This is a genomic window from Kitasatospora sp. GP30, assembly GCF_029892145.1.
Classification (GTDB): Bacteria; Actinomycetota; Actinomycetes; order Streptomycetales; family Streptomycetaceae; genus Kitasatospora; species Kitasatospora acidiphila.
This window is the reverse complement of the sequence record NZ_JARZAH010000003.1, coordinates 1-56,636: the sequence shown is the minus strand read 5'-3', so window position 1 is coordinate 56,636 and position 56,636 is coordinate 1. Positions and strand designations below refer to the sequence as shown.

Here is a 56,636-nt window from a genome sequence, read left to right as displayed (position 1 = left end):
GATCAGGTAGGGCGCGTGGACGTAGGCGGGGATGCCCTGCTCGGCACAGGCGGTGCGGAACGCCTCGTCGTGGGCGGGGTTGCCGGCCGGGGTGGCCCAGCCGCGCGGGTTGGCCACGAAGACCTGTACCGCCTCGCCGCCGATCCGCTCGTTGTAGGCGAGGCCGGTGCCGACCAGGCCGCGCCCGGCCACCGGCACGTGGGCGCCGATCGGGTTGCGGAGCGGGGGGAGAGCTGCGGCGTTCACCCACCGAGGGTGCCACATGCGGACGAGGCCGCCCCCACGCGGGTGGGGACGGCCTCGTAGCTGGAGCGATTGGCGAGCGTCAGCTCACGGTGTAGCTGTACGGGAGCGCCGCGAGGACGGAACCCGTGGTGCTCATGTTGTTGTTCGCCACTGCAGCACCGGCCGGGCCGGACACCAGGTACAGCACGCCGTGCACGACGCTGCCCTTCTTGCCCTGCGGGGTGATGGTGAGCTGCAGGTTGCCGCTGGCGCCGGGCTGCAGGATCACCGGGGTGACCGCGGGAGCGGAGGCGTTGTAGGCGGCCGCGTACGGGTCACCGGTGCTGGAGGTCAGCGCCGGGTCGAACGCCAGGGTGTGGGCCGAGGCAGTCAGGTTGGAGCTGCCGGCCGGGGCGCCGGCCGCCGGGAACGGGCCGATCTGCTGGACGTAGGTGGCCCAGATGCCGGGGACGATCGGCTGCGCGGAGCTGCCGGAGTCCTTGACCACGGAGACGGTGGAGCCGTCCTGGGCCTTCTTCAGGTCGCCGAACAGGTCGGGCGAGCCGGTCGGGCCGCTGAGCTCGAGCTGGGCCGGGGTGGTGGAGCCCGCCACGCCGGTCAGCGCGTCGGTGCCCGGCGGGACCATGAAGCCCGGAACCGTGGAGCTGGCGGTGAGCGGCAGCGACACGGTGGCCGGGCCGCCGAGCGGCACCAGCGGGACGTTCACCCGGTTGTTGAGCCGCGGGTCGGCCTGGACCTGCTGCACGGCGGCGGTGTTGTTGGTGTAGTTGACCGTCACCTGGACCGGCTTGCCGGCCGGCAGCTTGGTGCCCGCCGAGTTCGGCAGGCCGGGCGCGCCGGCCTTGTCCTGGTCGAGGCCGACGGTGCCGGTGAAGGGCTGGCTGAGCTCGGCACCGGAGACCGGGTTGAAGATGTTCAGCACGAACCGCCAGCGGCCGGCGGCCGGGTTGACAGTGGTGGCCGAAACCCCGGCGGCGGTGCTGGAGATGTTGCCCTTGGCGTCGAAGACCGCGTTGGACTCGGCGTCGATCGGGGTGCCGTTCGGGCTGATCAGCACGCCCTGCATCACCAGCTTCGGGTCCTTGGCGACCGTCAGGCCGACCCGCAGGTCCTGGTGGCCCTTCGGCACGTCGAAGGCCCAGGCGAAGCTCTGCGCGGGCGAGCCGGCGCGGGCGTTGCCACCGGTGATGTTGCCGGTGAAGGTGCCCGTGCTGCCGTTCAGCGGCACCAGGCTGCGCAGCACCACCGGGACGCTGGTGGTGGTGCCGTTGGAGTTGGAGAGCACGACCGACTCGGTGGCGTCACCGCCGGCCGGCGGGGTGGTCAGCTGCACCTTGAGGGTCTTGGACTGACCCGGCTTCAGGTCGGTGACCTGCGGGCTCACCGAGCCGGCCGGAACCGCCTTCTGGGTGGCGGTGTCCAGCAGCACCGGGCCGGTGAAGCCGGCGGTGCCGGCGGGGGTGTAGAGCACGGCGGTCCACTTGCCGGCCGCCGGGTGCGGGACGTCCACGATGCCGAAGTTGGCCGAGACCGGGCCGCCCTGCGGACGGGTGTTGGTCTCGAAGCGGCCGGACGGGTCCAGCAGGGTCATCCGGACCACGGGGGTCACGGTGGCGCTGCCGTTCTTCTGCGCGGCGCCCTGCCAGGCGATCGACGCGGCCAGCCGGTCGGCGGAGGCCGGAACGTCGAAGGTCACCTTGTGCGCGACCCACGGCGCGCCGTTGGTGGCGTAGGGGAACTGCGGGTCGGTGCTGGAGTTGAGCTGCACCGTCTGCTGGGCGTCGCCGAGCGGGGCGAAGGTGCGGGTGCTCGCGGCCACCGTCTGCGGCTTGGAGCTGGTGTTGACCACGGTGACGTCGGCGGTGCGGGTGCTGCCCGGCTCGCCGCTGTCGTCGATCTGACCGGTCGTCACGGCGACGGTGCTGCTCTTCTGGTCACCGGCCGAGGCCTGGTAGCCGCGGGCGGCCTCGACGGCGGCCCGGACGTTCAGCAGACCGGCGCCCTGCTCATCGGCCGGCAGGCCCAGGTCACCGGCGGTGCCGGTGAGGAGCTTCTTGACCAGCGCGGGCGCCGGGGAGGCGCCGTTGTGGCTGTCCCGGTAGGCCTGGATGACGTCGGCGGCGGCGCCGGCGGTCAGCGGGGCGGCCTGGCTGGTACCGCCGAACGGCTGGATCGGGCTGCCCTTGCCGTTGAAGTCGGTGCACTCGGTGTAGATCGAGACGTCGGCCGAGCAGAGCGCCCAGTCCGACTCACCGGGGGCGACCAGGTCGACGGTGCGCCCGGCCTGGGTGACACCGCCGGAGGAGAGCGCCGAGATCCGGTTGTCGGCCCAGGTCCCGTTGGAGAACTGGAAGGCCGCGTAACCGGTCTGGGCGTAGTTCTGGTTGTCGGTCGACGCGCCCGTGGAGATCACGTTGGGGTCGGTCGACGGGGTGCCGACGGTGCCGTTGATGCCCGCGTCACCGCTGGAGACGGTGACGGTGACACCGGCCTTGACCGCCATGTCGTTGAAGAGCGAGATGGTGTCGTGGGCGCCGCTGTCCGGCGTCACGTTGCTGCCGAACGACTCGTTGAGCACGTCGACGTGCGCGACCGTGACCGCGTAGTCGATGGACTGCAGGATCGCCGAGTTCGGGAAGGTGTCGCCACCGGCCTTGAGCGCGACCAGCGAGGCGCCCGGCGAGATGCCCTCGATCCGGATGTTGCAGCCGGCGGGCAGCGGGTGGCTGGAGTTGACGAACTTCGACACGTCGTAGCTCTGCCGACCCTGGGCGACCATCGCGGAGGCGTCCCCGAACGCCTCGGCGTCACCGGCGGGGGCGAAGAAGCCCTGGCCGGAGAAGTCCTGGTAGTCGGTGATGACGTGCGAGCCGTCCGGCCGGATGAAGTCCGGGTTGTTGGGGTCCAGGCCGTCCGCGATGTAGGCGACCTTGACGCCGGTGCCGTCCGCGATCTCGTGCGCACCGGGAGCACCCGCGGTGGCCTCGGTGTGCGTCGAGTAGAGCGCCTCGGGCTCCAGCAGCGGCTTGCTGGGGTCGCTGGGGCAGACCGCGTTGGGGTCCTGGGGGTCGCCCTTGGCGACCGACGGGGCGGTGGCGGTCTTGGGGGCCTGCGTGGTGCCCTTGCCGGTGCCGGGCTTGGCCGGGGCCGGCGGGGTGACCCGCACGGTCTCGTCGGCGATCACCTGTGCGACGGCCGGGTCGGCCTCCAGCGCGGCGCGCAGCGCCGGGCTGACGGTCGCCGAGAAGGCGTTGCCGACCACGAAGCTCTTGACGTTGGTGCCGCCGTTGGCGCGGACCTTGGCCAGCAGCGGAGCCTGCGCCTGGTTCGCCTCCTTCTTGCGGGCATCCAGGTGGCCGGCGTCGGCCGGGCTGTTGGTGAGCTGGTCCTTGAGAATCACGATCACCGGGGCCGGGGCACCGCTCTCCGAGGTCGCCTGGGCGGCGTTCGGGGCGGGGGTGGCCGGAGCGCCGTTGGCGCTGGTCCCGAAGGCCAGCACGAGCGAGGCGGCGGTGAGCGTGACGGCTGCGAGCTGCGGTTTGCGCCAGCCGATCATGAACGTCCTTTCGTCTGATAAGACGTCAGGAGAGGGTCGTCCAAGCGCGCGTGCGAGGGTCGGACGCACGCGTGCCTCTGGAACGCCTGTCCCGACAAGCTCACGCATTCCATCGTGTCCACGCCCTTTCAGACAAGGGGCTGCCCGAGAAGGAACCGTACCGAGAGCGGAGTTGACTGTCCGATAGACGGATAATTGCAGATCAGAGGGGGTGTCGGGGCCCCGGCACGCCGTGAGCTTTTGATGAAGATCACGGGATAACCGTTTGGCTGTCCGGAAATATGCCTGACATGGACCTCGGGATGAACCACCAACACGGCAACACCATCGCGGATGCCCTGCGCCGCTCCGCCGCCCGCACCCCCGACCGCCGTGCGCTGCACTTCACCGCCCAGGCAAGCAGCACCGCCCAGGCAAGCAGCACCGCGCAAGCGAGTAGCACCGCCCAAGCAAGCAGCACCGCCTCAGGCGTCGACCGCAGCTGGACCTACCGCGAGCTCGACCACGCCGTCACCCGGGCCGCCGCCGACCTGCTCGCCCGCGGCCTGCGCCCCGGCGACCGGGTGGCCGCCCTCGGCCGCAACTCCGACGCCTACCTGCTGCTCTTCCTCGCCTGCGCCCGGGTCGGCCTGGTCCACGTGCCGGTCAACTACAACGCCACCGCCGCCGAGCTGCGCTACTTCACCGAGCAGTCCGGCAGCGCTGCGCTGCTGTACGACGACGAGTACGCCGACCTGGTCGCCACCCTCCCCGCAGGCGGCCCGGTGCGCCACCAGGCCACCCTGACCGAACTGCTGACCCGGGCTCAGGACGGGCCGGTCCCCGCGCTCATTACCTTCGTCCCCGACCACGACCTGGTCCAGCTGCTCTACACCTCCGGCACCACCGCCGCCCCCAAGGGCGCCATGATGACCCACCGGGCGCTGCTCCACGAGTACCTCTCCGCGATCACCGCCCTGGACCTGCGGGAGACCGACCGCCCGCTGCACGCCCTGCCGCTCTACCACTCGGCGCAGCTGCACGTCTTCCTGCTGCCCGGCCTGCTGCTCGGCTGCGAGAACCGGCTGATCCAGGCACCCGACCCGGCCACCGTGCTGCGCCTGCTCAGCACCGAGCGGCTCACCTCGTTCTTCGCCCCGCCGACTGTCTGGGCGGCGCTCGCCGCCCACCCCGACTTCGCCGCCGCCGACCTGGGCCACCTGGAGAAGGCCTACTACGGCGCCTCGGTGATGCCCGCCCCGGTGCTGGAGCGGCTGCGCACCGCGCTGCCCGGCACCGGCTTCTACAACGCCTTCGGGCAGTCCGAGGTCGGCCCGCTGGCCACCGTGCTGCGCCCCGAGGAGCACGACGCGCGGCCCACCTCGGCCGGCCGCACCGTGCTCTTCGTCGAGGCCCGGGTGGTCCGCCCTGACGGCCGGCCGGCGGGGCCGGACGAGATCGGCGAAATCCAGTACCGCTCACCGCAGTTGTGCACCGGCTACTGGGACAAGCCGGAGGAGACGGCGGCCGCCTTCGACGCCGGCTGGTTCCGCTCCGGCGACCTGGTCCGGCGCGACGCCGAGGGCTATGTGCAGGTCGTGGACCGCCTCAAGGACGTGATCAACACCGGCGGGGTGCTGGTCTCCTCCCGCGAGGTCGAGGACGTGCTCTACGCGCACCCGGCGGTGGCCGAGGCGGCCGTGGTCGGCGTCCCGCACCCGAAGTGGATCGAGGCGGTGACGGCCGTGGTGGTGGCCCGGACCCCGGTCGCCGAACGGGAGTTGATCGACTGGGCCAGGGAGCGGCTGCCCGCCCACAAGACGCCCAAGGCTGTGCACTTCGCCGACGGGCTGCCCAAGAACGCCTCCGGCAAGGTGCTCAAACGGGAGCTGCGGGAGCAACTCACCGGCTCCCAGCAGCCGTTCTAGTCAGCCCCCAGCGGCAGCTCCAGCTCGAACCAGACCACCTTGCCGTCCCGGGTGCCCCGGCTGCCCCAGCGGTGCGCCAGCTCGTTCACCAGGTGCATGCCGCGCCCGCCCTCGTCGTCCTCCAGGGCCCGGCGCATCCGGGGCGCGTGGCCGTCCACGTCGGACACCTCCACGGTCAGCACCTGGTGGCGGAAGAGCCGCAGCTCGGTGGGGGCGCCGGCGTGCACCAAGGCGTTGGTGATCAGCTCGCTGGTCAGCAGCTCGGTCTGGTCGATCAGCGCGGCCAGCCCCCAGCCGGTGAGCACCCGGCGGGCGAACCGCCGGGCGTGGCCCACCTGGGCGTGGTCGTCGCGCAGCGACAGGGTGGCGATCCGGTCCGGGCCGATCACCCGGGCCCGGGCCATGATCACCGCGATGTCGTCCTCCCGGTCGCCGGTGATCAGCGCCGCCAGCACCGCGTCGCAGGAGTGCTCCAGCCCGCCGTGCTGCTGCGCCACGGTGCGCCGCAGCAGCTCCAGGCCCTCGTCCAGGTCGCGGTCCCGGCGCTCGATCAGGCCGTCGGTGCAGAGCACCAGCAGGCCGTCCGGCGGCAGCCTGAACTCCACGCTCTCGAACGGCACCCCGCCCACCCCGAGCGGAGCGCCCGTCGGCAGGTCGAGCAACTGGACCGAGCCGTCCAGCGCCGTGACCACCGGCGGCACATGGCCGGCGCAGGCGGCGGTGCAGATCCGGCCCACCGGGTCGAGCACCACGCAGACGCAGGTCGCGTACTGGCCCTCGCCGGCCCCCTCGGCGGCGGTGGTCGCCGCCTCGTCGAGCCTGCGCAGCACCCGCGCCGGGTCCATGTCCAGGGTGATCAACGTCCGCGCCGCAGTGCGGAGTTGGCCCATGGTAGCGGCGGCCCGCAGGCCGTGCCCGGTAACGTCGCCGACCACCAGCGCCACCCGGCCGCAGGGCAGCGGCACCACGTCGAACCAGTCGCCGCCGACCTCGCTGAGCTGACTGGCCGGCAGGTACCGGTAGGCGACCTCCAGGCCGGGCGAGTCGTGCACCTGCTGCGGCAGCAGGCTGCGCTGCAGGGTCAGCGCGGTGTCCCGCTCCCGGCGGTAGAGGCGGGCGTTGTCGATCGCCACCGCCGCCCGGGCGACCAACTCTTCGGCCAGCGCCTGGTCGGCCGCGCCGAACGGCTCGGGGTTGTTGCGCAGCCGTATGAACTCGGCGCCGCCCAGCACCCGGCCGCGGGCCACCAGCGGGACCATCAGATAGGAGTGGATCCCGGAGTCCAGGGCCGGCTGGATCCGGTCGGGGGAGCTCACGATGGTGGCCAGGTTCTCCTCGGTCACCCGGGGCACCAGGATCGAGTGCCCGGTGCGCAGGCTCTGCGCGTACAGCGCGGCCGACTGCGAGCTGCCGCCCACCGGGTCGGCGGCCCCGGTCAGGACCGCGTCGCCGTCGAGCTCGCCGACCGCCACCGCGCGCATGGTGGCCGACCCGGACGCCGGCAGTGCCGGGGTCTCGTCGCCGAGCAGCACCGCCTCCAGCAGGTCGACGGTGACGAAGTCGGCGAACCGCCCGATCACCACCTCGACCAGCTCCTCGGCGGTGCGCGGCAGGTCCAGGGTGGTGCCGATCCGGCTGGACGCCTCGTTGAGCAGGGCCAGCCGGCCGGTCGCGGCGTTGGCCTCGTCCAGGGCGCGCTGGCGGGCCTCGGCGGCCTGCTGCTCCAGGGTGTAGAGCCGGGCGTTGTCGATCGCCACGGCGGCCCGGGAGGCCAGCTCGTCGCCGAGGGTGATGTCCTCGGTGGCGAACGACTCGCGCTCGCCGCGCCGGGAGTAGACCACGATGCCGAGCACCGTGCCGCGGGCCACCAGCGGGGTGATCCGCACCGAGCGGGAGCGGCGGCCGAGGAAGTCGCGCAGCTGCTCGGGGCTGAAGCCGGTGGCCAGCGGCGGCAGGTCCCAGGAGGGCACCACCACGGTGCGGCCGCCGGTCATCGCCCGGGCGTACGGGGAGGTGGGATCGACTTCGTAGACCGCGTCGATCGGCAGGCCCTCCTTCGGGTAGTCCGGGACGGAGGAGGCCAGCGCCAGCCGGCGCACCCGCACCCCGCCGTCGGGCGGTGCGGGCTCGGTGCCGACCAGCGGGTCCAGCACGAACACCCCGCTCAGGTCCGCCACCCGGGGCACCATCGCGTCGGCCAACTCCCGTGCCGTGGTGCGCAGATCGAGGGTGGTGCCGATGGAGGCGGTGGCGTCCACCAGCAGGGCCAGCCGCTCCTGGGCCCGGGCGGCCCGCGACTCGGCCTTGTGGCGGTCGGTGACGTCGACGATGGTGGAGCTGACCCCGTGCACCTTGCCCGGCGGGTCCTCCAGCCGGAAGTAGGAGGCCGACCAGGCGTGTTCGTGGGTCGGGTCGCCCGGGGTGATGCCGTGTGAGCGGGCGTCCAGCACCACGTCGCCGGTGTCCAGCACATGGCGCATCACGGCCTCTATCTCGGCGGCGTTGATCCCGGGCAGTACCTCGGTGAGCCGCCGGCCCAGGTGGTCGGCCACCGACGTCCCGTTGATCCGGGCCAGCGCCTCGTTGAGCCGGACGAAGCGCAACTCATTGTCGTAGACCGCCATGCCCACCGGGGCCTGGCTGAAGAAGCCGTCCAGGACCGCCAGATCGGCCTGGATCCGGCGCAGCGCGGTGACGTCGGAGGCCACCGCGAGCACCAGCGGCTCGCCATCGGGGCCGGTCACCGGGTGGGTGCGGAACTCCAGGTTGACGAAGTGGCCGGCGCGGTGGAGCACCGGGAAGACGCCGGACCACGGCCGCCCGGCCAGGATCTCCTGGAACAGCGCCAGCACCTCGGGGCGCTGCTCGTCGGTGGCCAGCAACTGTGCGGCGGGCTGTCCGACGGCCTCGGCGGCGGTGTGGCCGAGCAGCGCCTCGGCGTCCTCGCTCCAGTGCAGGATCCGCCCGTCCTGCCGGATCAGGGCGGTGGCGATCGGCACCATCTGCAGGCCCTCGGCACGAGCCGGGGCGCCGTCCGCCGCATCGCGGCGGTCGTCGTTGCCGCTCTCCTGCCCGACTGCGTCCATGGTTGCCGCCGTTCGAAGGGGGCCTCCGGGGTTGGCCACCCCATTTTCCCACTGGTGGGGCGGGCGGGGCATGGGCGGACGGCGGTGGCAGGCTGGGCCGCATGGAGACCGAGATGAACTTCGAACTGGGTACCGACGGTCCGCGCACCCTGCTGGTGGCGCTGGACGGCTCGGTCACCTCGCTGCGCGCCGGGGCCTATGCGGCGGGGCTGGCCCGCCGGCAGGGCAGCCGGCTGATCGCGGTGTACGTGCAGACCGTCGGGGCGCTGGCCGGGATGAGCGCGCTCGCCGTGCAGGCGGCCCGCGAGGGGGCCGAGGCGACCGCCGCCGAGCTGCGGGAGCTGGCGGAGCGGCAGGCCCGGGAGCGCGGCGTCGGGCTCACCTTCGTGACCCGCACCGGCGATCCGTTCACCGAGATCGCCGCGCTGGCCGACGCGGAGCGGGCGGACGGTGTGCTGGTCGGCGCGTCGGAGCACCTCGGGCACCGGCTGGTCGGCTCGCTGGCGGTGCGGCTGGTGCGGGCCGGGCGCTGGCCGGTCACGGTGGTGCCGTAGAGCGGGCAGCCTCACCGGAGGCACGGCAACCGCACTGGCCGGCCGGTCGGCCAGGCGGCCCGGCAGGTCGGCCAGGCGCGGAATAGGCCGTTCGGGCAGCTAGTTGTATAGTGCACCTTAAAGGTTGCATTTAACACCTTTTGGCTCAGCCATATCGGTTGCAATAGCCAACTAAGCCTCCGAAGGGACGCGCCTGGCATGACCGCCTCCACCCGGCACCCACTCACCCACCTCGTCAGCCACCTGCTCACCCCGCTGCTGATGTGCCTGGGCATGGCGCTCGCCTACCAGGGCGCCTTCCACCAGCCCGCACCGCACCACCTCAAGGTCGCCGTGGTCGGCAGCGGCCCGCAGTCCCAGGCGCTGGCCGCCGGGATCCAGCAGAAGGCGGGCAGCGCGCTGGACGTCAGCACCGTGCCGGACCGTGCGGCGGGCGCCCACCGGATCGAGCAGCGGCAGCTGGTCGGCGCCTTCGTGCCGGACCCCAAGAACCCCGAACTGCTGGTCGCCACGGCCAACTCGGACTCCTCCAAGACCGCGGTCCAGGAGGTGTTCACCCAGGTCGCCGACGCCCAGGGGGTGCCGATGAGGACCACCGACCTGGTCCCGACCTCCAGCGGTGACCCGACCGGGCAGGGCATCTTCTTCCTGCTGGTGGCGCTCAGCGTCGGCGCCTACGGCAGCGTCGCGGTGATCGGGGCGGCCGGGGCCGCGCTGTCGATGCGCGGCCGGGCGCTGGTCGGCCTGGCCGTCTCACTGGCGGTCAGCGTGATCGGGATCGTCGTCGCCGGGCCGGTCTACCACATCGTGGACCACCACCAGGTGGCGGTCTGGGCGCTCGCCTGGCTCTACTCGGCCGGCATCGTCATGATCGGCACCGGGCTGCACAGCTTCCTGAAGCGCTGGACCACGCTGACCCTGATGGTGCTCTTCGTGATGCTCAACTTCACCAGCTCCGGCGGGGTGTTCCAGCCCGCGCTGCAGCCCGGCCTGTTCGGCTGGCTGCACCGCTTCTACGACGGCGCCGGGTTCGTCGAGGGCACCCGGTCGATCCTCTACTTCGACGGCGGCGTCGGCCTCGGCGGACGGGTGCTCTCGCTGGCGCTCTGGCTGGTGGCGGGCCTGGCGCTGGTGGCGGCCGGCGGCTGGTACGAGCGGCGGGCGCGGCTCGCGGCGCAGCGGGCCGAGGCTCGGCCGGCCCTGGCGGTGGTCGGCGGGGCCGAGGAGGAGATGGAGGAGGCGGTCGGCGTCTGAGGCGACCGCGCCCGGCCGTCGAGCCGGGTGCCGGCGGGTGGCCGGCCCGGTGCCCGAGTCGCCGGGACGGTCACCCGCCGGCGCCCGGCAGCGGCAGCAGATGGCGGGAGCTCAGGTGCCCCACCCAGTGCCGGTGGCACTCCGGGCAGGCGGCACCGCCACCCGTCGAGTACGGGGAGGCGGCCGGGATGCCCGCTTTGGAGAAGGCCTCCCAGTCAGCCCCGTCCTCGTCGCGGTAGTGCATGACGTCGTAGTCGGCGGCCCACTGGTGCCAGCAGTGTCCGCAGGTGAACTCGACGTGTTCCACAGCCAGTTCGGTGATCATGGCGGTGCTCCTTGGGCCCGGGGCGGCCGCGGTGCGGGCCAACGGTGCGGAACGTCCCGTACCGGTCATGAAACTCCCATCCCCGGCCCGAGGCAAGGCCTGGCCGGGCGCCGGGCGACGGCGTACAGTGCGGCGATCGCGCCCCGCGGCGCTGACAGCGAGTCACCTGCTGAACTAGGATGAACGGCATCGATCACTGCGTCCGCGCGTGCTGAAGTGGTACGGGGGCGGCCCTGGAGGTGAGGGATGTCGGAGTCCGAGGCGCGGGGAACGACGCTGGCCGAGAAGATCGACGGCCTGTTCCGGGTGGTGCGTCGCCCCAACCGTGAGCAGTACAGCCACGAGGAGGTCGCCAAGGCCTGCCGGGAGGCCACCGGCGAGACCTTCTCCGCCACCTACCTGTGGCAGCTGCGCACCGGCCGACGGGACAACCCGACCAAGCGCCACCTGGAGGCGCTGGCCCAGTTCTTCCAGGTCCCGGTGGCCTACTTCTTCGACGACGAGCAGGGCGCGGCCATCGCCCAGGAACTGGAACTGCTCGGCGCGCTGCGCGACGCAGGGGTGCGCAGCGTGGCGCTGCGTGCCGTCAACCTCTCGCCGGAGGGGGTGGGCACGATCAGCGACCTGATCGACGTGATCGCCCGCCGGGAGAGTGCGGGCGGCGGCACGTAGCGCGGCCGGGGCGGGGGGAGGGACTGCGGTGCGGTTCGGGGTGGACTTGGTGCGCTTGCGGCAGCGCCGCCGGCTCTGGCAGCGATGCCAACAGCGGGTGGCCGACCTGGAGTTACCCGATCCCTTCGACGCGGCGGCGTTCGTCCGGCTGCTCGCCGTCCGGCGCGGCAGGCCGATCGAGCTGATCCCGGTCACCGCCCGCCCCACCCTGCCCTGCGGACTGCTGATCACCACCGACCGGGCCGACTGCATCGTCTACCTGGCCGACACCACCCCGCTGCACCAGCAGCACATCCTGCTGCACGAGGCCGCCCACCTGCTCTGCGGCCACCACGAGAACGCCGAGGCCCGACTCGGTGCCGCCCAGGCCCTGCTGCCCAGCCTCTCCGGCGAGCTGGTCACCCGGGTGCTCGGCCGCACCGTCTATGCCGAACCGCAGGAGCAGGAGGCCGAACTGGTCGCCTCGCTGATCCTGCACCGGGTCCAGCGCCAGGACGCCTGGCCGCCGGTGGCGCCGAGCCAACTCTCCTGGACCGAATCGGTGTTCGGACTTTCCGACGCCCCACCGGGGCGCCATGTCTGACCTCGGCCCGGCCGACCTGGCCGCCTACCTCTCCGCCGCGGTCTTCCTGCTGCTCGCCGGCCAGTGGATCGCGGCCGCCCGCACCCAGCCCGACGAGCAGGCCAAGCGCTACGCGATCGGCTTCGCCCTCTGCATGGGCGGCGGGCTGGTCGCGCGTGCCCCCGCCACCCTGACCGCCCTGGGCCGGCTCAGCGGTGGCCCGTATCCGGGGGCGCTGGTCGGCGACCTCCTCAAGACCGCCGCCGGCGGCCTCCTGGTGCTGCTCGCGCTGGCACTGCGGGTCCGGGGCGAGCCGGAGCGCCGGCTGCGGACGCGACGCCTGATCCGCCGGCACGGCGGCGCCGCCGTCACCGTGTCGGTGCTGCTCGTGCTGCTGCTGTACGCCGCCCATCCCGCCGTGCGCGGCGACAGCCTGGTGGTCCACGGCACCGGCCGCTGGCTGCTGGCCGGCTACGACGCGGTGTTCGGCGGCTACGCGGTGTGCTGCCTGGCCGTTCTGAGCACCGTGCTGGCCCGGCAGATCCGGCGCGCCGACGCCGGGCTGCTGCGCACCGGCCTGTGGCTGATGACGGGCGCGGCCGTGGTCGGCGTGATCTGGAGCCTGTGGACCCTCGACGACCTGATCCCGGTGCTGCTGCGCGGCCGCCAGGACAACGGCGAGGACATCCCCTCCGACGTGCTGGGCGCGATCTGCGCCGTGTTCGCGGTGAGCGGCGCCACCGTCACCGTCTGGGGCGCCACCCGCTGGGGCGCCCGGATCACCGCACCGGCCCGCTGGCTCCGGGCCCGCCGTCGCTACCGGGCCCTGGAGCCGCTCTGGTCCGCCCTGCACACCGCCGTGCCCGGCATCGCCCTGGCACCCCGACCGGGCCGGCGGCCGCCGCTGCGGACCGCCGAGTTCGCGCTCTACCGGCGGATCATCGAGATCCGGGACGGCCAGCTCGCGCTGCGCCCGTATCTGCAGCCGCAGCTGCCCGAATGGCTGGCGGCCGTCGAGCCCGGTGGGGAGCCGGACGGCGCGGTGCTGGAGGCGGCGGCACTGGCAGCCGCCCTGGAGGCCCGGCGGGCCGGCCGGCCGGGTGGCGAACCGGCGGGGCCGGGCTGGGTGCCGCAGCCGGTGCCCGGTACGGTGGCCGGCGAGGCGGCCTGGCTGCTCCAGGTCGCCGCGGCCTTCGCCGGCTCGCGGCTGGTGGCCGAGGTGCGGCAGCGGGCCCGGGCAGCCTGACGGATCGTCAGAAGGTCCCGTTGAGCGTGCCGGTCGGGGGAGCGGGCGGCTCGGGGTCGTCCGGGAGATCGGGCGGCTCGGGCAGCTCGGGGGCGGGCGGGAGGTCGGGCTCCTCCGGGAGCTCCGGCGGCTCGGGCAGGTCGGTGAGGTGCGGCAGATCCGTGAGGTGGGGCAGGTCGGTGAGGTGGGGCAGCCGCGGGATGTCCGGCAGCTCGCCGAGCTCGGGGAGCTCCGGTGGCTCGGGCAGCTCTGGCGGCTCGGGCAGGATCGGCATGCGGGGCCTCCGCTCGGCTCGGACGGTCCGTCACATCCTGCTGTCCGGAGCCCGCTTCGGCAAGGCCCGCCCGTGATCACCGGGACGCTTGCGGCGGCGGCCCGGCGGGTTCACGCTGGTGGATGAGGTAGGAGGCACACCATGCGCAACCAATGGGATGTCGAGCTCAGCTTCGAGGAAGACGGCGTGAACACGCACTGTGACGCCCGGCTGGTCGGAACCAGGGCGCCGTCCCTGCACGGCCACGGCGACGCGGTCCGCAGCGCCGAGGACCGGCCGCTGGCCAGGATCGGCGAGGAGGTGGCCGCCTGGCGCGCGTTGGACGACCTCTCGCACAAGCTGCGGGCGCAGGCGTCGGGCGAGATCCAGGACGAGGGCCATCGGCCCGGGTATCTGGTCTACTGATCGGGTCGTCCCAGGGCTTCATGGCTTGAGTGCTTCATGGTTCGAGTAGCTTCACAGCTCGTTCGAGTGGCTCATGGCTCGGGACGAATGACGCTGGCCGCCGAGGGCCGCCCACCGGACCGCGCCGGCGGACCCGAGGCAGCGGGGTGAAGGCTGCTCGGGCCCGGGCGGGTCGGGTGGGTCGGCCCCCGGCGGCCAGGGTGTCCGGTCGGGCGGTCGGCTTGTCCCTCCCACATGGGACCCGGCCCCTGTTACGGGACCGGACCGGCCGTCCGACCGTGCTCTGGTGCGGGCTCCGTCAGCGCGCCGCCTGCTGCGGGGTGAGCCAGCTGTTCTCGTCCACGCGGCGGCGGTGCGGGATGGTCGCGGTGGTCATCGCGAGCTCCTCCTGAGAGTCCGGACGGTCGGGGGGCCTACTTGATGTTGGGCGGCGGGCAGTACCAGTCGCCCCAGCTGGTGTCCCTGATCACGATGGGGGTGGGGCACTGGATGCTGTCCGTGCCGCCGGCCCGGGTGGTGCCGCCGTGGTGGGTGGCGGCCTGGGCGGTGGCGGTGGCGCCGGTCAGCAGCGTGCCGACGAGCAGCAGCAGCGCCAACCCGCGGCGGGAGTTCGAGGCCATGGGCCAGCTCCTGATAGTTCGGGAACGTCACACGATCCCCCGCCGAACCGGTGCCTGCGGGGCGATGTCCGGACGGCGGGACCATTGACACCCCGTCCGGATATCGCCTAGTTCACCCCGCCGAGTGGCCGGTGGTCCAGAGGTGATCAATGGCAATAGCGTGCATGGCAGGTTAAGACGGGGGTCGCATACAGGGGTGAATAGTGCAGAACGGGACAGACTTCGGTCAACTACCAGTGCTTGACGAGGTGTCACTGCGGCTCTTCGACCAGGTGCTGGCCAGCGGGGGGCTCGACCGGCAGGCGGCGGCCGGCACCGCGCCGGTCGCGGGCCTGAGCCGGGTACAGCTCGACCACGCCACCGAGGTGCTGCTCGCACTGCGGTTGCTCCGCCCCGCGCCCGGGCGGCCCGACCTGCTGATACCGACCAGCCCGGAGGCCGCGGCGGCCGAGGCGGTCGGCCCGCTGGAGGCGCGGATCGCGGCGGCCAGCACCCGGGCCCAGGCCACCCGCGACCAGCTGCAGGCGCTGATGCCGAAGTACCGGACCGCGCTGCGCGAGCGCGGCCGGCAGGCGGGCGGCGACCGGCTGCCGGACCTGCCGACCGTCTCGGCGATGCTCGGCGAGGAGTCCGCCCGCTGCCAGAAGGAGGTCTTCACCATCCAGCCGGGCGGCGGCCGGCAGCCCGGCCGGCTCGCCGAGGCCGTCAACCGGGACCTGGCGATGCTGGACCGCGGCATCCGGATGCGCACCCTCTACCAGCACTCGGCACGCAGCAACCTGGCCACCCAGGGCTACGTCGAGACCCTCACCACCGCCGGCGCCGAATACCGCACCGCCGCCGAGCTGCCCGACCGGGCGGTGGTCTTCGACCGGGCGGTGGCCTTCCTGCCGGCGCGCGCCGAGGGCGGCTCCGGGGACGGCGCCGTGCTGGTCCGCGACCCGGACATCGTCGCCTACCTCTGCCGGGTCTTCGACCAGCTCTGGGCCACCGCCACCCCGTTCACCGGCGGCTCCGAGGCGGCCTACCGCGCGGTCGGCGACGATCTGCGGCGGGCCCTGCTCGGGATGCTCGCCGAGGGTGCCAAGGACGAGGTGATCGCCCGCCGGCTCGGCATGTCGCTGCGGACCTGCCGCCGGCACATCGCCGACGCGATGCTCGCGCTCGGCGCGGAGAGCCGGTTCCAGGGCGGCGTGCTGGCCGAGCGCACCGGGCTCACCGCGCCGGAGGTGGCGGACGCCTAGCGCTCAGTGCCCGCCCTTGGGGCGCTGGCAGCCGGTGCCGTCCGCGTAGCCGGCGTAGGCGTCCACGGAGTCGCTGCGCGGGTTCAGCTGCCCGTCCAGGCAGATCGGCGCGTGGTCGATGGTGAAGTAGACGTCGTCCTGACCCATGGTGCTGAGCTGCACCGTCGCCGGGGCGTAGCCGAGCGCGCTCAGCCGGGCCTGCACCGAGGCGGGGGTGATGTCCGGCTGGGTGCGCAGCGGCTCCAGGGCAGCCCGGACCTTCGCCGCCTCGGCCAGGCCCTGGCAGCGCTCGGCGCCCTGCAGCGGGAGCTGGTCCTGGAAGCGGTGGTTGTCCGCGTAGTTCGGCGCCGCGTCGCCCGGGCCGTCGGTGGGCGGCGGGGTGGGGGAGCCGCTGGGGTCCACCGGCCAGGCGCTCGTCGGTATGGCCGAGGGGGTGGGCGACGGTGACTCGCCGGGGCAGAGCTGCTGCGGGGTGGGGCTCGGAGTGGGGCTCGGGGAGGTGGTCGGGGAGGTGGTCGCGGGAAGGGCCCGGCTCGGATTGCCGTCGGCCCGCTGGTGCCCGCAGGCGGTCAGGGCGAGCAGGGCGGTCAGCAGGGGCAGCACGAGCCGGGTTCGGAGCATGTGAAGATCCTGCCTGACATGTGGTCAGCTGCGACTGGTGGGGTGGGTGTTCGAAGTGGTGTCCACGAAGAGCGCGCCCAGCGCGGCCGCTGCCGCGATCAGCGCGGGCATCGCGCCGCTGTGCGCGGGGTAGAGCAGCATCTCCACCCCCGCCACGACCCCGGCGACCAGCGCGGCGCCCGCCATCAGCACCCACAGCCAGGGGCGAGTCGGCGTCTGCGGATTGGTCACCAGCCCCAGCAGCCCCGAAACCAGCACCGGCAGCACCAAGTTGACGTTGGTCAGCTGGGCGCGGGCGTCCAGCGAGAGCAGCACCAGGAAGACCATCAGCAGGAGGTAGGCCCCGACCAGCAGCGACGGGGCCAGCCGGGTCACCACGGTGGGCTCTGCCGGGGCGCTGCCGGTCGGGGCGCCGCTGCCCCGGGTCGGACTGCTCATGCGCCCGCCTCGCAGGGCTCGGCGAGCGCTTCGCAGCACGCGCGCCTCCTGATGATGACCTCTCCCGCAGCCTCCGGTCGGGGGGACCCCCATCGCTCGCTCATGCGCCGGCCCCTCCCGGGCGGGCGGTGCGCACGCCGCGCTCGTTCAGCCGGCCGCGCACCTCGACCAGGTACCGCGCGGCCTCGCCGACCGTGGTGATCGCCCCGATCCGCTGCCGCACCTGCTCGTGCTGGTCCGGGTGCAGCCGGGCGTGCAGGATCGCCGCGGTCTCCACGAAGCCCCGCATCGTCGCGGTCAACGGCCGCTCGGCGACGGCGGGATCCGCCGCCGCGGCCAGCCGGTCGTCGCCCGGCCCGCTGTCGTCCAGCCGGAAGCCCGATTCGGCCGGGTCCGGCAGGGTGCGCGGGGCCGGGCGTGGCGCGCGGGCGGACAGCAGGTGGGCGAAGGTGTTGGCGTGCCGGTCCCGCTGGGTCAGCGGCTCCAGTCCGAACAGCTGCTCCACGGTGGCCAGCAGTGAGCCGTGGTCGTACTGGGTGTGGTCGACCAGGTTGCAGTTCTGGCCCGGCACCCCCGGCGAGCGCAGATCGGGCACCCAGGGCGAGACCACCACCGCCGGCACCCGCACGCCCTGCCGGTCGAACCGGAAGCCGTGCGCGTTGTTCTCCGGGTCGATGACGTCACCGGGCGGCACCGCGGTCGGTGGCGGCACATGGTCGTAGAAGCCGCCGTGCTCGTCATAGGTGATCACCAGCAGGCTGGACTCCCAGTGCGGGGACTGCCGGATCGCCTCGTAGACCTGCTTGATCAGCGCCTCGCCGCGGGTCACGTCGTCCAGCGGGTGCTGGCTGCTGCCGCCCTGGAAGTCGGCGCCATGGGTGAGCACATGGCCGTAGGAGGGCTCGATGAAGGTGTAGGCGGCGTCATAGCGGCGGTGGCTCAGATGGCCGGCCAGGTCGGCGACGTGGTGGTAGCGGGTGAGCAGGACGGGCAGGTCCATCCCGGCCAGCGCCGAGACCTGCGGCAGCGCGTCGCCGGAGTACACCCGCCAGGGCAGGCCCTTGGCGTCCAGGGCCTCGTAGATGGTGCCGTGCTCGAAGTGGTAGCCGGCCAGCTTGGAGCCGATCGTCTCCAGCGGGTCCGGGCTGCGGTCCAGGCCCGCCGAGCTGGCCGCGTGCAGGAAGAACCGGTTGGGCCAGGTGGGGCCGGGCAGTGCGGAGAACCAGCGGTCGCAGAGCGCGAACTCCCTTGCCAACGTGGCGAGTACGGGCACCTGCCGGTCCGTGAAGCACGCCATCACCGCACCCGGGTCGGCCGAACTGTGCTTGACGGCAGCCTCGTTGGCGTAGTTCTGGACGAAACCGCTGAGGTCGATCGGCGGGTACTCACCGGTGTACGTGCAGCGGTCGTCGTGCGGACTGCCGCTGATCGGGGCGCCGGCCAGCTGGAGTCGGACGTCGCAGAACTCGTGCGGCGGGTCGACCGGCAGCACGAACGGCGCGCCGAGCCTGATCCGGTAGTCCGTACCCGCGTGGCTGTTGCGCTGCTCGCCCGGGCCGTCCACGGTGGTGGCCGCGCCGGTCACCGGGTCGACGCCGATGCCCGGGCGCAGCTCGCCGTCCGGGCTGACGGCGCCGGTGGCGGCGCCGAGCATGTGGTCGAACGAGCGGTTCTCCAGGACCAGGACGAAGACGTGCTGGATCCGCTCCGAGGCGGTGCCTTGCAGTCGGCCGGGCAGGAGCCGGGAGACGCCGGTCAGCGCCCAGTAGAGCAGCCAGCCGGCGAGACCGCAGGCCGCCTCCGCCAGGCGGCAGCCGAGCTCCCCGAGCCCCGCCGGGACCACCCGCAGGCCGGGGCCGGCCCGGCGCCAGTCGGCCAGCCGATGCCGGGCGGCGACGCACCAGCCGGCGCCGCCCTCGACCAGCCGGGCCCGCCACCGGTCCCGTCTGCGCAGCAGGGCGCCCCGGGCGGATCCGCAGCACCGGCCGCGCTCGTTCTCCGCCACACCCGCCCTCTTTCGCTCTTCGGCTTCTGACGCCCTGTCAGCCCAGCAGCCGGAGGCGAGCCGCGGCAACGGACCACGCCGGTGGCCGGGCGGCGGTGCGTCCGTTCGGCGGCTCGACCGGGCGGCCGGTGCCCCGTTCGGCGGTGCGGCGAGCGCGCCTGGCGAGCGGCGGGGCCGGTGGACGCCTACCGTGGGCCGCCACTGCCCACAGGGCCTGCCACTCCACCGGGGGTGCCATGACGCCACTCGCCGCCACCCAGCTGCGCCTTGACGCCCAGCCCGTCGACTACGCCCTGCTCGCCCTCTACTTCGCGCTGGTGCTGGGCATCGGCACCATGGCCCGCCGCTCGGTCTCCGCCAGCCTGGACTTCTTCCTGGCCGGCCGGGCGCTGCCCGCCTGGGTCACCGGCCTGGCCTTCATCTCGGCCAACCTGGGCGCCGTCGAGATCTTCGGCATGACCGCCAACGGTGCCCAGTTCGGCATCCCGACCGTGCACTACTACTGGATCGGCGCCATCCCGGCCATGGTCTTCCTCGGCCTGGTGATGATGCCGTTCTACTACGGCTCCAAGGTGCGCAGCGTGCCCGAGTTCCTGCTGCGCCGGTTCGGCCGATTCGCCCACCTGGTCAACGGATTGAGCTTCGCGCTCGCCCAGGTGCTGATCGCCGGCGTGAACCTGTACGCCCTGGCCACCGTGGTCAACCTGCTGCTGGGCTGGCCGCTCTGGGTGTCGGTGCTGGCGGCGGCGGCGATCGTGCTGGCCTACACCACGCTGGGCGGGCTCTCGGCGGCCGTCTACAACGAGGTGCTGCAGTTCTTCGTGATCGTGGCGATGCTGGTGCCGATCACCCTGGTCGGGCTGCACAGGGTCGGCGGCTGGGACGGGCTGACGCACCGGATCCGCGCCGTGAACGCCGACGCCGAGATGCAGTTGCACTCCTGGCCGGGCAGCAACCTGACCGGGATCGAGAACGCCACGCTGTCGGTGCTGGGCATCGTCTTCGGGCTCGGCTTCGTGCTCTCGTTCGGCTACTGGACCACCAACTTCGCCGAAGTACAAAGGGCGTTGGCGGCCAAGGACATGTCGGCCGCGCGGCGAACCCCGCTGATCGGCGCCTACCCCAAGGCGCTGATCGTGCTGGTGATCGTGATCCCGGGCATGCTCGCCGCCGTGCTGTCACCGGAGTTGGCGGCGTACAAGGCGAGCGGGGGGACGCTGGACAACGGGGTCACGTACAACAACGCGATCGAGCTGCTGATCCGCGACCTGCTGCCGAGCGGGATGCTGGGGGTGGCGATCACCGGCTTGCTGGCGGCGTTCATGGCGGGCATGGCGGCCAACGTCAGCTCGTTCAACACCGTCTTCACGTACGACATTTGGCAGTCCTACGTGGTGCGGGACCGCCCCGACCAGTACTACCTGCGAGTGGGGCGGCTTGCGACTGTTGCGGGCTGTGCGATCGCGGTCGGTACCGCCTTCATCGCCAGTGACTACAACAACATCATGGACTACCTGCAGACGCTGTTCTCGTTCTTCAACGCGCCGTTGTTCGCCACCTTCATCCTCGGCATGTTCTGGCGCCGCACCAGCCCGATGGCGGGCGGGGTGGGGCTGTTGGTGGGCACGGCGTCGGCGGTGACCATCGACCAGCTGAACCGGCACCACGTGCTGCACATGTCCGGGCAGGGCCCGAGCTTCGTGGCGGCGAGCGCGGCGTTCGTGATGGACATCGCGGTGAGCGTGCCGCTGTCGCTCGCGACCGAACCGAAGCCGGACAGTGAACTTGGCGGACTGGTATGGGCGTTGACACCTCGGGTGCGGACCGAGCCGGATGCCTGGTACCGCTCGCCGGGGTTGTTGGCGGGCGGGGTGCTGGCGCTGGCCACGGCGCTGAGCATCGTCTTCTGGTGAGGGAGGCTTGGGATGTTCTTCGATCTGCGCCTGATCATCGCGTTCCTGTTCGCCTGCTACGGCGCCGTGTTGACGGCCCTGGGCGCCGGGGCCACCACGGACGCCGACCGGGTGAAGACGGGCGGCTGGAACGTCAACCTGTGGGTGGGCCTGGCGATGCTGGGGTTCGCGGCGGTGATGGGCCTCTGGGCGGCCCTGCGCCCGATCCAGCCGGCGGAGGGGGAGGAAAAGGACGAGTAGGCAGGGCGATACACCTCGGCAGTCTTTACGCCGGGGTGCGTGCTTCCAGGGTTCCAAGCCCGCCGGGGCGATCACGCGTGGCGGTGCGCCGCTGTCGGCTGCTGAGCGGGCCATCGCAGTGAATGAACAAGGGCAGGGGAGATCACCACTCCTCGCCACTCTCAACTTATAGCGCACCGGGGGCCTTGCGGCAAGGCCCTGGTCATGCCGCAGAATCTCCGCTCGAAGCCATTACCTGCGGACACGGGGGACCCCTTGACTGACCTGATCGACGTCATCGTCGTCGGCGCCGGACCGACCGGGATGATGCTGGCCGCGGAGCTGCGGCTGCACGGGGTGCACGTCGTCGTGCTGGAGAAGTTGACCGAGCCGACTCCGGAGACCCGTGGCCGTGGCATGCATGCGCGCAGCGTGGAGCTGATGGACCAACGCGGCCTGCTGGACCGGTGCCTGGCGGTCAGTGAGAAGTTCCAGATCGGCGGATTCTTCGCCGGCGTCCACAAGGCGTGGCCGGAGCGGTTGGACACCGCCCACCCGTACGGCCTGACCATGCCGCAGCCGGCCACCGAGCGGCTGCTCACCGAGCACGCCCTCGAACTCGGCGCCGAGCTCCGGCGAGGGTGCGAAGTGGTCGGGGTGAGCCAGGACGAGGACGGGGTGACCGTAGAGCTGGCGGACGGCGCGCGGCTGAGCGCGCGCTACCTGGTCGGGTGCGACGGTGGCCGCAGTGCGGTGCGCAAGCTGGTCGGCATCGGCTTCCCCGGCGAGCCGGCCACGGTCGAGACGCTGCTCGGCAACATGGAGCTGACCGCGGATCCGGAGACGGTGGCCGCCGTCGTCGCGGAGGTCCGCAAGACCCAGTTGCGGTTCGGCACCATCGACGAGGGGAACGGCGTGCACCGCGTCATCGTGCCCGCCGCGGGGGTGTCCGAGGACCGCACGGCTCCGACCACCTTCGAGGAGTTCAAGCAGCAGCTGCGGGCCGTCGCGGGCACCGACTTCGGCGTGCACTCGCCGCGCTGGCTCTCCCGTTTCACCGACGCCACCCGGCAGGCCGACCGCTACCGGGCCGGCCGGGTGCTGCTGGCCGGCGACGCGGCGCACATCCACCCGCCGGTCGGCGGGCAGGGCCTCAACCTCGGCATCCAGGACGCGTTCAACCTGGGCTGGAAGCTGGCCGCCACGGTCAATGGCTGGGCACCGGAGGGCCTGCTCGACAGCTACCACGCCGAACGGCACCCGGTGGGCGCCCGGGTGCTGGGCAACACCCGCGCGCAGATGACGCTGCTCGGCACCGAGCCGGGCGCGGTCGCGCTGCGCGAGCTGTTCTCCAAGCTGATGGACTTCGAGGAGGTGAACCGCTACATCACCGGGATGATCACCGCAGTCGACGTCCGCTACGACCTCGGCGAGGGCCACGACCTGCTCGGCCGCCGCCTGCGCGATGTGCAGCTGAAGCAGGGCCGCCTGTACGGGCTGATGCACGGCGGCCGCGGCCTGCTGCTCGACCAGACCGGCCGCCTGTCGGTGGCTGGCTGGGAGGACCGGGTGGACCACGTCGTCGACGTCAGCGAGGAAGTGGACGTCCCCGCGGTGCTGCTGCGGCCGGACGGCCACGTGGTGTGGGTGGGCGAGGACCAGGGGGAGTTGGCGGGCCGGTTCGCGAAGTGGTTCGGTGCTGCCGCCAGTTGATCCGCGTATGAGGGGGTGGGCGGTCGGCGCCGCCCACCCCGGCAGGCGTCAGACGGTGCGGGCCAGCCGGTCCGCCATCAGCTTGATGAACCGCGACGGGTCACTGGGCTGACCGCCCTCGGCGAGCAGCGCCATGCCGTAGAGCAGCTCGGCGGTCTCGGGCAGCCCCGGGTCGTCCGCGCGCTCGGTGTGCGCCTGGTTGAGGCCCGTGACCAGCGGGTGGCCCGGGTTGAGCTCCAGGATCCGCTTGGCGCGCGGGAGTTCCTGGCCCATCGCCTTGTACATGGCCTGCAGCGCCGGGGTCGCGTCGAAGGTGTCCGAGACCACGCAGGCGGGCGACACCGTCAGGCGGGTGGAGAGGCGGACCTCCTTGACCTCCTCACCGAGCTGCTCGGTCATCCAGCCGAGCAGCCCCGCGAACTCCTGCTGCCGCTTCTCGCGTTCGCCCTCGGCCTCGGGTGTCTGGTCGTCCGAGCCGTCCAGGTCGATCTCGCCCTTGGCGACCGAGCGCAGCTGCTTGCCGTCGAACTCCGGGACGGCCTCCACCCACAGCTCGTCCACCGGGTCGGTGAGCAGCAGCACCTCGATGCCCTTGGCCCGGAACGCCTCCATGTGCGGGGAGTTCTCGATGGCCTGCCGGGAGTCGCCGGTGAGGTAGTAGATGTGCTCCTGGCCCTCCTTCATCCGCTCCACGTACGCGCGCAGCGTGGTCGGCTTCGCCTCGTCGCCGGCGGAGTGGGTGGAGGCGAAGGAGGAGACGGCGAGGATGCTCTCGCGGTTCTCGCCGTCGCTGAGCAGGCCCTCCTTGAGCACCCGGCCGAACTCCCGCCAGAAGACGGCGTACTTGTCGGCATCGCCCGCCATCAGGTCCTTGACGGTGGAGAGCACCTTCTTGGCCAGCCGGCGGCGCATCAGCTGGATCTGCCGGTCCTGCTGGAGGATCTCGCGGGACACGTTGAGCGACAGGTCCGCCGCGTCCACCACGCCCTTGACGAACCGCAGGTACGGCGGCATCAGCGCCTCGCAGTCGTCCATCACGAAGACGCGCTTCACATACAGCTGGATGCCGCGCTGGTAGTCCCGGGCGAACATGTCGTGCGGCGCGCGCGACGGCACGAACAGCAGCGCCTGGTACTCGAAGGTGCCCTCGGCCTGCAGCCGGATGGTCTCCAGCGGCTCGGTCCAGTCGTGGCTGAGGTGCTTGTAGAGCTCGTGGTACTCCTCGTCCGACACCTCGTCACGGGAGCGGGCCCACAGCGCCTTCATGGAGTTCAGGGTCTCCGGCTCCGCCTGCTCACCGCCCTCGACCTGCTCCTCGCCCTCGGCCGGGACGGCCATCCGGATCGGCCAGGTGATGAAGTCCGAGTACTTCTTGACGATCTGGCGGATCTGCCACGGCGCCGCGTAGTCGTGCAGCTGGTCCTCGGTGTCGGCGGGCCGCAGCTTCAGCGTCACCGACGTGCCCTGCGGCGCCTCGTCGAGCCGCTCCAGCGTGTAGCTGCCCTCGCCGGTCGACGACCACCGGGTGCCCTCGGTCTCCCCGGCCCGCCTGGTCACCAGCACGACCTCGTCGGCCACCATGAAGCTGGAGTAGAACCCGACCCCGAACTGCCCGATCAGCCCCTCCGCCGCCCCGGCGTCCTTGGCCTCCTGCAGCTCCTTGACGAACTTCGCGGTGCCCGAGTTGGCGATCGTGCCGATGAGCTGGATCACCTCGTCGTACGCCATGCCGATCCCGTTGTCCCGAACGGTCAGCGTCCGGGACCCGGGGTCGGTCACCAACTCGATGTGCAGGTCCGAGACATCGGCACCCGCCGCCTCGTCCCGCAGCGCCGCAAGCCGCAGCTTGTCCAGCGCATCCGAGGCGTTGGAGATCAGCTCGCGCAGGAACACGTCCTTGTTCGAGTAGATCGAGTGGATCACCATCTGCAGCAGCTGCCGCGCTTCCACCTGGAACTCGAACGTCTCAGTCGCCATGACCGGCGCTTCCTCCTGGCTCAACAAAGGGACACGTACTGCTGAGCACTGTAGATCAGCGACGGGTGGTAGGCAGAGGGTTGGCGCGGATCAGGCCGGGATGGTCAGCGCGGATCAGACCGCGGCGTCACGTCGGCACGACGGGGGTGGGCAGCGAGATCCGGCGCTGGACGCCGTCGTCGCCGCCGAGTTCGGGGAAGTGGCGGGCGGCGCGGGTGCAGAGGGCGGCGAGTTCGGTCTCGCGGTTCATGGTGGCGTAGTGGCCGGTGCCAAAGGGGTGGTACTCGAAGGACGGTCCGGCGTACTCGTCCCACTTCTGGCCGTGCACGGTGTGCTGGCGGCCGGTCGGGGTGCGGGTGAGCAGGTCGGCGATGGGGTAGAGCATGCCCTGCATGGCGGCGACGAAGAGCCGCTCCAGGTGGCAATGTCGGGACGGGCGGCGCGGCGGCGCACCCGGGACACGGCTGGGTTCGCCCGGATGGCGGTGACCGGGGGACGGCGCTCGGGCGCCCCCGCGCAGGGCCGCCCCCGCGCAAGGGGCGCCCGAGCAGGGCGCGTTTGCCGGGCGGTGCTAGCGGAAGGCGGCGAGCCGGCGCATCACTGCTCGCGCAGGTCCCGGACGCGGCGGATCTTGCCGACCGAGCGCTCCAGGGTCTCCGGGTCGACGACCACCGCCTCGACGGTGACGCCGATGCCGTCCTTGACCCCTTGGGTGATCGCCCGGGCCGCGGTCGCACGCTGCTGGGGGCCGACGCCGGGAGAGCGGGCTTCGACCTGGACGGTCAGGTGGTCCATCCGGCCGCGTCGGGTCAGCAGGAGCTGGAAGTGCGGAGCGACATCGGGGGTGCGCAGCACGATCTCCTCGATCTGGCTGGGGAAGAGGTTGACCCCGCGCAGGATGATCATGTCGTCGCAGCGGCCGGTGATCTTCTCGATCCGGCGGAACGCGGGCCGGGCGGTGCCGGGCAGCAGCCGGGTCAGGTCGCGGCTGCGGTAGCGGATGACCGGCAGCGCCTCCTTGGTCAGCGAGGTCAGGACCAGTTCGCCGCTCGTACCGTCGGGCATCACCTCGTCCGTGAGGGGATCGACGACCTCCGGGTAGAAGTGGTCCTCCCAGACGTGCAGCCCGTCCTTGGTCTCCACGCACTCCTGGGCGACGCCCGGCCCGATCACCTCCGACAGGCCGTAGATGTCGACGGCATGGATGTCCATCCGCTCCTCGATCTCGCGGCGCATCTCCTCGGTCCACGGCTCGGCGCCGAAGATGCCCACCTGCAGGGACGTTGAGCGCGGGTCGACGCCCTGGCGCTCGAACTCGTCCAGCAGGGTGAGCAGATAGGACGGGGTGACCATGATGATCTCGGGCTTGAAGTCCTGGATGAGCTGCACCTGGCGGGCCGTCATGCCGCCCGAGGCGGGGATCACCGTGCAGCCGGCCCGTTCGGCGCCGTAGTGGGCGCCCAGGCCCCCGGTGAACAGCCCGTAGCCGTAGGCGATGTGCACCTTGTGCCCCGGACGGCCGCCGGCGGCGCGGATGGACCGGGCCATCAGATCGGCCCACCTCGACAGGTCGCCTTCGGTGTAACCGACCACCACCGGACGGCCCGTGGTGCCGCTGGAGGCGTGCAACCGCCGGACCTGGTCCATGGGGACGGCGAACATGCCGAACGGGTAGGTCTCGCGCAGATCCGCCTTGGTGGTGAACGGGAAGCGGGCCAGATCCTCAAGGGTGCGGCAGTCGGCGGGAGTTACCCCGGCCTTGTCGAACTTCCGGCGGTACAGTTCGACGTTGTCGTAGGCGTGTCGCAACGTGGCCTGGAGGCGGGCGAGTTGGAGCTCCCTCAGCTCCTCCCGCGAGATCCGCTCGGCGTCGTCGAGCAACTCGGCGGGAAGGGGTTCGCCGAGGCGGGTGGGCTGCTCAGTGCTCATCGCGCTGCCTTTCTCCATACCGACGTGCCGGGGTGCCGCCGTACCGAGGTGCCAAGGTGCCGACGTCTCGACCCGCCGACGCACTGACGTGCCGACGTGCCGACTCTCAGTGCTGCTCGCCCTGTTCGGCCTGCTGTTCGCCGCCGGTGCGCCGGTTCGGGATGCTCCGGCTGCGCCCGCGGAACTCCGCGACCACCTCGCCCTCACGCCGCACGGTCACGTCGTAGATCCCGCTGCGGCCGAACCGGACCCGCTCCTCGGCGGTGGCCACCAGCACGTCGCCCTGCTGCACCGGTGCGACGAAGGTGATCTCCGCGCCGGCCGCCACGGTGACCGGCCCGTGGCTGTTGCAGGCGCAGGCGAACGCGGTGTCGGCGAGCAGGAAGAGGTAGCCGCCGTGCGCGATCCGGTGTCCGTTGACCATCGCGGGCGTCACGGTCATCCGCAGCACCGCGCTCCCCGTGCTGTGCTCCAGCAGCTCGATCCCGAGCCGGGTCGACGCCTCGTCCGCGCCGAGCATGGCTTCCACGGGGTTCACGCCGACCGCCACCCTGACCACCGCCTGACTTCTGACCCGACTTCCGGACCGATTTTCGTGCCGGCTTCCGAGCTGCTTTCCGAGCTGACTTCCGAGCCGATATCCGGGCCGATTTCCGCTCTGACTACCGACCGACCATTCGGTCTGTGTACGGCAAGGACAAGTAATCCAGCTGTACCACCGCAAGTCAAGGGTCCGGGCGGCACGCCGCGGCGGGCCCGCCACCCGAGGGGTGACGAGCCCGCCGTCCGGCGGTCGTCGATGGTCGGCGGTCAGGCGCCGAACTCGCCCTTGTGCACGCCCTTGAGGAAGGCCTCCCACTCGGTGGCGGTGAACCGCAGGGCGGTCAGCTGCGGGTTCTTCGAGTCGCGGACCGCGACGGCTCCGCCGTTCAGCTCGGCGATCTCGACGCAGTCCTTGCTGTCCTTGCTGTAGCTGCTCTTGTGCCAGGCGAGGCCGGTCAGGCTGGCTCCGTACAGCTCCGCCTTGTTCAGGTCCGACATGATGACTCTCCTCTCTCGTGCCTTCTCTCACTGGCTCATTGGTCACCGGCTCGTCGGCCGGTCGATTCACGGACTCGTCAGGTCAGACGATCACCATCGAGTCGCCGAACTCGTAGAAGCGGTAGCCGCGCGGGATGATCTCCGCCCGGTAGATCTCCGGCAATCGGTCGCCGTCCACCAGGCTTGCGGTCAGCTGCAGTTCGGAGCTCGTCGGCATGTGCAGGTTGGTCATGAAGGCGTCGCAGGAGCGGAACCGGTGGTCGGGGGCGATGATCAGCCGGGTCCAGCCGTGCCCCGGCCAGACCCGCCCGGTGTCGTCGGTCACCGTCTCCAGGGTCCGCATCACGGTGGTGCCGCAGATGACCACCAGTCCGCCGGCCCGGCGCTGGGCGTTGATCGTGTCGGCGGTCTCGATCGGCACGTCGTAGTGCTCCGCGCCGGGGAAGTTGCCGCGTTCGTCGGCCGGCGTGCGAGCGGTGCCTTCCGGCAGCAGCGGCTCGGTGACGCCCGCGGTCTCGCGCAGCCAGGTGGCGAGCCGCACGACGCCCCACTTGACGCCGATGTCCAGCGTCACCTCGGCTACCGCGACGCCGAGTTCGGTCAGGCGCCGTAACAGCTCCGGGGTGAAGTGCCGCCCGGCTGAGGGCAGCATGATGCCGCCCGGGCGGGTCGCATAGACGTTCTGGTAGCCGGCGTGACAGCCGTGGAAAAAACGGATGACCTGATTAGCAAGCTAATCAGGTCATCCGACTTGTGTCCGAGGGGTGTGTCGACCCATACGCACATGCCGCCGCTGCGCGGGCAACTGGCACTGCCATAGCGGATTCGCTGCGACCGACAATCCCACTACAGATATGGTGCCCGCGCGACGGCGGCGGTGCAATGAGGGCAGCGCGGATTCACTCGTTCGAGTGGGCTGGACGGGCCACTGACCGCCAGGTTACTGGCCTCGCTTTCTGGCGACAGGCGGTTGCGTCAGCAGCCACGGGATATGGGCCCGAGCCGTGTGGCGTCTACTTCGCGGCGGGAGGCGACGGTGTTCAGGGTCCCCCGGCGTGGCTTGTTATGGCGTCGGCTCAGCCGTCGGGATGTTCGCTGAGCGAGTGGGGGATGCGGAGACGTGGCACGACATTTGCAGTGGCAGACCAGGATGGCGAACTGCGGGACGTCGCGAGGATTCCGGCCAAGCGCCTGCGTGCAGTGCCGACAGGGTCCGGTCACGCCCCAAAACACGGCGAAAAGGCGCTTTCTAACGCTCGGTCATCAGCTCGACCGTCGTAGTGCAGAGCAGACGCCCCTCGCGCAACGTCGCGATGAGCCTCACCTCGGCTCGCCGGCGCCGCATCCCAGCGACTCAGGCGTACATCCCGCCCACTCGACCAGTACCCGTACTGGTACCCCCTCCAGGGCTGATGCGTTCTCAGGTTTCAAGATCGAGTAGTTGGAGTGCGTGGTCGGCTCGTGACCGGTAGTGGTCGGTGGCGGCAGTGATGTTCGTCCAGCCGGCCTGACGGATGAGGCCGATGGCGAGGTTGCGGAGGGTCGCCATCCCTGGGGGTGTGGTGTCGGTGCACGGCCGGGCTGTAGCTGTGCGCGAGCCGCGTGCGGTCTTGCCCTCCATGGCAAGCGAGTTGACGCCTGCTGGATCGTGTCCCAGCGGGTCGGCCAGGCCACCGGGGTTCCCTGCCCGAGGGGTTGCACGACACAGGTGGCCCGCCATCGAGTGACGAACCTCAGTGACCGGCCGTGAAGCCTTGTGGATCAGCTGGTGCTGGTGTTGATCGTCCAGCCCTTGTCGGCCAGGATCACAGCGATAGGCACGTAATACACTCCGTGAAGCCAGGAAGCTGGCTTGCCCACCTTGGAGCGCGACCGTGTACCCGAAAAGGCTCCATCGGACCCTGCGCATCATGTTGGCCATTGCCGTAGGGGCTGCTCTCGCCATTGCCGTCACTGCCTCGATCATGAAGGATCGCAGGCATGGGGAGGGTCTCTTGGGTGAAGTACTGGTGAGCGGTGACGGCCGCACCATCACCACCCTGAACAGCCGGGCCCCATGCCAGCAGGACCCGCCCATCCTGGTGGCGAGTGAATCCCGCGATTCCGTCACCCTGGTACTGAAGGAAGGCGATGTCGATCTCCGGCCTCAGTGCAACAGCATCGACGAGCAGATCACCACGACGCTGCAGTCACCGCTGGGAACACGACGGCTGGTAGAAGCCGGTAACGACTGGACCATCGCACCCCTCGACCAGAAGCGGCTGGCCAACCCGCACTATCTCCCACCAGGCTACTCGCCGACAACTGACGTGCACTGGAGCGACTTCAGCCAGCATGCCCTGCTCTCACCCTTCAGTCGGGACCGGAACTCAGGCCCTGCCTGGACCCGTTTCTACCACCGCACCTCGGAGAAGGCGTCTTTGAGCATCACGCAAATCGCCGGAAATCTCACAGTGAGTGCCGCAGGCACTCCGGAGTCCATCCACGGGTGGATCGGTGGGCTCACCCCGGACTCCAATAGCACCGTGACATGGACGAACGGGACCTACACATTCATAGTGAACACCACGGATCAGGACCTCCACGAAGCCGAACTCCTGAGGATCGCAAAACAACTCACCCCCTGAAGCCCGAGACCATCAACTGGAGGCGACGAACGCGACCCCCGATGATCAAGGTTGTCGAAGCCTTTGATCACGAACAGGGGTCGCGTTCGCATGTCATCCTCCCTGATCGGTGTCCTGCAACGCCACCGCGAGGACGTCGACTTGTCCCGCCCACCCGCCGAACTGCCCGACCTGACCTCGTTGTCGACGGTCCTGGACCGGCTTCCCGATCCGCGGCGCGTAAGAGGCCGCCGCTACCAGCTGGGCTCATTGCTTGCCCTGTGCCTGCTCGCGGTCCTCGGCGGGGCCACCACACTGGCCGGCATCGCACGGTTCGCCATCGACTCCACCCCCGAGGTTCGCAAACGGGATCGCTGTGACTTCGCCGGCGGAGAGCACGGTGAATGAGGTGGCCGGGGTGCCGCCGAGGGTGACGGCGGTCGTTCCGGTCAGGTTGGTGCCGGTCAGGGTGACCGTGGTTCCGCCCGAGGTCGGCCCCTGGGTCGGCGCGAGCGCGGTGAGGGTGGGTGGGGGCGCGTAGGTGTAGGCGAGGCCGCCGCTGGTGCCGCCGGGGGTGGTGACGGTGACCTGGACGGCCCCGGCGGCCTCAGTCGGGGCGGTGGCGGTGATCTGGGTGGTGGAGACCACCGTGAACGAGGTGGCCGCCGAGCTGCCGAAGGTGAACGCAAGGGCATCGCACGGTAGCGCGCCGCCAGGCCCGTGGCGCCCTCCACCGAGGGCATCACGGGCCTGGGGCTCAGACCGTCGGCTCGCGCGCGGCCACGACCAGCAGCGGTGGCCTGCGCGACGACCGCGAGCCGCACCCGCTCGGGCCGCGCGGTGCGGGTTCAGCTCGACGTGCCGAACGCGGCTTGCAGGTGCGGGATGTAGTCGGCGAGCGCCGGAGCCCAGCAGCCGTAGTTGTGGCCGCCGTCGCAACCGGGTGCCAGCGACGAGCCGTTGCCGTAGTCGTCGACGCGGCTGGGGATGCCGAGCTGGTCCAGGCCGGCCTTGACGTTGTTGGTGGCGGTCTCCGTGAAGGAGTCGAGCGGCAGGGTGCTGCCCGTGTAGAGGGTGATGTCGGTGTTGGACAGCTTGGCCAGGTTCACCGGAGCCGCGGGGTTGACCTGGTTCCAGACGTGGTCCGCGTTGAACACCGGGTAGGGCGAGCCGAAGACGGCGTCGCTGTCGACCACGGGTCCGAAGCTCGCGCACTGGAGGGAACTGACGGCGCACAGCCCGCCCGGGAGGTTGAGCTCCGTGGCCAGCACGGCCCCGCGCATCGCCGGCATGCCGAAGTCGATGGCGCCGGACAGCGCAGCGGTGTGGCCGAACAGGTCGGGGCGGTCCTCGGCGTAGTGCAGCGCGCCGTAGCCGCCCATCGACAGGCCCAGCACGGCCCGGTGCGAACGATCGGCGAGGGTGCGCAGGTTGGCGTCGATGAACGGCACCACCTGGTCGAGGTGGAAGGTCTCCCAATTGGCCGTGCCCACAGCCGTGTTCTGCATGACCCAGTTCGAGTACCAGCCCTTCAGGCCGCCGTCCGGCACCACGGTGATCATCGAGTCCGAGTGCAGGGCGGGCGCGGCCGCCGAGTCGTCCACGTTGCCGGCGGCGCCGTGCAGGAAGTACGCCACCGGCCAGCGCTTGGTCGGGTCGGCCGCGTAGTCCGTGGGCAGGAAGATCCGGATCTGGTGCATGCCGGAGAGCTGCGGGGTGGTCACCGTGATGGTGAAGTCGGTACTGGAGTGCACCACGGGGGCGCCGACCTGGGTGAGCCCGAAGCCGTCGGCGAGGGTCGGCGGGGCGGTGTCCGCGTGGGCGGCGGGGACGGTGGTGAGCAGGGCGGCCGCGGTCAGCGCGGCGGCGGCCAGCGCCGTCCGAGCGTGCATGCGCAGGGACGTCATCAGCGGCTCCTCATCGAAGAGTTGGGGGGAGCGGTGAGCGGTCAGAGCGTGCAGAAGGCGTTGTTCATCCCGGTGCCGGTGTCGTTCAGCCCCTGGGTGCCTAACGTCATGTGGTACTCGTTGTTCGCCTCGATCACCTGCTTGCTGCCGTCATCGTTGGAGAGCCACTGGCTGAAGTAGCCCAGCACGGCGCCGTTGTGGAACCAGACCGTCTGCCCGCAGGGCAGCGTCTGCTGCATGATGCCCAGGCCGTAGTTGACGTTGGGCATGCCGGTGGGCACGGTGGTCTTGAGCTCGGTCTCCTGCGCGGGCGGCAACAGCTTGCCGCCGATCAGCGCCCGGGTGAAGGTGGCCAGGTCGTCCAGGGTCGACACCATCGCCCCGGCGGTGCCGTAGGCCTGGACGTTGGAGACCGTGACGTCCCGGAGCACCAGACTGGTCCAGTACTCGTAGCCGTGCAGGTAGTTGCCGTGCAGGGTCGGGTCCGAAGTGGGGAAGCTGGTGTTCGTCAGGCCGAGCGGCGTGATGATCCGGTTCTGGACCTCGGTGGCCGCGTCGTTGCCGGTGACGGCCTGGATCACCATGCCGGCCAGCACGAAGTTGGTGTTGGAGTAGGCCCACGTCTGACCGGGCGCCGAGGTGGGCTGCTGCTGCGCGAGCGCCATGTCGACCAGGGTCTGCGGCGGCCACACGCGGTTGGGCTCCAGGTTGGAGCCGTAGGAGGCGGTGAACACCAGGTTGTGCTCGTAGTCCGGCAGGCCGGAGGTGTGGTTGAGCAGTTCCCGGATGGTGATCGTGGTGCCGGTGTAGCCGTTGGCGTTGACCGCGTTCGGCAGCCACTTCGCCACGGTGTCGTCCAGCGAGAGCTTGCCCTCCGCCTCCAGCTGGAGCAGCACGGTGGCGATGAAGGCCTTGGTGTTGCTGCCGATCCGGAACTGCGCCTTGGGGTCGGCCGGTGCGTTGGTGGACCGGTCGCCGGTGCCGTCCGAGATGTACTGGGTGCTGTCCCCGGAGCGGACCAGGCCGACGATGCCCGGGTACCCGTCGGCTATCCCCTTCTGGGCGCCGGCCTGCAACGCGCTCGCCGCACTCGGCACATCGGCACTGGCCGGCCCGGCACCGGCCAGCACGGCGAGCGTCAGCGCCGCGCCGACGGCGGTCAGGCGTGCGGACTTGGCAGACTTGATGGACTTCATGGAACCCTCCTCGTCGCTGGTGATCGGTTGACGTCGCGTCAGTGAGCCCTGGCGTCAGCCGACCCCGATCGCCTCCGAGCCTCGGTCAACGGCCGCTTGGCGTACAGGCCAGACCGGGGGCCATATATGGCCGGTCGTCACCGTGGCCTGCCTGCGGCCCGCTGACCTGCGCTCAAGCCATCAGGCGGGGGCGCTCAGGCCGCCGGCTCGCACCCCTGCGGCCGGTCGGCGGGCGCCGTGCCGGCCAGTGAGCGGCTGGCGAGATGGTGCTGCAGCCGGATGTGCCGGAACTGGTAGACCGCGCCGGTCTGGCGCAGCACCCCGCGCTGGTAGGCGTCGTCCAGGAAGGCCACGGTGTCCCAGGGCAGGTGGCCGGTCAGCGGCAGCCAGATCCGGGACAGCAGCACCCACTGCCCCCAGGCGGTGAAGCCCAGCACGTAGGAGACCCCGCCGCCCAACCCGCCGACCGCACCGATGAACAGCCCGTCCCGCAGCCCCCAGTTCAACGGCCCGAAGGTGCCCTGGAAGACCGAGAGCACCAGCCGGCCCCCGACGCCGATGGCCAGGGTGAGCATCGGCACCAGCACCAGGAGCTGCCGGCTCACCGTCGCGCGGTTGGCGGCCAGCAGGCTGGTCGGGGTGGCCGCGGAGGTGACGTCGACCGGCGCCTCCAGCGCTGCCGTCATCCCGAAGACCAGCCCGCCGGCGAAGCCGAAGATCAGACCGAAGAGCAGCATGTTGATCAGCGCGGCGTCGATCACGCCGGGTCTGCTGAGCGGCACGCCGAAGTAGAGCGTCCTTTCCAAGGTCACGGCGCAGGAGTAGCCGATGCCCAGGACGAAGCCGCCGAGCAGTCCGTCCACAAAGCGGAACATGGCCGTCCGGATCGGGCGGTCGATGATGCCGCGCGTCAGGGGCAGCCGCAGCCGCACCCGGCTCGGTTCGAACACCGCGCCGCCGCGGTACACGATGGTCACCGCGTACACACCGCCGAAGACCACGCCGACGACCGGTCCGATCAGGCTGCCGGCCAGGAAGAAGTCGCCGATCCCGATCCCGCCGCCGCTCATGAACGGGCTGAGCACCACGTCGGCGAGCGTGATGCACAGCGTGGTGGCCAGCACGACGGCGAGGATCCGGCTGGAGTACCGCAGTGAGTCGCCCAGTTGCCACCAGGCCAGGTCCTGCCGGTCGCGGTCGAACCGGACCAGGTGGTGGGCGAGGTAGCCGAGCCAGCGCTGGGCGCGATCCGGGTCCCAACTCCGGTTCCGGCGCCCCGAACCGTCGGGGTTCGGCCTGCGGAACCGCCGCCGGTAGACGGCCGGCACGAAGCCCGCCAGCAGGTGCTCCTCCAGGGACGTCGTGGTCGGGAACAGCTTCGCGTGCAGCAGTTCCTGCGGGTCCCGGTCGGGATCGTCGCTGTACATGGTGCGCGCCAGGCTGACCATCAGCGGCGTGGTCAGCACCTCGGCGAGCCGCGTGCTCGCCGGGGTCCGGTCGGCGCGCAGGCCGTCGATGACCGCCTGCCACCCGGCGCCGGCCCCGGGCCCGCCGTCCCCGTCGGCGCCCGTTCGGGCCGTGCGGGGCAGGTAGTCCGCCAGGTCGTCGACCGTGAGGTCGGTCAGCTCGATGCCGGCCGCCCAGACCAGCGGTGCGCGGGCCGCCCGGACGGCCTCGGCGAACTCGTCCCGGCGGCTGGTGAGGACCAGCGGGTGCTGGGTCTCGTTCAGCGCCTCCAGGGCCTCCTGGCGCAGGCCGGCGGCCATCTCGTCAAAGCCGTCGAGGACCGGGAGGATGAGGTCGGCGTCGACCAGCGCGGCGGCCAGCGTCGACCCGCCCGGGCTCTTGCGGCCCAGGTGCGGGTGGTCGCGCAGCAGTCGGTCGATCAGCCAGCCGCGCAGCTCGCTGGCGGTCGGGTCCCAGGCGCCCAGACTGAAGACGACCGGCACCCGGCCGGGCGCGGGGGTCTGGTCGAGGTAGTCGAGGACGAACCTGATGGTGAGGATCGACTTCCCGGAGCCGGCCCGGCCGAGCACCACCAGGCGGCCCGAGTCGATCTGCCGGTAGACCTCGGTCACCCGGCGCAGGTCGCCACTCAGCTCCAGCCTGCGCGCCACCGCGCCCGGACCGAGGCGCTGGATGTTCTCCGCACGGTCCGTCAGCGCTGCGGGTGCCGGGTGCCAGCGGACCGGCAGCGGGAACGGGTCGTGGACCCGGCGCTGCGCCTCCTCCCGCTGCCAGCGCCGCCTGATCTCCCTCGCCAACTCCTGCACGGCGCCGGCGAGCTCCCCGGGCACGAGCGGCGGCGTGGGCCACGGGGGCGGCGCGGGCGGCTCCTCGGTCTCCTCGGGCGGGCCGGGTTCCGGCTGGGGCGGCTCCGGTTCTGGTTGGGGCGGCTCCGGATCCGGGTTCGCGAGCGTGGCGATCAGCCGGCGGCGCTGATCCGGCGTGACCTTGAGCGCGTCCGCCAGCCGGTTCACCGTCGCCAGTCGGTGATCGCCGGACTTGCCGCTCTCCAGTCGGCGGATGGTGCGCACGCCGAGCTCGGCTTCTTCCGCCAGCTGATCCTGTGTGAGCCCTGCTTGCTTGCGGAACTCGCGTAACAGAGCCCCGAGCTGATTGGCCAACTAGGGCGCCTCCCCTCTCGCCTTGGCAGCCGCCGGTGAGCCTACCGTGACGGCCGGTCATATATGGCCTCCTTCATGGCCTGTACCCCAACCTGCACAAAGCCCACGATCGACGGTGTGGCGACCGAGAACGGAAGGAGCGGATTCGAATGGCGGACACTGACCATGGCGCGGTGGGATCAGCAGCCTCGGGGCCGCCCCCGCAGACCGTTCCCACGGCGGTCGACCGGCTTGCCCGGGTGCACCGGCTCGGCGAACTCACCGACGTGCGGCGCGGGGTCTCGCCACTGCGAGTGGTCACCGTGGGCTGGGGCAGCGCGGCCATCGCCCTGCTGTTGACCGTACTGATACGCCACGAGGCCGCCGGGACCGCGGTGTTCACCCCCGCCAACTCGGCGCTGCACGCCCTGAGCATCGCCTTCCTGTTCATTTTCGCCGCCGGGACGACCTATGGGCTGCGCGGCCTGCTGGCCGGCTCCCGGGCGCTGTACCTGTACGACGGCGGCATCGTGCACACCGACCGGTCCGGTGCCCGGGCCGTCGCCTGGCCCGAGGTCGCCCGACTGAGGCGCATCCACCAGCACCGGGGGCAAGACGCCGCGGGCCGCCTGCTCGGCTACCGGCTGCTGACCCGCGACGGCACGTCGTTCGTCATCCCACTGATCCCGGTGGACGGCCACGACGCATTCGTCGACCGGATCGTCGACTCCGTTCGCCGACAGCACTGCCCGATCATCTGAGCACGAACCAGCCCAGCGGAACCACACGCCACACCCACCCAAGGAGTCATCATGGCCGAGACCAAGGGCGTACTGCTGCCCGCCTACGTGCTGGCGGACGAGTCGGGGTCGATGGGCCCCTACTAGGCGGAACTGTCCGGCGGCCTGGTGTCGTTGTGCGAGGGCCTGCGAGCCGAACCGATGATCGCGGCCAAACTGCGACTGGCCGTCCTCGGCTTCTCCGACGACGTGCAGGTCCGCCTCGCCGTCGCCGACATGCGCACCGAGACCACCCTGCCCCAGGCGGCGATCCGCGGCCTGACCAACTACGGCGCGGTCTTCAGCGATCTGCTCCAGCGGATCCCGCATGACGTGCAGTGGCTGCGCGGCCAGGGATACCGGGTGCACCGCCCGGTGGTCTTCTTCCTCTCCGACGGCCAGCCCACCGACGGCGACGGCTGGCGGCACCCCCACCGGACGCTGACCGACCGCACGCAGGCGCCCATCGCGCCGAACATCATCGCCTGCGGGATCGGCGAGGCGCAGCCGCAGACCATGGTGGAGGTGGCGACCCGCCCGGAATTCGCTTTCGTCGCCAAATCCGGGACCGACATCGGCCGCGCGATCTCCGAGTTCTTCCACTCGCTCACCGCCAGTCTGGTCGCCTCCGGCCACGCTCTGAACTCCGCCAGCCCGCAGCTGGCGGTCAACCGGCCCGACCAGTTCACCATGGCGATCGACGAGGTCGGACAGTGAGCCCGCACGGCGCCGGCGACCGGCGCCTGCCCCCCGTGCTGGCACTCCCGCCCGACCCGTCGCCCTGGCGCCGGCTCACCGTCGGGGTACCGGGTACCGAGTTCGAGGCGCGCCCACCGGGGCAGTACGCCTTCGACCACCCGGACACCGAGCGCGACGGCTGGTCGACCCCCGAGCTGACGGTGCGTTTTGCCTCGGTGCGCGGCGCCAAGCACCGCTACTACCGCCAGCCGCGCCAGGATGCCGCGCGGGTCTCAATGCACGAGGCCAGTGGCACCGTCGTGTTCGCCGTGGCCGACGGCGTCTCGGACGCCGCGAACTCCGAACTCGGCGCGCTGGAAGCCTGCCGAGCCGCGTTGGAGCGGACGCTCCACCTGCTCTCCGCGGGGCCAGGGCCGCTGGACTTCCCGGCGGTGGGCCGCCATGCCGCCGAGCGGCTGCGCCAGCTCACCGAGTGGCAACTGAACGATCGGGATCCGGAGCCGGCCGAGGTCGCAAACTGGTATGCGACCACCCTGGTGACGGGTGTCGTCCGACCCGAACCCGGTGGATTTGTCGTCGAGCTGTGCCGGATCGGGGACTCCGGGGCCTGGCTCCTAGACCGGTCAGACGGCTGCTACCACCCGTTGCTGGGCCTTCAGGTGGAGGTGCGCGGGAAGCTGGAGCCGCTGCGGGCGAAACTGGTCAGGCTCGCGGACCGCGGCTGGCTGCACAAACGCGGCGACGGGAAGTTCACCGCACGGCTGTAGCCGTCCAGGTCCTGCACACCGAAGGGCGTAACCGGAGGGCCCCCGGGGGCAGTTGAGTTTGGTGTGAAGAAAAACAACGGTCTCGTCGAGGGCCCCGACGGCCTTGTCTACACCGCCCGCCTGCCGCTGTCGAGTGCCACCTTGAACTGGCTCGCCGACCTGATACGCGGCCACTGCAAGAAGATCGGATCGCGGTGGCGGGCCCTGTCGGCAGGGAGGATCGCCGGCATCGTGCTGGCGGTGCTGCGCTGTGACCAGCGGCCCGGCGACCTGGCCGGCGGGAACGGGGTGCACCGCACCACAGTGACCCGGTGGGTGCGCGAGGTCGTCGGCCTGTTGGCTTCCCGCGCCCCGCGCCTGGACCGCGCGCTTAAGAAGATCGCCCGATCGGGTGGCGGGGTGGTGATGCTCGATGGCTCCCTGATACGCACCCGCCGCCGCACCGGAGTAGCGAACCGGAAGAACTACTCCGGCAAGCACAAATGCCACGGCCTGCTCGTGATCGCGCTCACCGACGACAAGGGCCGCTTGGTGTGGGTCTCCGCGGTCCGGCCCGGACGGACCTCGGAGAACGCCCATAACCAGGTTGAGCACGCCGACATCGACGCACACCAGGCCCCGTGACCTGCAACTTCACGATGCACACGGCTCTATGAACCGGAGGATCGGCTCTGGCTGGCGGCACTGTCCAGCCTGATACCCCGCCACCGTTGGCGGGCGGTCTTCCCGGTGACGCCTGGGACGCTGCTGGCGTGGCATCGTCGACTCATCGCGGCGAAGTGGGACTACAGCACATGGCGCACCCGCACCGGGCGGCCGCCGACGAGAGCGGCGCTCAAGAACCTCGTGCTACGCCTGGAACTGCAGATCTACACCTGCAACGGCACCGCCGCCCAGAACTGGGCCTCCGGCACCACCCTGCCTGCCCCGCAAGCCATCCTCAACATCGGACTGAACGCCACCACGTACCCCACCGTCATCACCCCGGGTGACGCCAACGGCGACGGCAACCCCGACCTCTACGCCGTCAGCAACCTCCAGCAGGTCTACGAGTACCTGGGCACCGCGCCGAACGGTACGGTCGCCCAGCTTGGCAACCCGGTCCCCATCGGACTACTCGGTGGCAACGTCAGCACCACCCTCACTGGTGGCAGCATCATGCGCCCGGGTGACACTGCCTACGCAAAGTACACCCGCCTGGTCATGCAGGCTGACGGCAACCTCGTCCTCTACTCCCTGAAGACCGGCGCCCCTGTGTGGTCGAGCAAGACCAACGGCAACCCCGGCGCCTGGGCCACCATGCAGTCCGACGGCAACCTCGTCGTCTACAAGCCCCTGACGGACAGCAGCGGCAACCCCATCTACCCGACCCCCGGCAGCTCCTCGAACGCCCTCTGGAGCAGCGGAACTCCGGGCTATGCGGGCGCCAAGGCCGTCGTCCAGGACGACTGCAACTTCGTCATCTATGACGCCACCGGACAAGCCCGATGGAACACCAACACCTACAACCCCAACCCCTGACTCCCAGCGTAACCAGCCACTGCTGAAGAGGTGGCTCCGGCCGAACAGCCTGCCGCGAAGCGTGCGCAGCGCGGCACACTGAAGGCAGTGGCCCGTGTTCCCTCTCCGTGAGAGGGGAACACGGGCCACCTGTCTGTGCAGGCATCAGACGCGAGCTGCGTCCGTGATTGTGATGGCCGTTTGTCGGCGTCCGTCTGTCGTGCCCCGCCGCGTGCTGTGGCCGATCTTGCTTCAGGCTTTCACAGGTGCTCGACAGACGAGAGACTGAACAGCGTCGTGGGCATCGGGACCGAGCGAAAGCCGGCTGGCTTGCTCCAGGAGGGCGCGCCACTGGTGGTGGCCGGGGGTGCTCGGTGCCAGGGGGCGTGGTCTGTCATGGCGGCAGCGTGCGAGTGATCACTGACAGCGGCCGTCGCCCCCTGTGTCGATGGCCTGCGGTATCTGGTGCTGGCCGGGCGCGGTGAAGCGCGTGACCTTGGCTGCGGGACGATCCGATGGGGGAGCTCGAGGTCAGGCCCGCTGCCAGGGTGAGGTCAGCGGCACCCGGCGGGTGAGCCGGGACCGCCTCGAGGCGCAGGCCGACGCCTGGGCATCGGTGAACGGATTTCGCGCATCACTCATTTGAGTGAACTGTGATTATTTCCAGTTTGTCTGACGTGTCGTTGGCAATCCCCTCGCCAAGGGTATGCGCGCGGGAGGTGTCGACCGTGGAGACCGGGGCTATGTCGACACCACTGTCCGCCTTGGCCCACGGCACGAGTTACGCCGGCCCGTTGGCAGCATGGGCCGATACCTGCGCCCAGCGGCGAACGAAGGCTGACGATCCGCAACGCCGCGCTCTACGATTCGCCTTCTACGGGCGGGTCTCCACCGAGGATCACCAGGATCCGGCCACCTCTCGGGCATGGCAGCTCCTCCAGGCTCAGTCCCTGATAGCCGGTCACGGCAGGATCGTGGCCGAGTTCTTCGACATCGGGCACAGCCGGACCCTGCCGTGGGCTCGCCGACCGGAGGCCGCCGCGCTGCTCGCCGCCATGGCCGGCCCGGACCGGGACTTCGACGCGATCGTGATCGGCTCCAGCGAACGGGCTTTCCACGGGAGCCAGTTCAGCGTGATGGTGCCACTGTTCGAGCACTACGGCATCGCGGTGTGGATCCCGGAGTTGGGCGGTGCCGCCGACCCGGAGATCGCCGGGCATGAGGAACTGATGGTCCTGCTCGGCATCCTGGCGAAACGCGAGATCGCCCGGACCCGCATACGGGTGCGCACCGCCATGACAGTCCAAACACGGGAGCAGGGCCGCTACTTGGGTGGCAGACCGCCCTACGGGTACCGACTGGTCGATGCCGGCCCGCACCCGAATCGGGCATGGGCCCGACGCGGAGTTCGGCTGCAGCGCCTCGACCTCGATCCGGAGTCTGCTCCGATCGTGCGATGGATCTTCGCCCAGCGCCTTGCGGGGCACAGCATCGCGCGGATCACCCGTGGCCTGAACGACGCGGCCATCCCGTGCCCGTCGGCAGCCGACCCCGAGCGCAACGCGCACCGCAGCGGCGAGGGATGGACGCTGACCACGGTGCGGTCCGTCCTGGCCAACCCCCGCTACACCGGCCGACAGGTGTGGAACCGTCAGCGAACCGACCATGAGCTGATCGACCCTGGCAACACCACGCTCGGCCACCGCGACGTGATGCGCTGGAACACCCCGGACGAGTGGGTCATCTCCACCGCTCCCGCGCACCCGGCGCTGGTCAGCGAGCCAGACTTCGTTGCGGTGCAGAGCCTCAGGGCGGCCCGCGAGGGCGTGCCGGGCCGTGTGCATCTGCTGGCCGGGCTGTTGCGCTGCGGTCTGTGCGGCCGGCTGATGGACTCGTGCTGGTCCCACGACCGCCCTGCCTACCGCTGCCGCCACGGCCGCTCCAGCGCCACCGGACCCCGACCCGACGGTCCCCGCAACATGTACCTGCGCGAGGACCACATCCTGCCCCACCTGCCCGCCCTCTGGATCAGGCTCACCAACACCGACCATCCACAGAGCCGCCCGCTCCGGGGCCAGAGCCTGCCCACGACCGAGGAGATAGCCGCGCGCCTGCGCGCCGCCGGCCTCACCCTGACCTACGACCCAGCGGATAGAACCCTGACCGCGGATGCCCCGTCGAGAGAAAGGATCGCGATCGGCTGACCGTCCCTACCCCGGCCCTCACCGCAGGTCGGGCGAGAAACGGCGAACGCCCGTTCCTCGCCGAAGGCCAGGAACGGGCGCCGATGGACGCTGCCCGCAGAGCGGGAACCGCGTACCAGATGTGTGTCCGAGGGGGACTTGAACCATACGCACATGCCGGTGTGGCGTGGGGACCTGGATATCACTTAGAGTCACTCTTGGAGGCTTGCAGGGAGCCTGCTGCGCCGACCGGCGCTAGAGCGGGTTCGAGCTCTAGCACGACCTCTGAATCGATTCCTATGAGCTCGTAACGCGATCACGTGGCAGCCTTCTTGAGGCGGCGCCGGCAGATCAGTGAGCAGGCCAAGGACACGAGGGCGTTGTGGAGGTCGAGGCGGCGTTCCCAGCGGACGGCCAGGCGCTGAACTGGTGGAGCAGGGCGAAGGTCTGCTCCACCACGTAGCGGAGCTTGCCCAGGCCCTTGATGTCGGGTCGGCCCTTGCGGAGATGACCGGAAGGATCCCGCGTTTGTACAGCTCGCGGCGGTTGGGGTTGCTGTCGTAGCCCTTGTCGCCAAGGAGGGCGTCGGGGCGCTTTCGCGGGTGGCCGACGCGGCCGGTGACGGGCGGGACGCCGTCGACCAGCGCGAGGGTCTGAGTGACGTCGTTGACGTTGGCCGCGGTGGTGATCACATGGAGGGGGATCCCGCCGGGCGTCCGGCCCAGTTGGCACCAGGTACACCAGGACCTCAGCCTCGTTCGTGTCCCCCATCCCCCCACCCTGAGCCAACCGCCCCCCGGCACGCCAGCGCCCGGAGGCCTCCGGGTCACTGATCGGCAGGCCTGGTCGGGGGTGTCCGCTCCCGACCAGGCGGGTGCCCGGTCGGAAACCCCCTGGTGGTAGCCGTACCGCTGGGCTCGGGCTGCGGCGTGGGCGGGGGCGGTGTGGGCAGGGGCGGTGTGGGCAGGGGGCAACTTGGCGAGGGCGAAGCGGTGACGGTGGGCGGGACGGTCGGAGGGCCGAAGGTCGGCCGCAGCACGGTCGCAGGGCGGGTGCCGCCTCCGCCGCCGGCGTCCGCCGTCGGGCCGAACAGGTTGCCGGCCGCCTCGACCGCGCCGCCGCAAGCGAGCAGCGCTGCGGCCAGCACGCTCAGCCCGACGGCGGCGCGCTGCGCCCGGGACGGCGTAGTACGCGGGTCGGAGTCCATCCTCAGTCCACGTATTCCTGGGCGACCTGGATGTACTCGAAGCCCTTGACGTCGGTGGGGATCGTCATCTTGCCGGTCTGCGAGGAGGCGATCAGCGTGTTGAGCAGGCTGGAGATCGCTCCGCTCAGCGCCGACTCGGTGTCCGACCCGTCGGCGACGAACAGCGCCTTGGTCGCCACCCGTTCCAGCACGTCGCGCTTGGCGCCGCCGAAACCGTAGGCGATCACGTGCGGGTGGCGCGGCCAGCTCCGGTCCACCAGGGCGCGGAAGGCGTCCTGCCAGTTCGGGTCGGTCGGGCCGCCGTCGGTCAGGAAGAAGACCGTCGGCCGCAGCACGCTGTAGTGCTGCGCCCGCAGGTCGCTGACGTCCCGTTCGATGCTCTGCCGCAGCCGGGCGAAGGCCTTGCCGTACTCCGTGCGCCCGCCGCAGATCACCTCCGGCATGCTCGGCACCTGCTCCATGTCCGACATCGGGATCACCTCGTGCACGTCGGTGGAGAAGGCGATCACGCAGATCCGGGCGAACTCCGAAACCTTGGGGTTGGTCGCCAGGTTGTAGTGCAGGCGCGCGAGGGTCGCGTTGAGCACGGCCTCCTGCGGTTTCATCGACGCGGACGCGTCGATCACCACGTAGGTCGGCAGGCACTGGGGCATTGGGCACCTCTGGGTCAGTGGTTGACGGCGAGCAGGACGATCAGCAACACGGCGATGACGACCACGCAGACCCACCCGGCGTACGAGGGGGCCCCTGGCTTGGGCGGCTCCGGCACGACCGGGCCGTCGCCGGCGGGGGGCTGGACGACCGGATCCGCCGACGGAGCCGGCGCGGGTCGCGAGGGCAGCGGAGGCAGCGGGCTGCGGACCGGACGCGGCACGGCCCTGAGGTAGGGCCCGCTGTTCAGCGCCTGGTTCAACTGGGCCGCCGAGGGGCGCCGCTCGCGGTCGATCGCGAACAGCATGTCCAGCAGCACCTCGGCGACAGCGGCCTGGTTCGGCCAGTGCGACGCGGCGACGGCGTGGAAGGCGTCCGCCCCGCGCCGGCCGGTCAGGCACTTGGCGGCGAGCAGGCCGATCCGGTAGCGGTCGGTGTACCGGTCCGCGTCGACGCCCGGCGGCGTGAGCGGGTCGGCCCAGTTCGGCTGGTGGATGTCGGGCATCGTTGCCGGCCGGCAGCCGTCGACGTCGATCAGGTAGACCGAGCGCCGGTCCGGACTCCAGAACGCGTTGGAGAACGACCAGTCCGAGTAGACCAGGCCCAGGCCCTCCAGGACCGCGGCGAGCCGGGTCAGTTCGCGGCAGGCCGCCAGCCGGCCCTCGAACCCGGGGGACGGCAGCCCGACGCCGCGGATCGACTCGTCGGACTTCGCCAGCCAGTCGATCTCGACGAACCGGCGCTCGGCGAACGCGCCGCGCCGCAGCTCGGCGCGGTACTGCTCGGGCGCCATCGGGATCACACAGCCGACGACCGGGTTCCCCGGTTCCTCGATCCGCGCCGCCGGCCAGCAGGTGCCGGCGTACAGCAGCGCCCGGTCCGCCTCCGGCAGCGCGTCCGGGGCCGCGATCAGCCGGTCCATCCGACGGGCGTCCTCGGTCGGCAGGTCCGGCCGGTAGAGCTTGGCCAGCCAGCCCGGATGGTCCGTCAGCGGCCGCACCGCGACGGCCTGGCCGTTGTGCTCGGAGATCGGCTCGGCCAGCGCGCCGAGTGCGGCGAGCGGCACGGCCCGCGGCAGCGCCCAGCCCCGCGGTTCCGGGCTGCCGCCGGGGACGGTCCCGTTGGGCACCTTGCCGTCGGGCACGGTTCCGTTGGGCACCTTGCCGTCGGGCACGGTGTCGACCAGGGGTTCCGGGCCGGTCATGCCCCACCGCCGTTCCACACCACGACCGCGGTGCGGTCGTCCAGGCACTGCGGCGCGTCGAAGCCGACGTCGGCGGTGAACCGGGTGGCCGGCACGGGTGCCCGCCAGGCGTTCGCGAAGTACTCGTTGACGCTGCCCGCCGGGTCCGCCCAGGCGTCGCCGATCCCGTCGGTGACCAGGGCCAGCGCGGCACCGGCGGGCAGGCTGAGGTAGTGGGCGACGGCCAGCTGCGGGGTGTCCGGCAGCCGCCCGGCGACCTCGTTCGAGACCACCTCGGCCGCGCGGTCCTTGGCCTCTCCGGCGGCGAACCGCCACTGCGCGACCCGCGGGTCGAGGGTCCAGGCCGAACTGTCGCCGAGCGACCCGATCCAGGCCCGCGCCACACCGTTCGCGTCCGGCTCGGCCACCACTGCGGTGACCAGCACGGTGGCCAGGTGCGCGGCGTCGATGCCGCGGCCGGCCGCGTGCGCGGTGATTGACTCCGCGATCCGCCCGAACAGCCCCGCGACGTCGAGCCGGTCGAAGCCGACCGCCTCGACCTGCTCGCGCAGCAGGGTGACGGCCTGGCTGGAGGCCATGGTGGCCCCGGTGTCGGAGAGGGCCGCGCTGGACAGGCCGTCGGCCACGGCCACGATGACGTACCGGCTGTCCCTGCTCCGCCCGATCCGGTAGGAGTCCTGCCGCGGCCCGGCAGGCCGGCCGCAGCGGTGGCCGGGCCCGACCACGGAGGCCGCGCGGACGCCGAGCACGCCGACCTGGGCCTCGTCGGCGGCGATCCCGTTCTGCACCGTGCGCTCCGGCAGCAGCCACGGGTAGCCCTGCGCGGGGGCGCCCTCGCCGAAGCGGGGCACGCTCAGGTCGGTCGGCCGCTCGCGCAGGAACGGCCGGGGCTGCGCGGGCCGGGTCGTCGGCGCCACCGCTGCCGCGACGTAGCGGCAGATCGGTGCCGTCGCTTCCGGCTGGGGTTCCCGGTCGGTCCGCTCCCGCACCCTGTCCTGCTCCCGTTCGTCTTCCCGGGTGAGCGTCGCGGCGGCCTCGGAACCCAGCACCGCCGCCGCGCCGACCAGGCCCACCGCCGCGAGGGCGAGCAGGTCCACCAGTCGGCCGAAGTGCCGGTGCGCCGTGCTGACCTCGACGAACGCCCCGACGACCACGGCCGCGAGGAACAGCGCCCGCACCCACCCGTCCAGCAGGCCGCCCCGACCGCTCCGGCCGTCCAGCCGGATGCCGTCCTCGCTCACGGCCGGCCCCCGGAATCGCGGGACCGGGGGCCGGAGCCGAAGTGCTGGCTGCCGTACTGCACCGCGAACACCTCGCCCGAATCGGTCGCGGAGTTGTTCTGGACCGCGATGTCCGGCCGCTCGGACGCCCGCAGCGCGGCCAGCGCCCTGACCTCCTGGGCGAGCGCCGGGTCCCGGTCGAGCAACTGGTACAGCGCCTCGGCCCAGTAGTCCACGACCGTGCGGTCGACCGCTCCCCTCGCGGCGGTCGACCGCCGTTCCAGCGCCGCGGACAGCTCCTCGTGCCGGCTGCTCCGGGCCCGCGCGAGCACGCCGCCCATCAGCCGCCTCGCCTCCTGCCAGAGGTCGGTGCCCATCGCGGACACCAGGGCGGTGGCGCCGCTCGCGGCCAGCTCGGCGAGTTCCTCGTTCATCGGGGTGTCAGCTCCGTTCGGTGTAGTGGACGTGCTGTTCGCCGCGGCTGACGGCGAAGACGGCACTGCGCCCGCGGGCCTGGACGAGTTGCTCCACGCGGCGCGGCTCGCCCCCCTCGGGCCGCTCGGGCCGCTCGTCGGGGCTGGTGCCGGTGCCGGAGTCGGTGCCCCGGCCGGCAGCGGGCTGCGGCCCGACCGGGCTGCCCGGGTACCAGAGCCAGGCCTCGGCGGCGTACTCCTTGACCCGGACCTCGGCCGCGGTGAAGGCGCCGCGCTCCAGCCCCGGGTAGCCGTGCCCCACCGTCTCCTCGTAGACGTGCCGCGAGAGGATCGCGGCCACCGGGGTGCCCTCCGGCCCGGCCAGCGAGGCCTGCCGCAGCGGGTCCGAGTCGAGCAGCCGGGCGAGCGCTTCGAAGGGCGTGCCGGAGACGGCACCGGCCGGCTCGAACCGGAGTTCGCCCGCGTGCGCCGAAACCCGCACCCGCAACCGGGCGTCCGGGCAGGCCTGCTCGTTGTGCTCGCGGATCCGCACGCTCAGCTCCGGCAGCAGCGGGACCAGCAGCGCGGCCTTGGGCAACCCGGCCGGGGCGATGAGCTGGCAGCCGTCGCCGGTGTCCACGTAACCGAAGTCCCTCGGGCCCAGGTCCGCGACGGCCAGCCCCCCGGACAGCGCCGCTCGCAGCACCCTCCGGATCTCCTGCAACCGGTGCTCGCCACGGCCCGCGGAACCGGCGATGTCGCACGCCAGCAGGGCTCGGTACTCGTACCTCGGGTTCACTTTCCCTCCGCGATCACGACGGGGGCCGGCAAACCGGAGATCGAGTTGCCGGAGCACCGAACTGGCGATGCCGTCACGATGATTGACGAGATCGTAGGGGAGGGGTCCTCGGGTAGAACGGCTACTAATACCGCTTGTCCGGCTTCGGCCGGTCGAGGAAGAGGAGTGGCCGATGGGCAGCACGCGAGCGAGCAGCGCACGGGTGGGCAGCACGCGGGTCGGCGGGACACGGGCCGGCGGGACACGGGCCGGCGGGACGCGGGTGCGCGGGGCCGAGCCCTACTGGCCGCCGGCCGGGCTGCTCGGCCGGGTCGACGAGGCCAACCGCCGGGTCCTGCTCGGGCTCGGCCACGGCGTGGCCTACCCGGCCGGGCAGATCACCATCCGCGAGGCCGACACCTCGGACTTCGCACTGCTGCTGATCGGCGGCACGGTGAAGGCCACCGCGCACGCCCAGGACGGCCGCGAGGCGCTGCTCGCCGTGCGGATGGCCGGCGACCTGGTCGGCGAGCTCGCCGGGATCGACGGCCAGCCGCGGATCGCCACCGTGACCGCCTGCGGCCGGGTGCTGGCCCGCTACATCCTGCGCTCCGAGCTGCTGGAGTGCACGAAGCAGCACCCGGCCATCGGACTCGCCGTCAGCGCGAGCGTGGTGGCCAAGCTGCGCACGGCGACCGGACGGATCGTCGACTTCACCGGCTGCGACGTGCTCGGACGGCTGGCCAGGATCCTGCACCACCTCGCCGTCACCTACCGGCGCCCCGGCCGCAACGACGCCCAACTCCCGCTGACCCAGCCGGAAATGGCCACCCTGGTCGGCGCAGCCGAGTCCTCGGTCCACAAAGCCCTGCGGGCCCTGCGGGAGTCGGGCGCGATCGTCACGGGCTACCGCAGGATCACCATCCTCGACCTCGACCACCTCGCCCGGATCGCCGCCGCGGCCGGGCCGACCGGCTCGCCGGGGATCTCGCCGAACACGTAACAGTGCCGGGTTCGCGCACCGGGTCGGCGCCAGCATGACCTGATGCGGGGGTCCGTCCGTTGGACAGGGGGTAAGCAGGTGCCAGAGAAACAGGCCATGCAGTTCGGCAACGTGTCCGGAGCGGTCATCGTGGGCGACGGGAACACCGTCAACCAGCTGACGATCCACGCCGACTCCGACTCGAACGTCATCGTCCACACGGGCCCGCTGCCGGACCCGGTCAAGCGCCACCCGATCTCCCAGCTCCCGCGGCCCGCCACCGAGCCGCTGATCGGCCGCGAGGAGGACCTCCAGACCCTCCGCGCCGCCCTCGGAGCGAACAAGGTGGTGCAGCTCTGGGGCACGGCCGGGGTCGGCAAGAGCGCCCTGCTGCGCCACCTCGCCTGCACGCTGCCGGGCGGGTCCGACGGCGTGGCCTACATCGAGGCCGGCGGCCGGACGGCCGACGACATCGCGCAGGCGATCTTCGACATCAGCTTCGACGCGCCGAACTACAAGCCGTCGGCAGAGGTGCTGAAGCAGCACCTGGAGACCCTGTACCTGCGGATCTACCTGGACGACACCGGACTCGACCACGCGGAGCTGCGCCGGCTCTTCGACATGGCCAAGCAGTCCGCGTTCGTCTTCACCTCGCAGCAGCCGTCCGCCGCCAACGGAGTGCACCAGATCCGGCTCGCCGGGCTGTCGGCCGCGGCGGGGGCGCGCCTGGTCCAGGCGGTACTGCCCCGCGAACTGCGCCCCGACGAGGTGCGCACCGTCACGGCGCTGAGCAACGCCGTGGACGGCAACCCGCTCCGGCTGCGCCGGATCGCCTCCTCGGCCGCGAGCGGCCGGGGCCTGCCGGGCATCACCGACCTCCCCGGACTGCTCCCCGCGCTGCTCAACACGCTCACGCCCGCCGAGCGCGACCTGCTGCACCTGCTCAGCACGCTCTCCGGCGCCGAGCTGGCCGCCCGGCAGCTCAACACCCTGCTCGGCCGCACCGACGCCGAGGGGATCGCCGAGGGCCTGGTGCGGCACGGCCTGCTGATCGCCTCGGAGACCGGCTACGGCTGCCCGCCAGACGTCGCCGACTGCGTGCTGAATAGCCGGATGACGGAGTACCCCGCCGAGCCGCTCTGCCGGGCGCTCACCGCGTGGGTGGAGGCGCGGGATACCGCGCCGGACGACGTCGCGGCGCACTTCCGGGCGCTGGACGCCGCCGTGCTGCGCGCGGAGCGGGGCGGACAGGCGCAACTCGGCCTCGCGCTGGCCCGGGCCGCCTCGCCGAAGCTGGCGCTGTCCCGGCAGTTCGACGCATGGGGCAGCCTACTCGGCACCGGTTGGGCGGTGGCGAAGAGCACCGGAAACACGGCGGCCGAGGAGTTCTTCGTGCGCGAGGCGCGCAGCCGCCGCAAGGCGATCGGCACGGGCCTGCAGCGGACGGCCCTGGTACTGGAGGCCGAGGCACTCTGGCACGAACTCGCCGCTCTGCGAGCGCACTCGACGGCCCATCAGATCGCCGGCCAGGCGGGCTTCCCCCCGCCGCCGGGCAGTCCGGCCCCACCGGTGCACCCGCCGACGATCGCCCACCCCGTGCCACCTACGCCCGGCCCGCCGCCTCCCGTGCACCCGACCGTGGTGCGGCCAGTCGTCAACCTGTCCAACTCCGCGCCGCAGTCCCCCTCGACCGCCCCCCACGTGCCCGCTGCACACGCCCCCGCGCCGCACGTTCCCACCCAGGTCACGCAGTCACGCGTCGACCTCTCGAACGCGAACACGCAGGCGCAGAACCAGGCGCACACGCAGATCAACGCACAGGCCCACACCCAGGCCCACACCCAGGCCACCCACTCCACACACGCCGCGAACAGCGCCACCACGGCCACCCACTCCACACACGCCGCGAACAGCGCCACCACGGCCGCCCAACCCGCGCACGCCGCGACCGGCGCCACCGCGGCCGGCACCGGCCACGGCACGGTCGCCGCCGTCGGCGCAGCAGGCGCCAAGGGCGGCCTGTCCGCGCTCGCCCTCACCTGCACCCTCGGTCTCGTCGCCGTGGTCGGCGTGGGGGCCGTGGTCTACGCCGACAACCAGCCGAGCGCGGCACCGGTCGTCACGTCGTTCCCCAGCTTCAGTTTCCCTCCGGTGCCCACTCTCCCGCCGGTCCCCGCTCCCTGGACGCCCCCCGTCGACGACAGCACGCCCACGCCCACCACCGATCCTGCGTGCGCCATCGTGTATCCCGCCTGGCCGTCGGAGATCGACCAGTTCAACACCGACGGCTCCACTCTCGGCGCCGCTACCGACTCCTACAACCGCGCCGTGGACTCGTACAACTCGGGTCAAACGTCGACCACTCCGGACGACAGCACGATGCACTCCGACGCCGGCACCGTCGTCGGCGATCTGAACTCCATGGAGGCCACACTGCACAGCGCCTTGTCGCAGGCCCAGGACTCCTCCGTGGTGGCAGACCTCAACGGCATGCTGACTCCCACCCAGCAGGACATCCAGCTGTACCAAGCGTTCGAGAGCGGTCAGACCCGCACGTACGACGACTCGAGCCAGTCAACCGCCATGAACTCCGCAGACCTCAATCTGATCTCGGCCTGTTACGACTGATGGTCGATCACATCAACTGAAAGGGCAGCCCTATGCCCACCGGCCCCACCCACCCCACCATCCACACCGGAGACGTCTCCGGCACCGTCATCGTCGGCGACAACAACCAGGTGACGACCACGACGCACACCCCCGAACCAGCGCAACCCCAACCGCACCAGCAGAACTCCGCCGAGGACCAGGCCGCCGTCTTCGCGGTCGAACACGGCACCATGCACGTCACCTACAACCAGCACAACCACCCCGCCACCGAAGACCCCGCACCGGACCACTGAACAAACCCGCGTGCCCCGGCCGACAACCGACCGGGGCACGCTTCCCCTCTTGCCCGCCCACTCACTCCTCGCCCGACAGCAGCTCCAGGTCCTGGGCGCTCAGCGTCGCCGTCCTCAGCAGCTCCCGAATCAGGTTGACGCTCAACGTCGAGCCGACCGGCTCACCGACCTCTTCCCGCAGCAGTCCGCGCACGCCCCGCCGGTGCAGCCGCTCGCGCACGTCCTCGACCGTGTTCGCGACCGACTTGTGAGTCCAGGACTTGGCCGCGTAGGGCGAGGAGTTGGCCAGCCGGGCGGTGTCCTCCCAGGCCAGCGGGAGCGGGAAGGCGTCCTGACCCAGCAGGTAGCGCCGGGCCAGCGCGGTGAGCACCAGCCGTTCGTGCGGCGAGAGTTCGTAGACCGTCTCGGGATCCACCGTCTCCGCGCCGGTGGTGGACCGGGGTTGCCTGTCGTCCCCGTCCACGACACGGACCTCCACCAGGTGCGAGCGCCGTTTGGACGAGTTGATCACAAGCGGGGTGTACCCGGGCTCGACGATCCGCTTGTGACCGGTGAGCACCAGCACGCCGCCTGGCAGTTCGATCGGCAGGTTGCCGGTGTTGACCAGCCACCAGTTCCGGTCCGCGCCGGTGCAGGTGAGGATGCCGTGCCGCCGGCTGACGGTCGGGTCGTCCACGCCGACCGGAACGTGCACGTCCTCGCGGTCGCGCCCGAACAGCAGCGTGTACCGGCGCGGCGGCACGGCGTACCCGCCCTCCGGGCCCAGCACGAAGATCGTCCTCGGCGGTGCCGCCGGCACCCGGTCGGCGGGGCTGCCCGGCGGCAGTATCTGGGGTGGGAAGCTTCCGTGTGCCATCTCGCGTACCTCCGGCTCGGCTCGGGCCAGTGTACGAACACGCCCCGGGGACCGGTCCTCCCGGATGCTCCGTCAACTTGTGTTGCATACGGTGAACTTGCTCGATAATCTACCCGCCGTGAGCGCGATCGGTCGGGAACCGGAAACCTGCTGATGATCGACAGCACGATCGCCGAACCACTCGGTCCGGACGATCCGCAGGAGATCGGCAGCTTCACCGTCATCGGCGTGCTCGGCGTCGGCGGGATGGGCGAGGTCTACCTCGGGGCGTCGGACCGGGGCTACGCCGCCGTCAAGCGCGTGCGACCCCGGCTGGTCTCCCCCGACCGGTTCGAGCGCGAGGTCGGCATCCTCTACCGCGTGCCGTTCGGCGTCGGGCCGCGGGTGCTGGCGAGCGACGGCACCGCGGAACGCCCCTGGTTCGCCACCGAGTACGTGCCCGGCCTCACCGTGGACGAGGCGGTCCGGCTGCGCGGGCCGCTGCCCGCCGGCGCACTGTGGCTGCTGCTGGCCGAGACGGCCGTCCAGCTGCGTGCCGTGCACACCTCCGGGATCGTGCACCGCGACGTCAAGCCGGGCAACGTGATGCTGGTGCGCGACGGCGTGAAGCTGATCGACTTCGGCATCGCGCGCGCCGCCGACCAGGCCAAGCTCACCAGGAGCGGTGGCGGCTTCGGCACGCAGGGGTTCTCGGCGCCCGAGCAGCAGGCCGGGGCCGAGGAGGTGGCCGCACCCGCGGACGTCTACTCGCTCGGCGCGCTGCTGCTCTACGCCGCCTCGGGTCGGACGCCCGGTGTCGTCCCCGACCTCGAACCGCTGCACACGGTGGATGCCGAGCTCGCCGCCGTCCTCGCGCCCTGCCTCGCCGCCGACCCCGGTGCGCGGCCCACCGCCCACGAGCTCGTCAAGGCGACCCGCGCACAGCTGCCCGCTCCGCTCCCGTCCTGGCCCCCGGAGGTCGCGGCGCGGATCGCCGCACGACGCGACTTCGCCGCCACGCCAGTCAGCAAGTTGGAGACAGTCCCGCCGCCGGACCTGGAACCCGAACCCGAGCCGGTTCCGAAGTCCGCGGCCCGGCCCGGAGCCAGGCGCCGCCTGCTGGTACCGGCCGCCGCCGTGATCGCCCTCGGCTCGGTGGCGGCGTTCCTGTTCAGCCCTTCAGCATCGCCGCAGGGCGGCGCCGCCCGGCCGTCCGGCAGTTCGCCGGTCACCACCCAGCTCGCGGCCGGCACCACCCAGCCGCCCACCGCGAGCCCGTCGCCCACCCAGGCCGCCCCAACCGCCCAGAGCACTCCGCCGACCCCGGCGGACTCCGCCGGAGCCCCCCAGCCAGCTCCCCCCGGCAGCCCGGGCAGCCCGGGCACTCCCGGCCCCCGCAGCACCCCCGGCACTCCCACCAGCCGCAGCACGAGCCCGGCCCCGGCCCCGGTTCCGAACCCGGCCCTCGCTTCCTCCCCCGCGCCCTCGGCGGCCGTCCCCACCCCCACCTCCTCGTCGATCAGCGGCATCAACGGCGGCGACGACCCGGCCCAGGTCAAGGGATCCGAGGCGGACACCGACTGGGTCGGCAACGACGCCGCCTGCTCCGCCTGGCTGGACACCGATGGCGCGGGGGGCCTCTCCGGCGTGCTCAACACCTCGCTGGGTCAGACCTGCGTCGCCGAGCTCTACCGCAGCGACGGCGTCGCCTATACCTTCCGTGCCTCCTGGGGCGCCGCCCGGACCAGCTCCCTCCCGAACGCCGGCACCACGATGTGGATCTGCGTCTGGAACGCGAGCGCCCAGTCGGACGAGCAGTGCTCCCCGCACTTCGCCATGAACGGCACCACCCCGGTCCACCAGTGACGCCCACCCGGCAACGCGAACGGCCCCGGACGACACGCCCGAGGCCGAACTGACCGGTGGCCCCACGCCCGTCCCCTCGGCGTGGCGGCGATCGGCTGTGTGCCGTCCACTTGAGCCGCGTGCCACCCGAGTTGCGGTAGGCGATGGTCTTGTTGATCAGGTTTCCGCCGTCGGTCTCGACCCCAGTCTGCTCCTGCTGCCCCGCGCCGAACAGGATGGCGGCGACGTGCGAGTTCGCCACCTGGTCCATGTGGCCGAAGAACCGGTCGACCTTGTCGTCCTGGCAGTGGTTGAGGGTGTTGTTCTGGGCCATGTTGCCGATGGGGACCTACCACAGGACCACGGGCCGACCGGTCGACTCGGCCATCGTCCTGCATCAGTTCAGCGTGGCGTTGGCCTGAAGGGTGTCTTTACTGTCGCTACGGTTGCTGAGCAGCGGCTTTGCGAGCGGGCGTGCCCTGGCATGATCGCTGGTTGTGGGTCTGCGACTGCTTTACTTGATCTTCTGCCGGGTGCTGGGCTGGCTTGCCCTGTTGGTTCGTTCCTCTGCCGTGAAGAACGCCGAGATCCTGGCCTTGCGCCACGAGGTGGCCGTACTGCGCCGACAGGTGGGCAGGCCGCGGATGTCCTGGGTGGACCGCGCTGTGCTTGCCGCGCTGGCCCGCCAGCTACCGTCGATGCTGCGTCGGCATCGGCTCGTCACTCCGGGCACGCTGCTGTCGTGGCATCGGCGTTTGGTGTGCTGGAAGTGGCGACAGCCACCGGCCAAACCCGGCCGGCCACCAGTGCCCGAGGAGATCGTCGCGCTCATCCGGCGCCTGGCCAGGGAAAACCCGACCTGGGGCTACGTCAGGATCCAGGGCGAGCTGGGCCGTCTCGGCCGTCGGGTCGCTGCAGCCACCATCCGTCGAGTCCTGCGCCGCCTGGGCCTGCCGCCCGCTCCCCAGCGCGTCGGTCAGCAGAGTTGGCGGACCTTCCTGCATACGCAGGCTCACACGCTTCTCGCCTGCGACTTCATGCACGTGGACACCGTCTTCCTCCTGCGCCTCTACGTCTTCTTCGTCATGGAGATCAAGACCCGGCGCGTCCACGTTCTCGGTGTCACAGCACACCCGAAGGGGGAGTGGGTGGCTCAGCTCGCCCGGAACTTGCTGATGGACCTGGGCGACAGAGCTGGCGACTTTCGGTTCCTCATCCGCGACCGCGACGCGAAGTTCACCACTGCCTTCGACGCCGTCTTCGCCAGCAACGGCACGATGGTGATCCCGACCCCGCGGCTGAGTCCGCGCTCGAATGCCTTCGCGGAACGGTGGATACGCACTGTGCGCGCCGAATGCACCGACCGGATGCTCATCGCCGGCGAACACCACTTGCGCGCCGTGCTCGGCGAGTACGCCGAGCACTACAACACCGGAAGAGCCCATCGCGGCCTCGACCTGCGCGCCCCGGATGACGAACCGAACGTCATCTCCCTGCCCGCTGCGGCGGTCAGGCGCCGCCGAGTGCTCGGTGGTTTGCTCAACGAGTACTACGCCACCTCGATCGGCCCGTCTCTCGGCTCACATGAAAAGCCCAGATCAGCGGCCTAATCGGAGTTTTGACACCCTTCAGGACTCTGTTGCCTAATTCCGTGGTTGCTGGGGATGCTGCTGCTGGCTGGGTTTTGAGAGGTCGGGGGTCTTGGTGTCGGTGCAGCCGCGTTCGTGGCCGGCGGTTCCAGAACAGACGGTGGTGGTGGCCCGTGCGGCGTTTCCCAAGGGTGTGCTGGCGATCCGGGTCCGGGACGAGCTCGGGGAGTTGTTCGCTGACGAGGAGTTCGCCTCGGCGTTCGGCGTCCGAGGCAGGCCGGGGATCTCGCCGGGACAGCTGGCGCTGGTCACGGTGCTCCAGTTCACGGAGAACCTGACGGACCGACAGGCGGCGATAGCGGTGCGCGGGCGGATCGACTGGAAGTACGGCCTCGGGCTGGAGCTGACCGATCCGGGATTCGACCACACCGTGCTGACCGGCTTCCGGCAACGGCTGCTCGACCACGGCCTGGAGGAGCGGGTGCTTGCCCTGCTGCTGGCCCGGCTGGGGTCGCTCGGCCTGGTCAAGGCGGGTGGCAGGCAGCGCACGGATTCCACACAGGTACTGGCGGCGGTGCGCTCGCTGAACCGGCTGGAGTTCATCGCCGAGACGCTGCGCGCGGCACTGGAGGCACTGGCCGCGGCGGCCCCGGGCTGGCTGACCCCATTGGTCGATGAGGAGTGGGTCAAGCGGTACGGGGCCCGGATGGACTCCTACCGGCTGCCCGCCGGTGAGGACAAGCGCAAGGCCGCCGCCGCGCAGGTGGCGGCCGACGGGTTCCGTCTCCTGGAGGCCGCCTGGGCGACTTCCGCACCGCGATGGCTTCGCGAGCTGCCCGCGGTGGCCACCATGCGGACGGTATGGATCCAGCAGTTCCACCGCACCATCGCCGACGGCCGGCAGGAGGTGGCCTGGCGGGAGGAGAAAGACCTCCCGCCAGGCAGAATGCGCCTGTCCT

The 56,636-nt window shown here is 71.5% G+C and carries 48 protein-coding genes and 2 pseudogenes (1 of these 50 running past the window's edge); 24 read left to right on the top strand and 26 right to left on the bottom strand.

Annotated elements, in window-relative coordinates:
• Positions 1–246, bottom strand: partial view of a deoxyribonuclease IV gene (locus P3T35_RS05970; RefSeq protein ID WP_280704538.1) — the 5' end (the start) only. The gene continues 675 nt to the left of window position 1, outside the view; only the first 246 of its 921 coding nucleotides appear in the window; it begins with the start codon at positions 244–246; its stop codon lies off the left edge, out of view.
• Between the two features lie 79 nt (positions 247–325).
• Positions 326–3,802 (bottom strand): S8 family serine peptidase, encoded by a 3,477-nt coding sequence (locus P3T35_RS05965; protein WP_101379520.1) that lies wholly within the window; start codon positions 3,800–3,802, stop codon positions 326–328.
• 302 nt (positions 3,803–4,104) lie between these two features.
• Here P3T35_RS05965 and P3T35_RS05960 point away from each other — a divergent pair, with 302 nt between their 5' ends.
• Complete coding sequence (locus P3T35_RS05960; RefSeq protein ID WP_101384909.1) at positions 4,105–5,709, top strand: fatty acyl-CoA synthetase; 1,605 nt, start codon at positions 4,105–4,107, stop codon at positions 5,707–5,709.
• Here P3T35_RS05960 and P3T35_RS05955 read toward each other — a convergent pair.
• A complete protein-coding gene (locus P3T35_RS05955) occupies positions 5,706–8,795 on the bottom strand; it encodes a SpoIIE family protein phosphatase (RefSeq protein ID WP_101379519.1) in 3,090 nt (1,029 codons plus the stop codon). The two genes, P3T35_RS05960 and P3T35_RS05955, sit on opposite strands and share 4 nt — an antisense overlap.
• A 101-nt stretch (positions 8,796–8,896) precedes the next feature.
• On the opposite strand from P3T35_RS05955, the gene P3T35_RS05950 reads away from it, so the two are divergent.
• The gene (locus tag P3T35_RS05950) at positions 8,897–9,349 is read left to right on the top strand and encodes a universal stress protein (protein WP_101379518.1); all 453 of its coding nucleotides are present in this window, start codon (positions 8,897–8,899) and stop codon (positions 9,347–9,349) included.
• A gap of 198 nt (positions 9,350–9,547) precedes the next feature.
• Entirely contained in the window at positions 9,548–10,603 is a 1,056-nt protein-coding gene (locus P3T35_RS05945) for a hypothetical protein (protein ID WP_101379517.1), read from the top strand.
• Positions 10,604–10,673: 70 nt separating this feature from the next.
• Here the strand turns inward: P3T35_RS05945 and P3T35_RS05940 are convergent, their stop codons facing one another.
• On the bottom strand, positions 10,674–10,928 hold the full coding sequence (locus P3T35_RS05940; RefSeq protein ID WP_101379516.1) for a hypothetical protein: 255 nt from the start codon (positions 10,926–10,928) through the stop codon (positions 10,674–10,676).
• A gap of 246 nt (positions 10,929–11,174) precedes the next feature.
• Between P3T35_RS05940 and P3T35_RS05935 the strand changes: the two genes are divergently transcribed.
• Genes P3T35_RS05935 through P3T35_RS05925 form a run of 3 tightly spaced genes read left to right on the top strand, consistent with a single transcriptional unit; the run spans position 11,175 to position 13,408 of the window.
• On the top strand, positions 11,175–11,600 hold the full coding sequence (locus tag P3T35_RS05935) for a helix-turn-helix domain-containing protein (protein WP_101379515.1): 426 nt from the start codon (positions 11,175–11,177) through the stop codon (positions 11,598–11,600).
• Positions 11,601–11,628: 28 nt separating this feature from the next.
• Positions 11,629–12,183 (top strand): ParH-like protein, encoded by a 555-nt coding sequence (locus tag P3T35_RS05930; protein ID WP_280704532.1) that lies wholly within the window; start codon positions 11,629–11,631, stop codon positions 12,181–12,183.
• Positions 12,176–13,408 carry an MAB_1171c family putative transporter gene (locus tag P3T35_RS05925; protein WP_101379514.1) on the top strand — a complete coding sequence of 411 codons (1,233 nt, stop codon included), beginning with the start codon at positions 12,176–12,178 and terminating at the stop codon, positions 13,406–13,408. The genes P3T35_RS05930 and P3T35_RS05925 overlap by 8 nt, the downstream gene beginning before the upstream one ends.
• 7 nt (positions 13,409–13,415) lie before the next feature.
• On the opposite strand, the gene P3T35_RS05920 is transcribed toward P3T35_RS05925, so the two are convergent.
• Positions 13,416–13,682 carry a hypothetical protein gene (locus P3T35_RS05920; protein WP_101379513.1) on the bottom strand — a complete coding sequence of 89 codons (267 nt, stop codon included), beginning with the start codon at positions 13,680–13,682 and terminating at the stop codon, positions 13,416–13,418.
• Positions 13,683–13,823: 141 nt separating this feature from the next.
• On the opposite strand from P3T35_RS05920, the gene P3T35_RS05915 reads away from it, so the two are divergent.
• The gene (locus P3T35_RS05915) at positions 13,824–14,087 is read left to right on the top strand and encodes a dsRBD fold-containing protein (RefSeq protein WP_101379512.1); all 264 of its coding nucleotides are present in this window, start codon (positions 13,824–13,826) and stop codon (positions 14,085–14,087) included.
• 413 nt (positions 14,088–14,500) lie between these two features.
• Here P3T35_RS05915 and P3T35_RS05910 read toward each other — a convergent pair whose 3' ends face one another.
• Complete coding sequence (locus P3T35_RS05910; RefSeq protein ID WP_101379511.1) at positions 14,501–14,707, bottom strand: hypothetical protein; 207 nt, start codon at positions 14,705–14,707, stop codon at positions 14,501–14,503.
• 203 nt (positions 14,708–14,910) lie between these two features.
• Between P3T35_RS05910 and P3T35_RS05905 the strand changes: the two genes are divergently transcribed.
• On the top strand, positions 14,911–15,951 hold the full coding sequence (locus tag P3T35_RS05905) for a DUF6879 family protein (RefSeq protein ID WP_143676763.1): 1,041 nt from the start codon (positions 14,911–14,913) through the stop codon (positions 15,949–15,951).
• Between the two features lie 3 nt (positions 15,952–15,954).
• Here P3T35_RS05905 and P3T35_RS05900 read toward each other — a convergent pair whose 3' ends face one another.
• From P3T35_RS05900 to P3T35_RS05890, 3 genes are all read right to left on the bottom strand, one after another.
• Positions 15,955–16,572, bottom strand: a complete 618-nt coding sequence (locus P3T35_RS05900; protein ID WP_101379509.1) for a hypothetical protein — start codon at positions 16,570–16,572, stop codon at positions 15,955–15,957.
• A 24-nt stretch (positions 16,573–16,596) separates the two neighbouring features.
• The gene (locus P3T35_RS05895; protein WP_101379508.1) at positions 16,597–17,010 is read right to left on the bottom strand and encodes a hypothetical protein; all 414 of its coding nucleotides are present in this window, start codon (positions 17,008–17,010) and stop codon (positions 16,597–16,599) included.
• A 100-nt stretch (positions 17,011–17,110) separates the two neighbouring features.
• Positions 17,111–19,015 carry an alkaline phosphatase family protein gene (locus P3T35_RS05890; RefSeq protein ID WP_218976650.1) on the bottom strand — a complete coding sequence of 635 codons (1,905 nt, stop codon included), beginning with the start codon at positions 19,013–19,015 and terminating at the stop codon, positions 17,111–17,113.
• A 236-nt stretch (positions 19,016–19,251) separates the two neighbouring features.
• On the opposite strand from P3T35_RS05890, the gene P3T35_RS05885 reads away from it, so the two are divergent.
• The 3 genes from P3T35_RS05885 (at position 19,252) to rox (ending at position 22,860) form a co-directional block, all read left to right on the top strand.
• Positions 19,252–20,928, top strand: a complete 1,677-nt coding sequence (locus P3T35_RS05885; protein ID WP_101379507.1) for a sodium:solute symporter family protein — start codon at positions 19,252–19,254, stop codon at positions 20,926–20,928.
• A gap of 12 nt (positions 20,929–20,940) precedes the next feature.
• Positions 20,941–21,168 (top strand): hypothetical protein, encoded by a 228-nt coding sequence (locus P3T35_RS05880; RefSeq protein ID WP_101379506.1) that lies wholly within the window; start codon positions 20,941–20,943, stop codon positions 21,166–21,168.
• 264 nt (positions 21,169–21,432) lie between these two features.
• Positions 21,433–22,860, top strand: coding sequence for a rifampin monooxygenase (gene rox / locus P3T35_RS05875; RefSeq protein WP_101384907.1), 1,428 nt, complete (start codon positions 21,433–21,435; stop codon positions 22,858–22,860).
• Positions 22,861–22,908: 48 nt separating this feature from the next.
• On the opposite strand, the gene htpG is transcribed toward rox, so the two are convergent.
• The 7 genes from htpG to P3T35_RS05840 all read right to left on the bottom strand — a co-directional run bounded on the left by htpG (position 22,909) and on the right by P3T35_RS05840 (position 29,356).
• A complete protein-coding gene (htpG, locus tag P3T35_RS05870; RefSeq protein ID WP_101379505.1) occupies positions 22,909–24,837 on the bottom strand; it encodes a molecular chaperone HtpG in 1,929 nt (642 codons plus the stop codon).
• A gap of 127 nt (positions 24,838–24,964) precedes the next feature.
• Complete coding sequence (locus P3T35_RS05865; protein WP_143676762.1) at positions 24,965–25,222, bottom strand: hypothetical protein; 258 nt, start codon at positions 25,220–25,222, stop codon at positions 24,965–24,967.
• Positions 25,223–25,434: 212 nt separating this feature from the next.
• Positions 25,435–26,766 carry a phenylacetate--CoA ligase PaaK gene (gene paaK / locus P3T35_RS05860; protein WP_280704522.1) on the bottom strand — a complete coding sequence of 444 codons (1,332 nt, stop codon included), beginning with the start codon at positions 26,764–26,766 and terminating at the stop codon, positions 25,435–25,437.
• A gap of 106 nt (positions 26,767–26,872) precedes the next feature.
• The gene (gene paaI / locus P3T35_RS05855; protein ID WP_101384906.1) at positions 26,873–27,286 is read right to left on the bottom strand and encodes a hydroxyphenylacetyl-CoA thioesterase PaaI; all 414 of its coding nucleotides are present in this window, start codon (positions 27,284–27,286) and stop codon (positions 26,873–26,875) included.
• Between the two features lie 290 nt (positions 27,287–27,576).
• Complete coding sequence (locus P3T35_RS05850; RefSeq protein ID WP_101379502.1) at positions 27,577–27,807, bottom strand: DUF397 domain-containing protein; 231 nt, start codon at positions 27,805–27,807, stop codon at positions 27,577–27,579.
• Positions 27,808–27,889: 82 nt separating this feature from the next.
• A complete protein-coding gene (locus P3T35_RS05845; protein WP_280704771.1) occupies positions 27,890–28,525 on the bottom strand; it encodes an S-adenosylmethionine:tRNA ribosyltransferase-isomerase in 636 nt (211 codons plus the stop codon).
• Positions 28,526–29,227: 702 nt separating this feature from the next.
• A complete protein-coding gene (locus P3T35_RS05840) occupies positions 29,228–29,356 on the bottom strand; it encodes a hypothetical protein (RefSeq protein WP_280704520.1) in 129 nt (42 codons plus the stop codon).
• Positions 29,357–29,717: 361 nt separating this feature from the next.
• Between P3T35_RS05840 and P3T35_RS05835 the strand changes: the two genes are divergently transcribed.
• Positions 29,718–30,434: a hypothetical protein gene (locus P3T35_RS05835; RefSeq protein WP_143676761.1), complete on the top strand. Its 717-nt coding sequence runs from the start codon at positions 29,718–29,720 to the stop codon at positions 30,432–30,434.
• 246 nt (positions 30,435–30,680) lie between these two features.
• Here P3T35_RS05835 and P3T35_RS40370 read toward each other — a convergent pair whose 3' ends face one another.
• The 4 genes from P3T35_RS40370 to P3T35_RS05815 all read right to left on the bottom strand — a co-directional run bounded on the left by P3T35_RS40370 (position 30,681) and on the right by P3T35_RS05815 (position 36,143).
• Positions 30,681–31,352 (bottom strand): IPT/TIG domain-containing protein, encoded by a 672-nt coding sequence (locus P3T35_RS40370; protein WP_101379499.1) that lies wholly within the window; start codon positions 31,350–31,352, stop codon positions 30,681–30,683.
• Positions 31,262–32,320, bottom strand: a complete 1,059-nt coding sequence (locus P3T35_RS05825; protein ID WP_101379498.1) for an alpha/beta hydrolase-fold protein — start codon at positions 32,318–32,320, stop codon at positions 31,262–31,264. Before P3T35_RS05825 ends, P3T35_RS40370 begins: the two co-directional genes overlap by 91 nt.
• A 41-nt stretch (positions 32,321–32,361) precedes the next feature.
• Entirely contained in the window at positions 32,362–33,516 is a 1,155-nt protein-coding gene (locus P3T35_RS05820; protein WP_101379497.1) for a serine hydrolase domain-containing protein, read from the bottom strand.
• A gap of 194 nt (positions 33,517–33,710) precedes the next feature.
• On the bottom strand, positions 33,711–36,143 hold the full coding sequence (locus P3T35_RS05815) for an XRE family transcriptional regulator (RefSeq protein ID WP_101379496.1): 2,433 nt from the start codon (positions 36,141–36,143) through the stop codon (positions 33,711–33,713).
• Positions 36,144–36,292: 149 nt separating this feature from the next.
• Here P3T35_RS05815 and P3T35_RS05810 point away from each other — a divergent pair, with 149 nt between their 5' ends.
• The 6 genes and pseudogenes from P3T35_RS05810 (at position 36,293) to P3T35_RS05785 (ending at position 42,071) form a co-directional block, all read left to right on the top strand.
• Entirely contained in the window at positions 36,293–36,883 is a 591-nt protein-coding gene (locus P3T35_RS05810) for a hypothetical protein (protein WP_101379495.1), read from the top strand.
• Between the two features lie 180 nt (positions 36,884–37,063).
• Positions 37,064–37,618 (top strand): hypothetical protein, encoded by a 555-nt coding sequence (locus P3T35_RS05805; protein ID WP_280704512.1) that lies wholly within the window; start codon positions 37,064–37,066, stop codon positions 37,616–37,618.
• Positions 37,615–38,367: a protein phosphatase 2C domain-containing protein gene (locus P3T35_RS05800; RefSeq protein ID WP_180356365.1), complete on the top strand. Its 753-nt coding sequence runs from the start codon at positions 37,615–37,617 to the stop codon at positions 38,365–38,367. Before P3T35_RS05805 ends, P3T35_RS05800 begins: the two co-directional genes overlap by 4 nt.
• Before the next feature lie 63 nt (positions 38,368–38,430).
• Positions 38,431–38,937: pseudogene (locus P3T35_RS05795) on the top strand (transposase family protein); the annotation flags it as partial.
• Between the two features lie 105 nt (positions 38,938–39,042).
• A pseudogene (locus P3T35_RS05790) lies at positions 39,043–39,225 on the top strand (integrase); the annotation flags it as partial.
• A gap of 1,385 nt (positions 39,226–40,610) precedes the next feature.
• Positions 40,611–42,071 (top strand): recombinase family protein, encoded by a 1,461-nt coding sequence (locus tag P3T35_RS05785; protein ID WP_101379494.1) that lies wholly within the window; start codon positions 40,611–40,613, stop codon positions 42,069–42,071.
• Between the two features lie 1,188 nt (positions 42,072–43,259).
• Here P3T35_RS05785 and P3T35_RS05780 read toward each other — a convergent pair.
• From P3T35_RS05780 to P3T35_RS05760, 5 genes are read right to left on the bottom strand one after another with little or no spacing between them, the layout of a single operon-like run.
• Entirely contained in the window at positions 43,260–43,910 is a 651-nt protein-coding gene (locus P3T35_RS05780; RefSeq protein ID WP_101379493.1) for a VWA domain-containing protein, read from the bottom strand.
• Positions 43,911–43,924: 14 nt separating this feature from the next.
• The gene (locus tag P3T35_RS05775; protein ID WP_101379492.1) at positions 43,925–45,112 is read right to left on the bottom strand and encodes a hypothetical protein; all 1,188 of its coding nucleotides are present in this window, start codon (positions 45,110–45,112) and stop codon (positions 43,925–43,927) included.
• Positions 45,109–46,353: a protein phosphatase 2C domain-containing protein gene (locus P3T35_RS05770; protein WP_101379491.1), complete on the bottom strand. Its 1,245-nt coding sequence runs from the start codon at positions 46,351–46,353 to the stop codon at positions 45,109–45,111. The genes P3T35_RS05775 and P3T35_RS05770 overlap by 4 nt, the downstream gene beginning before the upstream one ends.
• A complete protein-coding gene (locus tag P3T35_RS05765; RefSeq protein WP_101379490.1) occupies positions 46,350–46,766 on the bottom strand; it encodes a hypothetical protein in 417 nt (138 codons plus the stop codon). Before P3T35_RS05765 ends, P3T35_RS05770 begins: the two co-directional genes overlap by 4 nt.
• 7 nt (positions 46,767–46,773) lie before the next feature.
• Positions 46,774–47,544: a hypothetical protein gene (locus tag P3T35_RS05760; RefSeq protein WP_101379489.1), complete on the bottom strand. Its 771-nt coding sequence runs from the start codon at positions 47,542–47,544 to the stop codon at positions 46,774–46,776.
• Positions 47,545–47,716: 172 nt separating this feature from the next.
• Here P3T35_RS05760 and P3T35_RS05755 point away from each other — a divergent pair, with 172 nt between their 5' ends.
• The 3 genes from P3T35_RS05755 (at position 47,717) to P3T35_RS05745 (ending at position 51,408) form a co-directional block, all read left to right on the top strand.
• Positions 47,717–48,526 carry a Crp/Fnr family transcriptional regulator gene (locus P3T35_RS05755; protein WP_280704504.1) on the top strand — a complete coding sequence of 270 codons (810 nt, stop codon included), beginning with the start codon at positions 47,717–47,719 and terminating at the stop codon, positions 48,524–48,526.
• 78 nt (positions 48,527–48,604) lie between these two features.
• Positions 48,605–51,133: an ATP-binding protein gene (locus P3T35_RS05750; RefSeq protein ID WP_143676760.1), complete on the top strand. Its 2,529-nt coding sequence runs from the start codon at positions 48,605–48,607 to the stop codon at positions 51,131–51,133.
• 32 nt (positions 51,134–51,165) lie between these two features.
• Positions 51,166–51,408 carry a hypothetical protein gene (locus P3T35_RS05745; protein ID WP_101379487.1) on the top strand — a complete coding sequence of 81 codons (243 nt, stop codon included), beginning with the start codon at positions 51,166–51,168 and terminating at the stop codon, positions 51,406–51,408.
• Positions 51,409–51,469: 61 nt separating this feature from the next.
• Here the strand turns inward: P3T35_RS05745 and P3T35_RS05740 are convergent, their stop codons facing one another.
• The gene (locus P3T35_RS05740) at positions 51,470–52,264 is read right to left on the bottom strand and encodes an FHA domain-containing protein (RefSeq protein WP_101379486.1); all 795 of its coding nucleotides are present in this window, start codon (positions 52,262–52,264) and stop codon (positions 51,470–51,472) included.
• A gap of 153 nt (positions 52,265–52,417) precedes the next feature.
• Here P3T35_RS05740 and P3T35_RS05735 point away from each other — a divergent pair, with 153 nt between their 5' ends.
• The 3 genes from P3T35_RS05735 to P3T35_RS05725 all read left to right on the top strand — a co-directional run.
• The gene (locus tag P3T35_RS05735; protein ID WP_101379485.1) at positions 52,418–54,109 is read left to right on the top strand and encodes a serine/threonine protein kinase; all 1,692 of its coding nucleotides are present in this window, start codon (positions 52,418–52,420) and stop codon (positions 54,107–54,109) included.
• 476 nt (positions 54,110–54,585) lie between these two features.
• Complete coding sequence (locus P3T35_RS05730; protein ID WP_101379484.1) at positions 54,586–55,698, top strand: integrase core domain-containing protein; 1,113 nt, start codon at positions 54,586–54,588, stop codon at positions 55,696–55,698.
• 139 nt (positions 55,699–55,837) lie between these two features.
• Positions 55,838–56,636, top strand: a 799-nt coding sequence (locus tag P3T35_RS05725; protein WP_280704494.1) for a transposase, incomplete at its 3' end; no start/stop codon positions are given.

What these genes read in the sequence shown, in the direction of transcription:
- P3T35_RS05900 (WP_101379509.1), bottom strand. Translation starts at nt 16,572, where the DNA reads ATGCTCCGAACCCGGCTCGTGCTGCCCCTGCTGACCGCCCTGCTCGCC.
- htpG (WP_101379505.1), bottom strand. Translation starts at nt 24,837, where the DNA reads ATGGCGACTGAGACGTTCGAGTTCCAGGTGGAAGCGCGGCAGCTGCTG.
- P3T35_RS05965 (WP_101379520.1), bottom strand. Translation starts at nt 3,802, where the DNA reads ATGATCGGCTGGCGCAAACCGCAGCTCGCAGCCGTCACGCTCACCGCC.
- P3T35_RS05745 (WP_101379487.1), top strand. Translation starts at nt 51,166, where the DNA reads ATGCCCACCGGCCCCACCCACCCCACCATCCACACCGGAGACGTCTCC.
- P3T35_RS05865 (WP_143676762.1), bottom strand. Translation starts at nt 25,222, where the DNA reads ATGCTCTACCCCATCGCCGACCTGCTCACCCGCACCCCGACCGGCCGC.
- P3T35_RS05920 (WP_101379513.1), bottom strand. Translation starts at nt 13,682, where the DNA reads ATGCCGATCCTGCCCGAGCCGCCAGAGCTGCCCGAGCCACCGGAGCTC.
- P3T35_RS05765 (WP_101379490.1), bottom strand. Translation starts at nt 46,766, where the DNA reads ATGAACGAGGAACTCGCCGAGCTGGCCGCGAGCGGCGCCACCGCCCTG.
- P3T35_RS05960 (WP_101384909.1), top strand. Translation starts at nt 4,105, where the DNA reads ATGAACCACCAACACGGCAACACCATCGCGGATGCCCTGCGCCGCTCC.
- P3T35_RS05820 (WP_101379497.1), bottom strand. Translation starts at nt 33,516, where the DNA reads ATGAAGTCCATCAAGTCTGCCAAGTCCGCACGCCTGACCGCCGTCGGC.
- P3T35_RS05735 (WP_101379485.1), top strand. Translation starts at nt 52,418, where the DNA reads ATGATCGACAGCACGATCGCCGAACCACTCGGTCCGGACGATCCGCAG.
- P3T35_RS05835 (WP_143676761.1), top strand. Translation starts at nt 29,718, where the DNA reads ATGTTGGCCATTGCCGTAGGGGCTGCTCTCGCCATTGCCGTCACTGCC.
- P3T35_RS05805 (WP_280704512.1), top strand. Translation starts at nt 37,064, where the DNA reads ATGATCGCGGCCAAACTGCGACTGGCCGTCCTCGGCTTCTCCGACGAC.
- P3T35_RS05780 (WP_101379493.1), bottom strand. Translation starts at nt 43,910, where the DNA reads ATGCCCCAGTGCCTGCCGACCTACGTGGTGATCGACGCGTCCGCGTCG.
- P3T35_RS05740 (WP_101379486.1), bottom strand. Translation starts at nt 52,264, where the DNA reads ATGGCACACGGAAGCTTCCCACCCCAGATACTGCCGCCGGGCAGCCCC.
- P3T35_RS05785 (WP_101379494.1), top strand. Translation starts at nt 40,611, where the DNA reads ATGTCGACACCACTGTCCGCCTTGGCCCACGGCACGAGTTACGCCGGC.
- P3T35_RS05955 (WP_101379519.1), bottom strand. Translation starts at nt 8,795, where the DNA reads ATGGACGCAGTCGGGCAGGAGAGCGGCAACGACGACCGCCGCGATGCG.
- P3T35_RS05880 (WP_101379506.1), top strand. Translation starts at nt 20,941, where the DNA reads ATGTTCTTCGATCTGCGCCTGATCATCGCGTTCCTGTTCGCCTGCTAC.
- P3T35_RS05775 (WP_101379492.1), bottom strand. Translation starts at nt 45,112, where the DNA reads ATGACCGGCCCGGAACCCCTGGTCGACACCGTGCCCGACGGCAAGGTG.
- P3T35_RS05895 (WP_101379508.1), bottom strand. Translation starts at nt 17,010, where the DNA reads ATGAGCAGTCCGACCCGGGGCAGCGGCGCCCCGACCGGCAGCGCCCCG.
- P3T35_RS05915 (WP_101379512.1), top strand. Translation starts at nt 13,824, where the DNA reads ATGCGCAACCAATGGGATGTCGAGCTCAGCTTCGAGGAAGACGGCGTG.
- P3T35_RS05810 (WP_101379495.1), top strand. Translation starts at nt 36,293, where the DNA reads ATGGCGGACACTGACCATGGCGCGGTGGGATCAGCAGCCTCGGGGCCG.
- P3T35_RS05935 (WP_101379515.1), top strand. Translation starts at nt 11,175, where the DNA reads ATGTCGGAGTCCGAGGCGCGGGGAACGACGCTGGCCGAGAAGATCGAC.
- P3T35_RS05940 (WP_101379516.1), bottom strand. Translation starts at nt 10,928, where the DNA reads ATGATCACCGAACTGGCTGTGGAACACGTCGAGTTCACCTGCGGACAC.
- P3T35_RS05840 (WP_280704520.1), bottom strand. Translation starts at nt 29,356, where the DNA reads ATGGCGACCCTCCGCAACCTCGCCATCGGCCTCATCCGTCAGGCCGGC.
- paaI (WP_101384906.1), bottom strand. Translation starts at nt 27,286, where the DNA reads ATGCTCGGCGCGGACGAGGCGTCGACCCGGCTCGGGATCGAGCTGCTG.
- P3T35_RS05755 (WP_280704504.1), top strand. Translation starts at nt 47,717, where the DNA reads ATGGGCAGCACGCGAGCGAGCAGCGCACGGGTGGGCAGCACGCGGGTC.
- P3T35_RS05945 (WP_101379517.1), top strand. Translation starts at nt 9,548, where the DNA reads ATGACCGCCTCCACCCGGCACCCACTCACCCACCTCGTCAGCCACCTG.
- paaK (WP_280704522.1), bottom strand. Translation starts at nt 26,766, where the DNA reads ATGAGCACTGAGCAGCCCACCCGCCTCGGCGAACCCCTTCCCGCCGAG.
- P3T35_RS05885 (WP_101379507.1), top strand. Translation starts at nt 19,252, where the DNA reads ATGACGCCACTCGCCGCCACCCAGCTGCGCCTTGACGCCCAGCCCGTC.
- P3T35_RS05850 (WP_101379502.1), bottom strand. Translation starts at nt 27,807, where the DNA reads ATGTCGGACCTGAACAAGGCGGAGCTGTACGGAGCCAGCCTGACCGGC.
- P3T35_RS05825 (WP_101379498.1), bottom strand. Translation starts at nt 32,320, where the DNA reads ATGACGTCCCTGCGCATGCACGCTCGGACGGCGCTGGCCGCCGCCGCG.
- P3T35_RS05910 (WP_101379511.1), bottom strand. Translation starts at nt 14,707, where the DNA reads ATGGCCTCGAACTCCCGCCGCGGGTTGGCGCTGCTGCTGCTCGTCGGC.
- P3T35_RS05950 (WP_101379518.1), top strand. Translation starts at nt 8,897, where the DNA reads ATGGAGACCGAGATGAACTTCGAACTGGGTACCGACGGTCCGCGCACC.
- P3T35_RS05925 (WP_101379514.1), top strand. Translation starts at nt 12,176, where the DNA reads ATGTCTGACCTCGGCCCGGCCGACCTGGCCGCCTACCTCTCCGCCGCG.